Annotated in this window: 63 protein-coding genes and 3 pseudogenes (1 of these 66 running past the window's edge); 37 read left to right on the top strand and 29 right to left on the bottom strand. The window is 60.1% G+C overall.

The window, feature by feature from the left end; all coding sequences use genetic code 11:
* The 12 genes from phnH to H147_RS21505 form a co-directional block, all read left to right on the top strand.
* A protein-coding gene (phnH, locus tag H147_RS0115305) for a phosphonate C-P lyase system protein PhnH (protein WP_026352586.1) crosses the window boundary here: on the top strand, positions 1 to 460 show its 3' portion. Its footprint begins 101 nt before the window's first position; only the last 460 of its 561 coding nucleotides appear in the window; the start codon falls outside the window, past its left edge; the stop codon is at positions 458 to 460.
* Positions 460 to 1557: a carbon-phosphorus lyase complex subunit PhnI gene (locus H147_RS0115300; protein ID WP_019956266.1), complete on the top strand. Its 1098-nt coding sequence runs from the start codon at positions 460 to 462 to the stop codon at positions 1555 to 1557. The genes phnH and H147_RS0115300 overlap by 1 nt, the downstream gene beginning before the upstream one ends.
* Before the next feature lie 32 nt (positions 1558 to 1589).
* A complete protein-coding gene (locus tag H147_RS0115295) occupies positions 1590 to 2468 on the top strand; it encodes an alpha-D-ribose 1-methylphosphonate 5-phosphate C-P-lyase PhnJ (protein WP_019956265.1) in 879 nt (292 codons plus the stop codon).
* The gene (locus tag H147_RS0115290) at positions 2465 to 3262 is read left to right on the top strand and encodes an ATP-binding cassette domain-containing protein (protein ID WP_019956264.1); all 798 of its coding nucleotides are present in this window, start codon (positions 2465 to 2467) and stop codon (positions 3260 to 3262) included. The genes H147_RS0115295 and H147_RS0115290 overlap by 4 nt, the downstream gene beginning before the upstream one ends.
* Positions 3259 to 3960, top strand: coding sequence for a phosphonate C-P lyase system protein PhnL (locus H147_RS0115285; RefSeq protein ID WP_019956263.1), 702 nt, complete (start codon positions 3259 to 3261; stop codon positions 3958 to 3960). The genes H147_RS0115290 and H147_RS0115285 overlap by 4 nt, the downstream gene beginning before the upstream one ends.
* Positions 3947 to 5116 (top strand): alpha-D-ribose 1-methylphosphonate 5-triphosphate diphosphatase, encoded by a 1170-nt coding sequence (locus H147_RS0115280; RefSeq protein ID WP_019956262.1) that lies wholly within the window; start codon positions 3947 to 3949, stop codon positions 5114 to 5116. Before H147_RS0115285 ends, H147_RS0115280 begins: the two co-directional genes overlap by 14 nt.
* Positions 5117 to 5405: 289 nt before the next feature.
* Positions 5406 to 6227 carry a phosphonate ABC transporter ATP-binding protein gene (gene phnC / locus H147_RS0115275; protein ID WP_019956261.1) on the top strand — a complete coding sequence of 274 codons (822 nt, stop codon included), beginning with the start codon at positions 5406 to 5408 and terminating at the stop codon, positions 6225 to 6227.
* Between the two features lie 38 nt (positions 6228 to 6265).
* Positions 6266 to 7183, top strand: coding sequence for a phosphate/phosphite/phosphonate ABC transporter substrate-binding protein (gene phnD / locus H147_RS0115270; protein ID WP_019956260.1), 918 nt, complete (start codon positions 6266 to 6268; stop codon positions 7181 to 7183).
* A 182-nt stretch (positions 7184 to 7365) separates the two neighbouring features.
* Positions 7366 to 8148: a phosphonate ABC transporter, permease protein PhnE gene (gene phnE / locus H147_RS0115265; protein ID WP_245541164.1), complete on the top strand. Its 783-nt coding sequence runs from the start codon at positions 7366 to 7368 to the stop codon at positions 8146 to 8148.
* Positions 8145 to 9002: a phosphonate ABC transporter, permease protein PhnE gene (gene phnE, locus H147_RS0115260; protein ID WP_019956258.1), complete on the top strand. Its 858-nt coding sequence runs from the start codon at positions 8145 to 8147 to the stop codon at positions 9000 to 9002. The genes phnE (H147_RS0115265) and phnE (H147_RS0115260) overlap by 4 nt, the downstream gene beginning before the upstream one ends.
* On the top strand, positions 8999 to 9847 hold the full coding sequence (locus H147_RS19905) for a transglutaminase-like domain-containing protein (RefSeq protein ID WP_211216580.1): 849 nt from the start codon (positions 8999 to 9001) through the stop codon (positions 9845 to 9847). Before phnE (H147_RS0115260) ends, H147_RS19905 begins: the two co-directional genes overlap by 4 nt.
* A gap of 14 nt (positions 9848 to 9861) precedes the next feature.
* On the top strand, positions 9862 to 10767 hold the full coding sequence (locus H147_RS21505) for an LbetaH domain-containing protein (protein ID WP_081625881.1): 906 nt from the start codon (positions 9862 to 9864) through the stop codon (positions 10765 to 10767).
* A 216-nt stretch (positions 10768 to 10983) separates the two neighbouring features.
* Here H147_RS21505 and H147_RS0115245 read toward each other — a convergent pair whose 3' ends face one another.
* Positions 10984 to 11526, bottom strand: coding sequence for a hypothetical protein (locus H147_RS0115245; RefSeq protein ID WP_026352584.1), 543 nt, complete (start codon positions 11524 to 11526; stop codon positions 10984 to 10986).
* 126 nt (positions 11527 to 11652) lie between these two features.
* Between H147_RS0115245 and H147_RS0115240 the strand changes: the two genes are divergently transcribed.
* The 3 genes from H147_RS0115240 (at position 11653) to H147_RS0115230 (ending at position 12832) form a co-directional block, all read left to right on the top strand.
* Positions 11653 to 11886 (top strand): hypothetical protein, encoded by a 234-nt coding sequence (locus H147_RS0115240; RefSeq protein WP_019956254.1) that lies wholly within the window; start codon positions 11653 to 11655, stop codon positions 11884 to 11886.
* Positions 11887 to 11974: 88 nt separating this feature from the next.
* A complete protein-coding gene (locus H147_RS0115235) occupies positions 11975 to 12178 on the top strand; it encodes a hypothetical protein (RefSeq protein ID WP_019956253.1) in 204 nt (67 codons plus the stop codon).
* Positions 12179 to 12295: 117 nt separating this feature from the next.
* The gene (locus H147_RS0115230) at positions 12296 to 12832 is read left to right on the top strand and encodes a DUF3489 domain-containing protein (protein ID WP_019956252.1); all 537 of its coding nucleotides are present in this window, start codon (positions 12296 to 12298) and stop codon (positions 12830 to 12832) included.
* Between the two features lie 543 nt (positions 12833 to 13375).
* On the opposite strand, the gene H147_RS20610 is transcribed toward H147_RS0115230, so the two are convergent.
* From H147_RS20610 to H147_RS0115190, 8 genes and pseudogenes are all read right to left on the bottom strand, one after another.
* A complete protein-coding gene (locus tag H147_RS20610; RefSeq protein ID WP_019956251.1) occupies positions 13376 to 14233 on the bottom strand; it encodes a hypothetical protein in 858 nt (285 codons plus the stop codon).
* The gene (locus H147_RS0115220; RefSeq protein WP_019956250.1) at positions 14205 to 15365 is read right to left on the bottom strand and encodes a DNA cytosine methyltransferase; all 1161 of its coding nucleotides are present in this window, start codon (positions 15363 to 15365) and stop codon (positions 14205 to 14207) included. The genes H147_RS20610 and H147_RS0115220 overlap by 29 nt, the downstream gene beginning before the upstream one ends.
* 107 nt (positions 15366 to 15472) lie before the next feature.
* A complete protein-coding gene (locus H147_RS0115215; protein WP_019956249.1) occupies positions 15473 to 16168 on the bottom strand; it encodes a hypothetical protein in 696 nt (231 codons plus the stop codon).
* Positions 16165 to 16911 (bottom strand): hypothetical protein, encoded by a 747-nt coding sequence (locus H147_RS21405; protein WP_019956248.1) that lies wholly within the window; start codon positions 16909 to 16911, stop codon positions 16165 to 16167. The genes H147_RS0115215 and H147_RS21405 overlap by 4 nt, the downstream gene beginning before the upstream one ends.
* 55 nt (positions 16912 to 16966) lie before the next feature.
* Positions 16967 to 17356, bottom strand: a pseudogene (locus H147_RS21400) (DNA cytosine methyltransferase); the annotation flags it as partial.
* 71 nt (positions 17357 to 17427) lie between these two features.
* A complete protein-coding gene (locus tag H147_RS0115200) occupies positions 17428 to 18396 on the bottom strand; it encodes a helix-turn-helix domain-containing protein (RefSeq protein ID WP_026352583.1) in 969 nt (322 codons plus the stop codon).
* The gene (locus H147_RS0115195; protein ID WP_019956244.1) at positions 18393 to 18785 is read right to left on the bottom strand and encodes a VRR-NUC domain-containing protein; all 393 of its coding nucleotides are present in this window, start codon (positions 18783 to 18785) and stop codon (positions 18393 to 18395) included. Before H147_RS0115195 ends, H147_RS0115200 begins: the two co-directional genes overlap by 4 nt.
* Positions 18782 to 19045: a hypothetical protein gene (locus H147_RS0115190; RefSeq protein WP_245541163.1), complete on the bottom strand. Its 264-nt coding sequence runs from the start codon at positions 19043 to 19045 to the stop codon at positions 18782 to 18784. Before H147_RS0115190 ends, H147_RS0115195 begins: the two co-directional genes overlap by 4 nt.
* A gap of 902 nt (positions 19046 to 19947) precedes the next feature.
* Between H147_RS0115190 and H147_RS0115185 the strand changes: the two genes are divergently transcribed.
* Positions 19948 to 20544: a hypothetical protein gene (locus H147_RS0115185; protein ID WP_019956242.1), complete on the top strand. Its 597-nt coding sequence runs from the start codon at positions 19948 to 19950 to the stop codon at positions 20542 to 20544.
* A 42-nt stretch (positions 20545 to 20586) separates the two neighbouring features.
* Here the strand turns inward: H147_RS0115185 and H147_RS0115180 are convergent, their stop codons facing one another.
* Positions 20587 to 21843 carry a tyrosine-type recombinase/integrase gene (locus tag H147_RS0115180; RefSeq protein ID WP_019956241.1) on the bottom strand — a complete coding sequence of 419 codons (1257 nt, stop codon included), beginning with the start codon at positions 21841 to 21843 and terminating at the stop codon, positions 20587 to 20589.
* Between the two features lie 438 nt (positions 21844 to 22281).
* Between H147_RS0115180 and H147_RS0115170 the strand changes: the two genes are divergently transcribed.
* The 4 genes from H147_RS0115170 (at position 22282) to H147_RS19890 (ending at position 27010) form a co-directional block, all read left to right on the top strand.
* Positions 22282 to 23055 (top strand): helix-turn-helix domain-containing protein, encoded by a 774-nt coding sequence (locus tag H147_RS0115170; protein ID WP_019956239.1) that lies wholly within the window; start codon positions 22282 to 22284, stop codon positions 23053 to 23055.
* On the top strand, positions 23048 to 25678 hold the full coding sequence (locus tag H147_RS0115165) for an AAA family ATPase (RefSeq protein ID WP_019956238.1): 2631 nt from the start codon (positions 23048 to 23050) through the stop codon (positions 25676 to 25678). Before H147_RS0115170 ends, H147_RS0115165 begins: the two co-directional genes overlap by 8 nt.
* A 688-nt stretch (positions 25679 to 26366) precedes the next feature.
* The gene (locus tag H147_RS0115160; RefSeq protein WP_245541162.1) at positions 26367 to 26636 is read left to right on the top strand and encodes a hypothetical protein; all 270 of its coding nucleotides are present in this window, start codon (positions 26367 to 26369) and stop codon (positions 26634 to 26636) included.
* Positions 26633 to 27010, top strand: coding sequence for a type II toxin-antitoxin system RelE/ParE family toxin (locus H147_RS19890; RefSeq protein ID WP_019956236.1), 378 nt, complete (start codon positions 26633 to 26635; stop codon positions 27008 to 27010). Before H147_RS0115160 ends, H147_RS19890 begins: the two co-directional genes overlap by 4 nt.
* Before the next feature lie 70 nt (positions 27011 to 27080).
* Here H147_RS19890 and H147_RS0115150 read toward each other — a convergent pair whose 3' ends face one another.
* The 10 genes and pseudogenes from H147_RS0115150 to H147_RS0115120 form a co-directional block, all read right to left on the bottom strand.
* Entirely contained in the window at positions 27081 to 28343 is a 1263-nt protein-coding gene (locus H147_RS0115150) for an MFS transporter (protein ID WP_019956235.1), read from the bottom strand.
* A gap of 314 nt (positions 28344 to 28657) precedes the next feature.
* Positions 28658 to 28789, bottom strand: a complete 132-nt coding sequence (locus H147_RS21500; RefSeq protein WP_281162198.1) for a hypothetical protein — start codon at positions 28787 to 28789, stop codon at positions 28658 to 28660.
* Positions 28790 to 28811: 22 nt separating this feature from the next.
* The gene (locus tag H147_RS0115145) at positions 28812 to 29063 is read right to left on the bottom strand and encodes a hypothetical protein (RefSeq protein ID WP_019956234.1); all 252 of its coding nucleotides are present in this window, start codon (positions 29061 to 29063) and stop codon (positions 28812 to 28814) included.
* A complete protein-coding gene (locus H147_RS0115140) occupies positions 29063 to 29737 on the bottom strand; it encodes a YcbK family protein (RefSeq protein WP_019956233.1) in 675 nt (224 codons plus the stop codon). Before H147_RS0115140 ends, H147_RS0115145 begins: the two co-directional genes overlap by 1 nt.
* 54 nt (positions 29738 to 29791) lie before the next feature.
* Positions 29792 to 30298, bottom strand: a complete 507-nt coding sequence (locus H147_RS19885; protein ID WP_019956232.1) for a hypothetical protein — start codon at positions 30296 to 30298, stop codon at positions 29792 to 29794.
* 195 nt (positions 30299 to 30493) lie between these two features.
* Positions 30494 to 30814, bottom strand: coding sequence for a DUF6525 family protein (locus H147_RS21390; RefSeq protein ID WP_110570996.1), 321 nt, complete (start codon positions 30812 to 30814; stop codon positions 30494 to 30496).
* On the bottom strand, positions 30811 to 31446 hold the full coding sequence (locus H147_RS0115130; protein WP_019956231.1) for a DUF1826 domain-containing protein: 636 nt from the start codon (positions 31444 to 31446) through the stop codon (positions 30811 to 30813). The genes H147_RS21390 and H147_RS0115130 overlap by 4 nt, the downstream gene beginning before the upstream one ends.
* Positions 31443 to 32114 (bottom strand): annotated as a pseudogene (locus tag H147_RS19880) (CobW family GTP-binding protein); the annotation flags it as partial. The gene H147_RS0115130 and the pseudogene H147_RS19880, both read right to left, overlap by 4 nt.
* Complete coding sequence (locus H147_RS21595) at positions 32105 to 32218, bottom strand: GTP-binding protein (RefSeq protein WP_169379867.1); 114 nt, start codon at positions 32216 to 32218, stop codon at positions 32105 to 32107. The pseudogene H147_RS19880 and the gene H147_RS21595, both read right to left, overlap by 10 nt.
* Positions 32219 to 32230: 12 nt before the next feature.
* Entirely contained in the window at positions 32231 to 33331 is a 1101-nt protein-coding gene (locus H147_RS0115120; protein ID WP_019956229.1) for a CobW family GTP-binding protein, read from the bottom strand.
* A 228-nt stretch (positions 33332 to 33559) separates the two neighbouring features.
* Between H147_RS0115120 and hisI the strand changes: the two genes are divergently transcribed.
* The 8 genes from hisI (at position 33560) to H147_RS0115080 (ending at position 39696) form a co-directional block, all read left to right on the top strand.
* Positions 33560 to 34051, top strand: a complete 492-nt coding sequence (gene hisI, locus H147_RS0115115) for a phosphoribosyl-AMP cyclohydrolase (RefSeq protein WP_026352581.1) — start codon at positions 33560 to 33562, stop codon at positions 34049 to 34051.
* A gap of 70 nt (positions 34052 to 34121) precedes the next feature.
* Positions 34122 to 34556, top strand: coding sequence for a DUF1636 family protein (locus H147_RS0115110; RefSeq protein ID WP_051108219.1), 435 nt, complete (start codon positions 34122 to 34124; stop codon positions 34554 to 34556).
* A complete protein-coding gene (locus tag H147_RS0115105) occupies positions 34553 to 35332 on the top strand; it encodes an ABC transporter ATP-binding protein (protein WP_019956226.1) in 780 nt (259 codons plus the stop codon). The genes H147_RS0115110 and H147_RS0115105 overlap by 4 nt, the downstream gene beginning before the upstream one ends.
* Before the next feature lie 12 nt (positions 35333 to 35344).
* Positions 35345 to 36283 (top strand): ABC transporter substrate-binding protein, encoded by a 939-nt coding sequence (locus tag H147_RS0115100; RefSeq protein ID WP_019956225.1) that lies wholly within the window; start codon positions 35345 to 35347, stop codon positions 36281 to 36283.
* Complete coding sequence (locus H147_RS0115095; RefSeq protein ID WP_019956224.1) at positions 36280 to 37326, top strand: FecCD family ABC transporter permease; 1047 nt, start codon at positions 36280 to 36282, stop codon at positions 37324 to 37326. Before H147_RS0115100 ends, H147_RS0115095 begins: the two co-directional genes overlap by 4 nt.
* 104 nt (positions 37327 to 37430) lie before the next feature.
* Positions 37431 to 38396: a CobW family GTP-binding protein gene (locus tag H147_RS0115090; protein ID WP_019956223.1), complete on the top strand. Its 966-nt coding sequence runs from the start codon at positions 37431 to 37433 to the stop codon at positions 38394 to 38396.
* A complete protein-coding gene (locus H147_RS0115085; RefSeq protein WP_162561692.1) occupies positions 38381 to 39439 on the top strand; it encodes a WD40 repeat domain-containing protein in 1059 nt (352 codons plus the stop codon). The genes H147_RS0115090 and H147_RS0115085 overlap by 16 nt, the downstream gene beginning before the upstream one ends.
* Complete coding sequence (locus H147_RS0115080; protein WP_019956221.1) at positions 39439 to 39696, top strand: hypothetical protein; 258 nt, start codon at positions 39439 to 39441, stop codon at positions 39694 to 39696. Before H147_RS0115085 ends, H147_RS0115080 begins: the two co-directional genes overlap by 1 nt.
* 14 nt (positions 39697 to 39710) lie before the next feature.
* Here the strand turns inward: H147_RS0115080 and H147_RS0115075 are convergent, their stop codons facing one another.
* The 4 genes from H147_RS0115075 to H147_RS0115055 form a co-directional block, all read right to left on the bottom strand.
* Positions 39711 to 40538, bottom strand: coding sequence for a nickel/cobalt transporter (locus tag H147_RS0115075; protein WP_162561691.1), 828 nt, complete (start codon positions 40536 to 40538; stop codon positions 39711 to 39713).
* Between the two features lie 273 nt (positions 40539 to 40811).
* Entirely contained in the window at positions 40812 to 41420 is a 609-nt protein-coding gene (locus H147_RS0115065; RefSeq protein WP_245541167.1) for a DUF1007 family protein, read from the bottom strand.
* A 141-nt stretch (positions 41421 to 41561) separates the two neighbouring features.
* On the bottom strand, positions 41562 to 41789 hold the full coding sequence (locus H147_RS0115060; protein WP_019956218.1) for a GTP-binding protein: 228 nt from the start codon (positions 41787 to 41789) through the stop codon (positions 41562 to 41564).
* A gap of 14 nt (positions 41790 to 41803) precedes the next feature.
* On the bottom strand, positions 41804 to 42850 hold the full coding sequence (locus H147_RS0115055; RefSeq protein WP_019956217.1) for a zinc ABC transporter substrate-binding protein: 1047 nt from the start codon (positions 42848 to 42850) through the stop codon (positions 41804 to 41806).
* A 44-nt stretch (positions 42851 to 42894) separates the two neighbouring features.
* On the opposite strand from H147_RS0115055, the gene H147_RS0115050 reads away from it, so the two are divergent.
* The 4 genes from H147_RS0115050 (at position 42895) to H147_RS19875 (ending at position 45420) form a co-directional block, all read left to right on the top strand.
* Positions 42895 to 43425: a Fur family transcriptional regulator gene (locus tag H147_RS0115050; RefSeq protein WP_019956216.1), complete on the top strand. Its 531-nt coding sequence runs from the start codon at positions 42895 to 42897 to the stop codon at positions 43423 to 43425.
* Entirely contained in the window at positions 43422 to 44168 is a 747-nt protein-coding gene (locus H147_RS0115045; RefSeq protein ID WP_019956215.1) for an ATP-binding cassette domain-containing protein, read from the top strand. Before H147_RS0115050 ends, H147_RS0115045 begins: the two co-directional genes overlap by 4 nt.
* Complete coding sequence (locus tag H147_RS0115040) at positions 44168 to 44965, top strand: metal ABC transporter permease (RefSeq protein ID WP_019956214.1); 798 nt, start codon at positions 44168 to 44170, stop codon at positions 44963 to 44965. Before H147_RS0115045 ends, H147_RS0115040 begins: the two co-directional genes overlap by 1 nt.
* Positions 44966 to 45081: 116 nt before the next feature.
* Positions 45082 to 45420 carry a thioredoxin domain-containing protein gene (locus tag H147_RS19875; RefSeq protein ID WP_245541160.1) on the top strand — a complete coding sequence of 113 codons (339 nt, stop codon included), beginning with the start codon at positions 45082 to 45084 and terminating at the stop codon, positions 45418 to 45420.
* A 294-nt stretch (positions 45421 to 45714) separates the two neighbouring features.
* On the opposite strand, the pseudogene H147_RS21385 reads toward H147_RS19875, so the two are convergent.
* The 3 genes and pseudogenes from H147_RS21385 to H147_RS0115015 all read right to left on the bottom strand — a co-directional run.
* A pseudogene (locus tag H147_RS21385) lies at positions 45715 to 46084 on the bottom strand (hypothetical protein); the annotation flags it as partial.
* 137 nt (positions 46085 to 46221) lie between these two features.
* The gene (locus H147_RS0115020) at positions 46222 to 48135 is read right to left on the bottom strand and encodes a phage terminase large subunit family protein (protein WP_019956210.1); all 1914 of its coding nucleotides are present in this window, start codon (positions 48133 to 48135) and stop codon (positions 46222 to 46224) included.
* Positions 48083 to 48622 (bottom strand): hypothetical protein, encoded by a 540-nt coding sequence (locus H147_RS0115015; protein WP_019956209.1) that lies wholly within the window; start codon positions 48620 to 48622, stop codon positions 48083 to 48085. Before H147_RS0115015 ends, H147_RS0115020 begins: the two co-directional genes overlap by 53 nt.
* A gap of 123 nt (positions 48623 to 48745) precedes the next feature.
* Here H147_RS0115015 and H147_RS0115010 point away from each other — a divergent pair, with 123 nt between their 5' ends.
* From H147_RS0115010 to H147_RS0114990, 5 genes are all read left to right on the top strand, one after another.
* Positions 48746 to 48949, top strand: a complete 204-nt coding sequence (locus tag H147_RS0115010) for a DUF6900 domain-containing protein (protein ID WP_019956208.1) — start codon at positions 48746 to 48748, stop codon at positions 48947 to 48949.
* A 14-nt stretch (positions 48950 to 48963) separates the two neighbouring features.
* Positions 48964 to 49185: a hypothetical protein gene (locus tag H147_RS0115005; RefSeq protein ID WP_019956207.1), complete on the top strand. Its 222-nt coding sequence runs from the start codon at positions 48964 to 48966 to the stop codon at positions 49183 to 49185.
* 9 nt (positions 49186 to 49194) lie between these two features.
* Positions 49195 to 49491, top strand: a complete 297-nt coding sequence (locus tag H147_RS0115000; RefSeq protein WP_019956206.1) for a hypothetical protein — start codon at positions 49195 to 49197, stop codon at positions 49489 to 49491.
* 102 nt (positions 49492 to 49593) lie between these two features.
* Positions 49594 to 49821 carry a hypothetical protein gene (locus tag H147_RS0114995; protein ID WP_019956205.1) on the top strand — a complete coding sequence of 76 codons (228 nt, stop codon included), beginning with the start codon at positions 49594 to 49596 and terminating at the stop codon, positions 49819 to 49821.
* The gene (locus H147_RS0114990; RefSeq protein ID WP_019956204.1) at positions 49811 to 50392 is read left to right on the top strand and encodes a DUF3489 domain-containing protein; all 582 of its coding nucleotides are present in this window, start codon (positions 49811 to 49813) and stop codon (positions 50390 to 50392) included. Before H147_RS0114995 ends, H147_RS0114990 begins: the two co-directional genes overlap by 11 nt.
* Positions 50393 to 50447: 55 nt before the next feature.
* Here H147_RS0114990 and H147_RS0114985 read toward each other — a convergent pair whose 3' ends face one another.
* Both H147_RS0114985 and H147_RS0114975 read right to left on the bottom strand, forming a co-directional pair.
* Positions 50448 to 51527: an IS4 family transposase gene (locus tag H147_RS0114985; RefSeq protein ID WP_019956203.1), complete on the bottom strand. Its 1080-nt coding sequence runs from the start codon at positions 51525 to 51527 to the stop codon at positions 50448 to 50450.
* Between the two features lie 610 nt (positions 51528 to 52137).
* Complete coding sequence (locus tag H147_RS0114975; protein WP_019956201.1) at positions 52138 to 53397, bottom strand: site-specific DNA-methyltransferase; 1260 nt, start codon at positions 53395 to 53397, stop codon at positions 52138 to 52140.
* Between the last annotated feature and the right edge of the window lie 674 nt (positions 53398 to 54071).

The raw sequence follows: 54071 nt of genomic DNA, 5'->3' as shown, positions 1-54071 counted from the left end.
CCAAGTGCAGCCCCTGGCCGAACCCGGCGCCCTCGCGCTGGCTTTGGCGCTTTGCGACCGGGAAACCCGTGTCTGGGCAGAGGATGATGCTTTCGCTCTGCGCATCGCCGCAACAGGGTCCCGGATCGTTAAACCTCAGGACGCCCAACAGGCTTTTTTCACTGCACTCGACAACGACACCGCGCTGGCAGATTTCGACCGCCTGCCCGTCGGATCGGCGCTCTATCCCGATGAGGGGGCCAGCGTCTTTGCTCCTGCACGATTGGGCGAAGGCACCCGGTTAAGTCTGACTGGCCCCGGCGTCGACGGGGCGGTGAATATCCGGATTGCGGGCCTGCACCCCGGTCTCTGGGCGGCGCGGGCGCGGGTCTGCCGGTATCCGGCGGGAGTCGAGTTATTCCTGATCTGCGGCACGGGACTGATCGGCCTGCCGCGCTCCACAATGATCGAGGTGCTGTGATGGCTTATGTTGCCGCCCGTGGCGGGGAGCGCGCGATTGCCGAAGCGGAACGGCTGTATCGCGCGATGACCGGTCCGATCGACGCCAACCGTGTCGAGCAACTGCAGGCAGCACTGCCCTGGTTGATCGACCGGGTTATGGGCGAAGCCTCGCTTTCGGCGCCCGAGATGGCCGCGCTGGCCCTCGCGCAGACCGGGGGCGATCTCTACGAGGCGGTGCTGGTCCTTCGTGCGTGGCGCAGCACCCAACCGCGCCTCGCCACGGCAGCTCCGGTGTTGCAAGAGGCGCTCTTTACCCATCGCCGCATCTCGGCAGCGTTCAAGGATATTCCGGGCGGGCAGATCCTGGGGCCGACGCTGGATTATTCGCATCGCGTGCTGGAAACCGCGGTCCTGACCGGACGCGATTTCGTACCGGAGCCAGTCACCCCTGCCGCTGATCCCGCTCCGGCCGGCCAGCCTTCGCTTGCTGAATGGCAGCGTGCGCAGGGGTTGGTTTCGGCCCTGCCCGCGACGCCCTATGTCGCGCCCGAAGACATCCCCGACATCACGCGTGAACCTGTCCTGTTCCCTGCCCCCCGCGCGCACCGGCTGCAAGCTTTGGCCCGCGCCGATACCGGCGGCACGCTCGCGCTCGGCTATGCCGCGATGCGCGGCTATGGCAATGCACATCCGACAGTCAACGAGCTTCGGCTGGCCGAGGCAGAAGTGATGGTGCGCCACCCCTCCAGATCGTTTTTTTCGGCAGGCCGGGTCAAGGTCAGCCAGGCCGAGGTGGTGTCCAAGGGTCGCGCAGACACACTCGAGTTGGGCTTTGCCGCAACATTGGGCTGGAACGAGGTCAAAGTAATCGCCGCCGCAACGCTGGACCTGAATGCTGCAAAGGCACCCAAAGGATCGCCGGTCGAGGAGGAGTTTTTTCTTTACCATACAGAACCGGTTGAGGCGTCAGGCTTCTGTATCCATTTCAAGCTCCCGCATTACGTGACCTTCCAATCTTCACTCGATGCGATGCGGGGCGCCTCGAACCGTGACGCCAAAGGAGAAGCGCCTTTGCCTGTCGCACCTGCCGAACATCAGACGGAGCCTGCTGAATGACTCTTGCCAAGCTGACACGCACGTGGGCGCCAATGGCCTACGGATTTCTTGACGGTCAGGCCAAGCGTGAGATGCGCCGCAAGATGCTGAAGGCCATTGCCGTCCCCGGCTGTCAGATGCCTTATGCCAGCCGCGAGGTGCCAATGGCCCGCGGCTGGGGTACTGGTGGACTGCAGGTGACACTGACCCTGATCCAGCCTGAGGACAGGGTCAAGGTGATCGACCAGGGCGCTGATGACAGCGTGAATGCGGCCTCGATCCGGCGTTTCCTTGCGCGGGTCTCGGGTGCTGCTGAAACCTGGGATACGCAGGACGCCAGCTTAATCCAGTCGCGCCACCGTGTTCCGGAGGAGCGGCTGGGTGCCGACCAGATCTTGATCCTGCAGGTCCCCAACCCCGAACCGTTGCGCGGGGTCGAGCCAAACATGTCAACTGCCCGGCAGATGCATGCCGATGCCGATTACGGAAGGCTCTGGCTCACGCTTTACGAACAGATTGTCCGGTCTGGAAGGATCATGCAGGGAGCGGCATACCCGGCACTTGTCAATGGCCGGCATGTGATGACGCCCTCGCCCATACCGCGCTGGGACGTGGAAAAGCTACACATGGCGCAACATCTGACCTTTCTGTCGGCAGGCCGGGAAAAGCGGCTCCATGCCGTGCCGCCCTTTACCAGCGTCACGCCGCTTGCCTTTGACGATGTTCCGTTCAAGGTGGAGGCGCATGGCAGTCTGACCTGTCACCGCTCGGGCATCACCGGGCAATTCATGAACGAATTGCCGCAGTCCGATGGCGGCGCCTTGTATGAGGTTTCTGACAGCCATCTGGGCATCAAGGCAATCCGCGCGCGTGATGGCGAGCCGGATACCACCGGTCCTACATGGTATCAGGACGGGAGTTTTAGGTCATGACACTGCACCGCCTCGCCCCCCGAATCGTGACGGCAAATCCATTGTTGACTCTGAGCGGTGTAACCAGGCGGTTTGGCACGCTGACCGCGCTTGATGAAGTATCGGTCGAGGTCTTTCCCGGCGAGGTTTTGGGCATTGTCGGCGAAAGCGGTTCCGGCAAATCAACCCTGCTGCGGCTGATGAACCTCGAAGATGCGCCCGATGCGGGTGTCTATTCCCTCAATCTGCCGCAGACACCGGGCAACCTTTTCGCGCTGGACCGGTTCGACCGGCGGATGCTCTGCGCGCTTCATATTGGTATCGTTTATCAGAATCCGCATCTGGGGCTCCGGATGGGCCATTCATCTTCGGGCAATGTGGCCGAACGGCTTCTGATCGCGGGCGAAAGGCGGTTTTCCGTGTTGCGCGGTAAGGGGCAGCAAGCGCTGGAAGCTTCGGAGTTTCCACTGGAACGGATGGACTCGCCGCCCAGCGAACTGTCGGGTGGCATGCAACAACGTGTACAGCTGGCCAAGGCGATCGCGCTTGAACCTGCACTCTTGCTGCTCGACGAACCGACCACCGGCCTTGATGTCAGTGTGCAAGCTGCGGTGCTGGATACGCTCAAAGGGCTGCAGCGCGATAGACGGATCACCATAGTGATCGTCAGCCACGATCTGGGCGTGATCCGGGTCATGGCGGACCGCGTCATGGTCATGCGCCATGGCCGCGTTGTAGAACAGGGCTTGTCCGATCAGGTTTTTCAAGACCCCCAGCACCCTTATTCCCAACAGCTTGTGCAGGCGAAGCTATGACACGAGTTCTCACGGCCGAAGCTCTGACGAAGAATTTTGTCCTGCATCATCTGTCCCAGAGTCTGCCCGCCTTCCGCGACCTGTCCTTCACGGTCGATGCGGGGGAGTTTCTGTTGCTACGAGGCCCGAACGGCGTTGGCAAATCCACACTGCTGCGGATGATCTGGCGCAGCTATCTCGTTGATGCGGGCCATCTGTGGTTCGAAAGGCCAGATGGAGTAATCGATCTGGCGCGGGCAGCCGATGTTGATATTGCGGTGCTGCGGCGGGGGGAGATCGGATTTGTAACACAGTTCCTGATCGCCCGCCCCCGCGTCTCTGCCGAGGAAGTGGTGGCAGAGCCGTTGCGGCAGGCTGGCATCGCCGACCCGCTGCCGCGCGCCCGCGCCGCGCTTGAGACTTTTGGCGTCCGGCCCGACCTCTGGCGCGCCTGTCCCGCTACCTTTTCCGGCGGCGAACAACAAAAGGTCAATCTTGCCCGTGCGCTGATTCTGCCGATGCGCCTCCTGCTTCTGGACGAACCTACCGCCTCGCTTGACGCAGGCGCGCGAAAAGCACTTCTGGCGCGTCTTGCTGATCTCAAATCCCAGGGTGTGGCAATGATCGGTGTCTTTCACCATCCCGGCGATGTCGCGCACCTGATCGACCGTGAACTGACCTTGAAGCCGATGACGGAGCTTTCCAATGTGGCTGTCTGACCTGCGCCTAGTGCTGCCTGACACCGTAGTGGAAAATGGCTCAGTCAGAGTCGAAAACGGTCTGATCGTCGAAATCCGTCACAACCCGGTCCCCGGGGCGGCACTGTTGGGACAGGGCCTGCTCTTGCTGCCTGGCTTTGTAGACATGCATGGTGACATGGTCGAACGAGAGGTTGAGCCGCGGCCGAACGTGCGGATGCCGCTGGAGCTGGGCTTGCGTGATCTTGACCGCAGACTGGCGGCTTCGGGTGTGACCACGGCCTATGCGGCTGTCAGTTTTCATCCCGGAAGCGCTTATGGTCATATCCGCAGCTATGACCATACCAAAGCGATTCTGCGCGGCCTGAAGTCCATGCGCGAGAGCCTGTCTGTCGATCATCGCGTCCATGCCCGGTTCGAAGTGACCTTCCCTGATGCGCTGCGCGTGGTCGAAGAACTGATCGCCGAAGGCACGGTCGATCTGGTCAGCCTGACCGATCACACGCCCGGTCAGGGGCAGTACCGCGATTTGGAAAGGCATGTGAAGGCTGTGGCGAAGAACGGCGCACTGACGCTCGATCAGGCCTGGGCCGAGGTCCAGAACCGCATCGACCGCAAAAGGACCGAAGGTGGTGATCTGATGGCCACAATCGCGGCCATCGTTGCCGCCTGCCATGCCCATGGTGTGAGGTTGGCCAGCCATGACGACGACACCCCCGAGAAAGTTGCGCTGATGCGCGGTCTTGGCGCCGATATCAGCGAGTTTCCGGTCACGGTCGAAGCCGCCGCCGCCGCTCGCGCAGCAGGGATGGCGACGGCGATGGGCGCTCCTAACGCGCTTCGCGGGCAAAGTTATTCCGGCAACCTGTCCGCGCGAGAGGCACACCGGGCTGGTCTGCTGGACATCCTTGCTAGCGACTATCACCCATCGGCGATCCTGCCTGCAGTGTTGGAATTGGCCAAGACCGATCCGCTTGGCCTGCCGGGAGCTGCAAGATTAGCAACTGTCAATCCGGCGCGCGCGCTGGGGCTGCTGGACCGGGGCGAGATTGCCCTTGGACAGCGTGCTGATATGATTATCGCTGACGATCAGGGCGTTGGGCATGTGCGGGCGACATTGCGCGCCGGCTCCAAGATCTGGTCAGACGGAAGTCTGCTCCTGACGCGCGCGGCCTGACCCTTCGGCATCCAGTCGGCGAGATATCCTGCCCCCTTATCCAATCGGTCTGCAGCGCAAGTGTCCCGCCATCGGACCGGTCGATCAGGATCAAGTCTCGTGATGCAGGGGCCTGATCCGCCCCCAAAGTCTGTCCCCGGTATTCCAATGCTCGCAAGGGTGTCAGGTCACGCAAAGACCTCCGTCGCTTGCGCCTGCATAACGGTGGACCTTGTCACAAGACCGTTTCATCCTTTACGCGAAAAATTCATTCGGATGACGTGAGTCGGTTACAAGGCGCAGCCAATATATGCGCATGGAACAACAACCACTCATCCTTACCTCCCTTACGCGTCGCTTTGGCGAAACCTGCGCCGTCGATGGCGTGTCGCTGACGATTGCCCCTGGCCAGTTCGTGGGGGTGATCGGGCGGTCCGGCGCAGGAAAGTCGACCCTTCTTCGGCTGATCAACCGGCTGATCGACCCTTCGGAAGGGCGCATCACTCATGGTGAGATCGAAGTGACAAAGCTTAAGGGGTTCGCGCTGCGTCAGTGGCGGCGCGATTGCGCAATGATCTTTCAGCAGTTCAATCTGGTCGAAAGACTCGACGTGCTGACTAATGTCTTGGTGGGCCGGCTTGCAGGACACGGTCCGCTGGATTCGCTGCTGATGCGCTTTACCGATGCTGAACGGACCATTGCCATCTCTGCGCTCGACCGGCTGGATCTAGCCAGTCAGGCGCTGCAGCGGGCGGGCACGCTCTCGGGTGGGCAACAGCAGCGCGTGGCCATAGCCCGGGCGCTGGTACAGGAGCCCAAGATCATGCTGGCGGATGAACCCATCGCAAGCCTTGACCCTGGCAACGCGACCCGCGTGATGGATGCTCTCCGCAGCATCAATCGGGATGATGGGCTGACCGTGCTGGTAAACCTGCATACGCTCGACACCGCGCGCTCTTATTGCGACCGGATCGTGGCAATGCGGGCAGGGCGCGTGATGTTCGACGGCACACCGCGGCAAATGACCGACGATGTCGTGCGCGACATCTACGGCGCCGAAGGCTTGGCCGAATTCAACGAATCCGTAACCTCGACCGCGGCCGCACCGGCGCGGCCGCGGGTTCCGGCCTGACTATGACAATAACCTCTCAACCCCCGGGGGATATCTCCATGAAGCTTTTCGCAACCACTGCGCTGGCCCTTCTGGCCGCTGCACCTGCCTTTGCCCAAGACGACTGGCGCACCGATTACGCAGTCATCAAGGTTGGAATCCTGTCGAGCGAGAACGAGCAGGACCGCCTTTCGCGCAATGAACCGATGCGCGCCTTTCTTGCACAGAAGCTGGGCGTCGAGGTCGAGATCTTTACGGCAGGCAATTACGATGGCGTAATCCAAGCCATGGCTGCCAGCCAGATCGAATTCGGCTTCTACGGCTCGTCATCCTATGCGGCAGTCTACACGGCGACCGAAGGCAAGGTGATCCCGCTGCTGACCTCCCGCAATGCGGACGACTCGACCGGGTATTACTCGGTCATCACCGTGCGATGCGACAGCGGCATCACTGATCTTGCCGGACTTGAGGGCAAAACGCTGGCCTTTGCCGATCCGGACTCAACCTCCGGCTATGCCGTCCCGCTTTACAACTTAGTCAATGTCGAAAACATCGACCCGGAAACCTACTTTTCCGCGATCCCCTTTTCCGGCAGCCATGAGGCCGGTGTGCAGGGCGTGGTTGCAGGCACATTCGACGCCGCCGCAACATATCAGGACAGCGAAATCAATGGCATCTACCAAAACATGGAAGACAAGGGGATGATTCCCGAAGGCGAGGTTTGTGTGATTTGGGAAAGCCCAGAGATCACATCCGGCCCCTTTACAGCGCGTGCTGAACTTCCGCCCACAATGATCGAAGATGTGACAGCCGCGCTTGAGGCCTTCCCGCTGGAAGACACGGAAGGCTACGCAATTTACGCCTCGGTCGATGAGGGGGATGCGAACCCGACGGTTGGCTATGTCCGCGTGGACCATGACCGCTATCAGTGGATCGTCGACATGCGCGCCTGGCTGGCCCAGCGTCGCCGCGGTTGAAGGATCAGGGCGGGCCGACCCTAGGCCCGCCCGCTTCACTCATGACCAGTGTCCCCCAGTTCACTTTTTCGCCGGCGGCCCTGTCCTTTGACGAGGACTTTGCCGCTGCCCGCCGCAAGTCCCGGCTTTCCTGGATAATTGGCCTTATTATTTTTGCCGTGCTTTTTGCCCTGACATCCTGGATGTCGGATTTTTTCAAATACACCCAGATGACGATGTCGGATGGCAGCCGCCAATGGGGCTGGGTCATCCCGGCAGGTATTCCTCGGCTGGGTGAATTCATCGTCAAGATGATCCCCGACCTGCACTGGGCCACGCTGGGTGCGGATATCGCGAACTGGTTCTGGCGGCTGGACATCTGGCTCTGGCTCCTTCTCGAAACGATCCTGATCGCCTTCATGGCAACGGTCATCGGCGTGACCGGCGCGCTCATCCTGTCGTTTCCCGCGGCGCGCAACCTTTCACCCCGCCCCTGGTTGTTGTGGATCACACGCCGCTACCTCGAGATCTGCAGGACGGTACCCGATCTGGTCTGGGCGCTCATCTTTGTCTATTGTTTTTCGGTGGGGCCGCTGGCCGGCGTTCTGGCTATTGCGATCCACACAACCGGCGCCCTTGGCAAGCTTTACTCCGAGGCGATCGAGAACATCGACATGCGCCCGCTTGACGGCGTCAAGGCCGCGGGTGGCAGCTGGTTTGACCAATGCCGCTTCGCCGCCCTGCCGCAAGTCATGCCCAATGTGCTGAGCTACACGTTGTTGCGGTTCGAGATCAATGTGCGGTCCTCTTCCATCATCGGCTATGTCGGCGCGGGCGGACTGGGGCAAGAATTCCGCGTCGCCATGTCATTCCAAGAATACACCGACCTGTCGGCTCTGTTCGTCATAACATGCGCCACGGTCATGACCATCGACTGGTTATCAGGCATTCTGCGGCACCGCGTGATCGGGATGGAAAGAACATGACCATCACCAAGGACGAGATTGCCGCCGCGCGAGCCCGGATGCCGCTTGCTTTTGCCTCGCCACCACATGTCCGTGCGCGGCGGATTGCCGTCTGGACAGCAGGTGCCCTGCTGTTTGCCTGGTGCCTTTACGCCTTTGATGCAAATCCCCTGCGGATCTGGAGTGGTCTTGGCAGGCTCGGAACCGTGTTCTCCTTCATGTTTCCTCCCCATATCTGGACAGAGTGGAGCGACTTTTCCCAAATTCTCCAGGGCTTGGGCGAAACATTATCCATGGCGTTCATGGGCACCGTTCTGGGTGCGCTTTTTGCCTTTCCACTGTCATTTCTGGGCGCGCGCAACATAACCCGCTTCTGGCCGCTGCGCGTAACAGCTCGCCGCGGTTTCGATGTTATCCGCGCCTTTGAAACATTGATCCTTGCACTGATCTTCATCCGGGCCTTTGGCCTTGGGCCGCTGGCGGGTGTGCTGGCTATTGCAGTGGGCGAGATAGGGGTATTCGCCAAGCTTTTCTCCGAAGCGATCGAGAATATCTCTGAACGGCAGGTTGAAGGGGTAAAAGCATCGGGCGGGTCCCGGTTGCAGAACATCCGCTTTGGCGTGTTGCCACAGGTGGGACCCGTGATCCTGTCGATCCTGCTTTATAATTTCGAATCCAATGTTCGTTCGGGGACCATTCTCGGCATCGTGGGTGCCGGCGGGATCGGGTTCATCCTGTCCGATAGGATCAGCGCCTATCGCTGGGGCGAAGCGTGGTCGATCATCTTTCTCATCATCGCGATGGTTTACGTCATCGACTGGCTGTCCGGTCTTGTCCGGACCCGGCTGATCGGCAGATATGAGGGCGTGCGTTGACCGCCTACGCCATGACGCTGGTGCTTGCTGAGCCCGCTGGGCCGATCCTCGCTCCCTGTGGTCTGGATACGCCGGGCGGACATGCCTCCGGGCTGACAGTGTCAGGTGGCAGACTGGACCACTGGAAAGAACCCGCGACCGGACAGCGCTTTGCGCGGATCGCGCCCCAGGGTGGCCCGCTGACCCTTGTCCATCGATTTGACGGAACGCCAGCCCCCTATCCCGCCGCTGTATTCGACCTTGTCCCGTCGCGCTACACCATCGCAGCCGAGGCGCTGCTGGAAGAACTGCGCGATCTTCGCGCAGGCAATGGCCCTGACAAGGTGCAAAGCATCGCCTGCGCGGTGGCTCGGCGCTTTGACTACGGCCATCCGACGCAACGCTTTTACGATGGCCATCACGACAGCCTGCCCGCGCTGGGTTGCGACAGGGCTGAAGGGTCCTGTGTTGATATCAACCTGTATTTCATGGCGGCCCTGCGCGCGGCAGGTATTGCGACGGGCTATGTCGCGGGGGCGTTCTTTCCCGCGGAAAAGGGCGACTGGTGCAGCGATATGCATTGCTGGGTGGTGACGTGCGCGGACGGGCGGGTGCAAGAATGGGACGTTGCCCACCATCTCAAGCTCGGGTTGCGTGATGTGGAACCCGGCCTGAACCCCAAGCCGGGCTTTCGCGTGCCGTTGTCCTTTGGCGTGGCGCTGCGCGCTCCGGGCGGGGCGGAAATCAGAGCCCTCTCGATGCCCGTCGCCGCGAATGGCGCAGGCCCGTTGCCACGGGTGGCCGCACTTTCCATCCGGTTGGGCCATCCGGCAATCCCGCCGGGACCAGTGCGCCCGGTCACCTGAGGAAACGACCCGATATGAAAACACTGAGCGAAGCGCCAACCGTACATCCTACGGCACGGATCACCGATTGCAGACTTGGCCGCTGGACCGAGGTCATGGCCGACGTGACGATGCGAGAAGTCACCTTTGGCGACTACTCGTACATCGTGCGGGGCGGGAATGTCATCTGGACGACTATCGGCAAGTTCTGCTCAATTGCAGAAGGGGCACGCATCAACCCCGGCAATCACGCCACTTGGCGGGCCGCGCAGCACCACTTCACTTACCGCGCCGGCCAATTCGGTCTGGGCGAGGATGACGACGGGTTCTTTGACTGGCGGCGCGACCACTGGGTCACGATCGGGCATGATATGTGGATCGGGCATGGCGTCACGATCCTGCCGGGCGTCACCATCGGCACTGGCGCGGTGGTGGGCGCGGGGGCCGTGGTGGCAAAAGACGTGGCCCCCTATACGGTCGTCGGCGGCGTGCCCGCTAGGCAGATCAAGTGCCGCTTCACCGAAGAACAGGCCGAAGGGCTCATTGAGATTGCCTGGTGGGACTGGTCCCATGACGAATTGCGCGTTGCGCTTGCGCGCCCATCTGTCCCCCCGTCGACAAGGCTGGCCGGCGCGGTGGCCGGATGCGCGCTGGTCCAGGTCGACCCCCGGTCCGTGCTGCGCAACAGCCCGGCCTCGGTTGCCGCAAACAACGTGTCCGCGTCGCGAGCTGAGATGGCAATGTCGATCAGACGCGCCGAGGCGGGGCCGACGACGGCCCAACTGCGGCCGCCGTCGCGGCTGGTCTGGAGCATGCCCGTGCGCGCCAAAAAAGCACCTGCGCATCGGCACGGCTCACTTCCATCACATGAAAATCGACGGGGCCATCAACCCCGTCTGAAAGCGGTGTCCAGGTCTGCCCGCCATCCAGTGAGCAGATGACACCCAGGTTGCCGCCCCGCGCCGGATGCCCGCTGGCATAGAGTGGGGTCGCCCCGGTTGGAAGCGTTGTGAGGCCCATGAAGTCGTCGCGGGTTGTTCCGACAGTCGTCGTGGTCAGGGCGACTGCGTCCAGCGCCTGCAGCCCATTATGCGTGTCAGATCAACATATCGTCGCAAGGGACGTTCAGGCCGCGCCAATGTGCCCGAGGCCAAAAATCAAACCAGCGACACCCTGAGATCAGCCAACCCTTCCAGTTGTTCACGGACATGGCGTTCCAAGACGCGCTGCATGATCCCGGCTTCAATAGTCGCGGGCGTGCCCGATGCCTTTTCCACCTCGGCCGCCACTTGCGCGGCCATCAGCGCGGCCACCCGGGCAGGCCATGTGATCCAAACGTCGCGTTCCTGCCTCGCAAGGCGAAAAACCAGCGCTTCGGCCCGGGCGCGATCCACCAGAGTGCCCTTCTTTTTCTGGATCGCCAGCTGGCGTTCCTGCGCCTGATAGACCGTCAGGGCGGTACGGGCCTTGAGATAGCTGTCGGTTCCGCCGCTGCCGCTGGGCGGCAACGCCGCATCGCCACCCAGCGAACGGCGCTGCTGGTCGGGATCGGTCGTATCTGCTCGCCGCACGTCAGATGCGGCCGCATTGATCGAACCATCTGCATGAAAGACAAGTCTGCCGCCGCGTTTGGCGTTCTGGATTGCCCCTCGCGACAGGCCGGAGTGGCTGGAATATTCGCGCTCGCTCATACCGTCCATGGTTGCCCCCGATGTAATCAACGCAATGATATTGCCTGTTATTCCGTTGATCAATCTCCTTGTAAGAGCGACGCTGTCTGCAGAGTCGATGCACCTTCGCATCGCGCACGCTGACAGGACGCCATCATGCCCGACAGAACCGGAAAGGCCGTCGAGAACACCCATGCGCTGGACGCCTTCATCTCTGCCAGATGCGAAATCGACGCGATGCTGGAACGGTTGATGAGATTCAGCGCGGACCAATTCGCCCTAAACCCGGACGAGGTTCATCGGGGACATGTCGGCCGGCTGGCCTATTACGCCAGCCTGCTGCGCCAGATCACCGACAGCGCGTTCGACGAAGTCGAACAGGCCGGGTAGATTCGGGCTGTTCCGCCCCAGCCCCCAGCTGGGGGCTTGGCCGCGTAGGAGGCAACGCATCCCGCGTGCCCAGAATGCGGAGCCAGACATGCCGAAGTTCACCGTGATGATGATCGAAACCCTCACCCACCGCCCGGTCGTGGAAGCCCCCACTGAAGCTGCAGCTATATGCGCTGCCGAAACCATCCTGACCGAGGCCGATCACAACGACGACAGTCTTTTCGGGTCAGTTGCCATGATGCCACCCAAACGGCGCCCGCCGCGGATGACGCCCAGCCCGGAGGAAGCCTGAGATGCCGAACAATGCGGGCCAGCGCCGTCACCGTGAACAGGAAAGCGGCGTCACCTTGTGAGTTGCTGAATGCCCAGCCGCATCCATACCAACCACGACCAGTAGAAAGAAACCACCATGACGATACTCACCGAAACCCAGACCGTTATCCTCAGCACGGGTGCCCAGCGTCCGGCCACCATCGCCATGCCCTTGCCGAAGGGGCTGCATGGGGCTGCGGCCAGGATGGCAGTTGGCAGGATGATCGAACGCGGCCTGCTGGAAGAGGTCGACGCCAATGTCAGCAAAGGTGAGCCGCTCTGGCGAGAGACTGGCGATGGACGTGGCACCACGCTCAAGGTGACCTGTGCAGGGTTGGCCGCAATAGGGATCGTGCCGGAAATGCTAACGCAAGCCGATCTGCCCGATAGAACTGACACAAACCCCGTCCGACCCGCCGTCCGCGCCGGGACGAAACAGGCGCAGCTGATCGCGCTGCTGGAAGCACCGGAAGGCGCGACCATCGAGGCGATCATTGCCGCCACCGGCTGGAAAGCCCACAGCGTCCGTGGCTTCATGTCCGGGACGCTGGGCAAGAAACTCGGACTAACTGTAACTTCTGCGAAGGAAGAGGGAAGGGCCCGAACGTACAGGATCAGTCAAGAAACGGCATGATCTCGCGCGCAACGATCATCATCTAACCGGTGGGGCCGCCCGCGCAGCAATATGCTTGAAAAGGAGCCGCCAAAACTGATCGCCTAGCCCCTCGTCGTTGAGGTGGCTGCCTCCGCGTTGACGCACGGAAAGGATACTCTGCCTCACAAGTCGGGCGGTCATGTGACCGCTCTTTGTTGAGCCTTCCAGCCCGTCTTGTGGTCTAGATTTGCCGAGGTGGATTTGGTCAGGTGGATTCGACCAAGTGGATTTGGTGGATTCCGCAAAAGAATCCAGCAGGCGTCGACCATGATTCTGTAAGACATTGATAACATGAAATTTAATTTGAAGGATTCCGCGAAGTTGCTTCCGGGTGGATTCCCCCACGAAATCCACTTTCGCTAGCGAACCGCCGCGCTGCGCCCCCCCGCATACAAACGAGGTTGGGGAGGAACCATGCCAAGGGGGGAGGGCAAGCGAAAGCGCTCGGGAGGGTGACCTCCAGGCACTATTCTTCGATGGTCACTGTATAATCCAGAGGGAGGCAGAGTTGTCATTGGGTTATCAGGAGCGACGTATCGGAATGGCTTCAGAAAACTTCTGAACTGCCCCGTCCCTGAATACTTCCGTCGTTCTGACCGTCTCGGCACCGGCGTGCCCAACCGTGATCCTGACATTGTTTAGTTCTGCGGGGATCCCGCCAAAGCAGCGGTTGAGGGCATCAAGAAAGCCAACGTTAGTGATTGGCTGCGGGTTCGGACTGGCGTTGTTTCTTGGGCTCGGTACGGTCGAGGGAAAAAGATAGATGCATGGCGGTGGTAGTCGATATGGGCCGACTTCCGTGAAACGCTCTGGGTTATTGATGACTTTGGGACATGGCCGAGAGATCGTGCCGCAGATCCAGTCCCATACGATCAGACCATCGACGCGCTGATTTCTTGAAATGATTTCTGCAGAAAGTCGTGTGTGGATCCCTGACCAAACGTTGTGGCGCGGATCGGCACCGGGGTTCGAACACACGCTCCAAAGAATGAATTCATCTGCATGCGGAGGACGTTCGAATATGTTGGTGTTATTCCCGTCCAAGCACCCTTTCAATTCTACGACGGATGTTCGGCCGTCGTTCAGCGTGATGCTGTAATCGTGGCGATTTTCACCACCGGCGGACATCCAATCTTCGATCAAAGCCTGGTCTTGCATGTGATTGAGAATGGCCGCGACGAAGTCGCGCTTTGGCCGCATCGTTGCAGAAAACTGGCCGCGAATGCGTTCAATGCTACCGCGAAATAGCCCAGACTGATAGAAATCGTGTTCTTCCAAGCCATGAGTGCCGAGCGTGTGCGCTTGAGTTTTCAGGACTTCAGCAAACTCGACGATTAAGTCCCGAAGGGCCTCATTTTTCGCGCACGGAATCACACTCATCTGTCTCTCTTTCTTCATAAATCTGGTGAGAGACTATCGGTTCGATGATGTACTTAGCAATATGCCGGACCACTGGCACAGCGACGCCGTCGCCCGTCAGATGATAGGCTTCATTGTAGGCCTCTGGAAGCATGTATGCATCCGGAAGCCCCATGAGCCGAGCTGTTTCCCGCGTGGAAATTAGGCGCGAACGGATCAGGTCGCCTTCCACCACCAGGATAGATTGGCGGGACGATCCACCGCCAGGTGTGCGAAGACAGCCCGCAATGTCGTCGAAGCGAACTTCAGCACGCTGAACTTTGACCCCCTGTTGGAAGCGGGTTCGCTTGTAAACGCCGCCGACCATCCGCACCCCGGACGCTTGTGCGGTTTTGACCTTCGCCAGGTTGATCTCCGACATCATCGACAGCAGCTGGCGTGTTTCTGCCTTCGTGTGCCAGCGCACTGAAGCTGGAGCTTCTTCAATAACATCCGCAAAACGCATCTCCCGACGATCTGGCTTTGGCATCTTCCACCAAATCCAATTTTTCTGGAGCCGCTCAGGGAGCGCACAATACGAACGACGAAGCGCCGTGGAATGCCATGGCTGACTTGGCCCGTCCGAAGCGCCAACGACCCGAACATCACTGCGTGTCGCGATGACGAATAGTCTGGGTCTAGACTGCGGGACAAAGAGTTCTGCGTCTACAACAACAGCTCCATATTTGTAGTCCAAACCGTCAAGGGCTTCACAGATGGCTGTGAAATCCTTTCCTGCATGGCTGGTCAGCGTTCCAACAACATTTTCCAGGGTCACGACCTTTGGCGCGCGTCCATCTTCCTTCAGTGATTGGATCTGCGAGATGAACGGCCAGAAAGTGCCAGACCTGTCACCGCGCAGTCCAGCGCCGCCGCCAGCCAGCGACAGATCTTGGCAAGGGAAAGATCCCCACACTAAATCTGCAGTTCCTGGCAGGTCTTCAGGTGCTATGTTGCGAATGTCATCGACAACCAGTTCGGACTGACCCCAGTTGCGTTTGTAAGTTTCGCCTTTTTTCCGGTCAAAGTCATTGGCGAACAAACACTTCCAGTCAGCACCAAGTCCGGCTCTCGCCATCCCTGCGCCAGCAAAAAATTCGTAAAAGCTAGGCATTCGTTACTCCCGGTTCGTGTCTGTTGTGCCCTAGTCAAGAGAACATTTCAAGATTCTTAGCCCCGAAATCCTGCGCAAAGGTTGCCATGGGGTTTGCACCGTCCGGATTAGGGGAAAGTGGGTGCACCCATTGTGGGTTTGTGTCGTCCTGACAACCACGGCTTCACCTTCGGCATAGTAGCCATCACCTCGACCTCCCGCAGCATGCCACCTACCAACAACCCGTCCCGCACCCAATCCAGCGCCTGCCACCAATCGTCATAGCCGCGCCGGGCCGATGCAATCTGTTCCGGGTGCGGCCGCCAGGTGACTGGGCAGGCCAGAACCTCGACCGTGCGCCACTTGCCCCTGGTCTTAACCCGTTCGATGCCAACGACGATGGTGTTCGCCCGTTCGCCATGCTGGTTCTGCTTGGTCTCCACGGCCACGCAGCGCGGCACAACGCCTGGCATCCAGTCGGGCGTTATTCCGGCGCGCGCCATTTCGGCCACGCTGATCGCCATACGGATGCCACCAAGACTGTCGGGCATTCCCGCGACGGTTGCCGCGATGATCTCGGCATCCGCATGGGTGTAACTACCCATCTTGTGCTGGCCGCCGTCAACTTTGCAGCCCAATCTAGCGCGCTGGATCAACACGTATTCCATGCCAAATCCGAACCCTTCTTCATCGATGCCTCGTCGCACCGGCAGTTCTAGCTGCGCTTGTTCCACCCGGAACGCCCATTCCAGCGCCGCCTGCACGCCGAGCGCGCGTTTCATGATGGAACCACGAGCATGCCCGATCCGCCCCTGCATGCTCATCGCCGCATACCCTCAAAGAGGTTCATCTGCGTTGGGCCGTCCGGCCCGTCCGTCGGCCGCCAGATCCATGGGCCCGAGGCCATGGGCAGCTGCGAGAGCGCGCCACGCATGTGCTGCCGCCATTGGATGAACTCCGTTTCCGAGCAAGCGCAGAGCGCGTGACCGATGGGCCAGCCCATCAGCCAACCGACGAAGAGCGGGTTCAGCCGCCGCCGTGCTCGGGCTTTCAGGATCCGTCGCGAGACGACCCGCCCATGTGAGGCAATCATTGAAGCCCACAGCGGGCGCGAGATCGGGGCGTGGGGTGAGGACTGCCGCCCATCCGGCGTGATCATTTGGTCCGGGTGGGTGAAGCCCTGCTCGGCTCGGTAGTGCAGGATATCCATCCGGGATTTGCCATCGGCGCGCATTATGCTGGCCTCGCTCGATCCCTTCCAGTTCTGCGCCGCCGGTGTCGGCCATTGGATCGCCTGAGCGCTGAGCTTCGGCTCGCCCCGGCTGTTGATCTTGCCGCGCAGCCGGTCCATCTGGTCGTCGGCCACCGGCGTTTGCCATTGTGCCGCCTGCGCTGGCAGGGGTGGCCTCCCGCCCGAGCCGTAACTCTGGCTCGGCCCACCCTTCGCGCCGTCCGTGGCCTTCAGCGTCGACCAGTTGGTGATGCCCAGTGCCAGCGCTTCCGCCTTTCGGGTGAAATCGCTGTTCCCTGCCGAGTTGTAGGTTGCCGTTCCGGGATGCAGGCTCATCGGTGTGGGCCAGGATGAAGATCCGGAGCCGTTGGTGCGGCGCGCCAACTTCTGCCGCGCTAAACAGGCCCGCCGCAGGCGTATAGCCCATGCCCCAAAGTTCTCGCAGGACGGTCTCAAGGCCAAGGGTGACGTGCCCGTAGACATTTTCGAGGAGGACCCATTCCGGGATGCATTCGCGGATGACCCGGGCGACCTCGGGCCAGAGGTGGCGGGGGTCATCGGCTCCGCCGCGCTTTCCGGCCGCGCTGAAGGGCTGGCAGGGATATCCGGCGAGGATCGTGTCGAATGCACCGCGGAAGGGCCGGGCGTCGAAGGTGCGCAGATCATCCCAGATTGGGGCCGGGGCGAAGTACCCAGTGCGCTGGGCGGCGACGAGGACGGCGCGGGGCCAGTCTTCCCATTCGACAAATGCGCGGGTGTGAAAACCGGGCTCAGCGAGCATGAGGCCCAGATCAAGGCCTCCGCCGCCTGCGCAGAGGGACAATCCGTGCCGGGGACGTGACACCATGCCATTCACCGAACCCCCCGCATCCTGAGGCGTTCGGGCGTCACGAGGCCGCGCACCAGCATCAGATCGCGGATGCTGTTGTTGATCGAGCTGACCGGCAGGAAGCCATCGGCGTTGACCATCTTGGCATAGAACGCCGCCTTCTCGTCGTCGCTGATCCGGGGAGGTTCTTCGCGCTTGCGCCGCCGCTTGGACTTTTGGCTCTTGGCGCTTGCAATAGTTGCATGAGCATCGCGCTGGGCGGCACGTTCCATGAACCGGTCGAGGGCTTTGGGGCCATCGGGCGGATTGGGATGATCGGCTCTGGTCTCGGTGGCTGTCTCGATGATCCGCTTCTGTGACAAGCCGAGGTCATCGATCCAGCGGCGAACATGCGTTCTGGCTGGCCAGCCTTGCCACCAAGCGGGCAGGGTGGCGTTGGCGGCAAAGCCCAGCGCAGTCAGCAACTCTGCGAAAAAACCATCAAAATCGGAATCTCGCGCTTGCGCGTCCTCCTCCTCCTTTACAGGTTTACTTAAGGGTTCTCTTACAAGGTTAGTCTCCGGATTCCGGAGATGGCTTTGGGCAAAATCCGGAGATGGCTTTGCCGAAAAGCCGGAGATGGCCCTATCTCCGGATTCCGGAGTTGGGTCGGCGCGTTGTTCCTCCTCCGTTCCGCAAAAGCCGTGTCCGGTTTCCGGAGTTGGCTCTTGTGGAAAGCCTTCTTCAAACCCCAGGATGTAGCGGGTGGCCTGGCGTTTGTGGGTGCGCGGATCATGGACCCGGACGCGGTGGATCAGGCGCAGCTCTTCCAGCTTGGCGAGGTGGTCGTTCAGCGCTGAGATCGACATTTCCGCATCGTCGGCCAGCCGTGCCTGTGTCGGAAAGCAGCCGAAATCGGGGTTGTGCCGATCGCAGAGAAACCAGAGCACAATCTTGGTGGCAGGCTTCAGCCCGCGTTGCTGGATGGCCCAGACGGTTGCCTTGTGGCTCATGGTGCCACCCGTCGCGCTGGACGGACGCGGCTGGTGAAGTCATTGTCCGCCAGTGTGCCCAGCGCATCGTCGACCGACCTTACCAGCGCCCAGCCGAAACCCTGCGCGCAGACGGTGTCGCGAAAGACTTCCTGCGATTTGCGCAACCGGCCGGTCTGGCTCTTAACCTCGAGGAACAAAACCCGGCCACCGGAAATCACGATCAGATCGGCAAAACCGGCATGAACGCCCATGCCGACCAGGATGGACTGGCGGATTTGGCCACGGGACCCGGCCTCGGTCACCTCATTGGCGCAATGATGGACGATGGCGTCGCGGTGCAGGGCAAAGCGCAGCGCTTGGACGATGGCGCGCTGGGCATCGGCTTCGGGGGTGCTGCGGCGATTCATGCGGCACCTTCGTCTGGAAACGTGGCAGCCACGACGGCCTGCAGAGGGCGGCGATCCAGCTGACTGAGCAGGGCGATGACGTCGGAACATTCGCTGGCGCAGTCGGTTTGACCGGCGACGACCCGACAAGCGAGGATGATGAGCGTTTCGGGGTGCTTCGGGACATCGGCTAGGATACCGCGCGCCTCGGTCAGACGATCCTGCATCCAATCGCCGGTCCCCGAAGCTGCGGCGAGCGGTTGTGAGAGCGACTGGTTCATTTCCGCCCCCGCCGTGTGCGTGCCGGGCGGCTTTGTTCCTGTGCGCTGATCCAGTCCTCGACTGAGGTTCGGCGATAGAGGACCTTCCGCCCGATCCGGGTACAGGGCGGCCCAAGCTGCCGTGCCTCCCAGCGCGCCAAGGTGTCGCTGGCTATTCCAAGTTCACCAGCCAGCTGTTCTCGGCTGATCCATTCCGCCAGCAGGTGAGGCGGCTGTTCTTGCAACGCAGGGGCAGTGTTTGGCATTTCGATCTCCCATCGAGATCCCGGCGAAGGCCGGGGACGGGGAGAGGGAAGCAGACACAAGGTACCGGAACCTAGGCGGAGACCGGAATTGAAGCACCGAACTCAATTCCGGTCCTTGTTTCATTGGGGTATTCGCAGGGCCTCCGGAATTCAGGGCGGACTGTCGCCCAGCGCCGTTCCGCTTTTTCCGGTGATGATGGCAAGAATCCTCCACCCCGCGAGGGCGGCTATCGATGTGCGTCGGCTTTGGACCTCTACCAGTGGGAATGGCGGGCGGGGGCTGGCCGCACCCCTGTTCCGGCGACTGATCAGCGGACGGCGCCATGGTCTGTACGGTGGCTTCTTCAGCCAAGCGCACTATGCTAAGCGCCTCGTGGAAGCTTTTTGTTCATGTTTTACCCCCGGAGCGGGGATGGCTAGTGCAAGTTCTCCTAAAAGGCGAGTAGCGTCACCCAGTCAGCTCAAGGCGATTCTATCAGTCATGGTTTCAGGGCATCGGCGTCACCGGCACCGCGTTCTGAAGTCATGGCCGATTGCCATACCTTGAGGCGTATTTTTGGACCGACTGCTTGAGTGCAAGTGACTGTTTAAGAACACGATCCCGCGACGCCCGGCGCTGACGCGGGCGTTGCCAATTGCTCAGAGGACACACATCCCATGACCCTGCCACCAAGAGCCTTCTTTTCCCTCAACGAATTTTCTGCCCGCTGGAGCTGTTCCCATGCGGATGTCGCCGGATGGTCGATTGTCGGCCATCTGTCGATTGTCACCGGCATTGCACCTGTGCTCTGTGGCCTGCAGCCCGTGGCAGGGATGGTCGCGGTCAATGCGGCTGACATGATGAAGATGTTCCGGCGCGACGGTCCATCTGACGAGGAATGCCGGGTTATCCGTGTCCGGCCGGAGGGCAGCACCGAATGGCTTCACATCACCGAACCTGCGGGGGGCATCATGGTCAAGCGAACCGACCTACTCTTGATGGCAGTCGATATGGGGAAGTTCGCCGACGACCCCGACCATCTGCGCCGTCCGGCATCTCCGCCCGGTGCTGCAGCGCGCTTCGATTGGGAGGGGGCCTACATCATGATGTTTTGTCGGTTCAATGATAGTGGAATACCCGCGACGCAGGTGGAACTGATCACCGAGGTGCAAGATTGGTTTGCACAGAACTCACCCACGGGCGAGATTCCGGAGGAAAGCACGACGCGCAAGAAGATTGCGCCGATCTGGCGGGCGCTGCGGGAAACCGCTTGAACCGCAATGGGCGCGGATCAGTGTGGGGCTGGGAGTACCGCCTCACGCTGTCTTTTTCTCTTGGTCGGCATCATGCACCAGCTGCGGGCGGGGCCGGAAAATGCTGGCGACCGCATTGACCCCGTCGCGCAGCGGCGAGTCCAACAGGTGGGCATAGCGCTGGGTCGTCTGCATTTGCGTGTGGCCCAGCAGCTTGCCGATCATCTCGAGCGAGGCACCGCCGCTGACCAGCAGCGATGCAAAGGTGTGGCGCAGATCGTGGATCCGGACCTCGGGCAGTTGCGCTTCCTTCTGGATCGCCACCCAGAACCGGCGGATTTCCTTCACCGGCTGACCGGGCGTGTCGCCGGGGAACAGCCACGGATTGCCCTTCGGCACCAGCAGTCCGCGCTGGCGCACGATGGCCGCCACGTCGCCTGATATCGGAATGCGGTGGATCTTGCGCTGCTTGGTGGTCGCGGCGGGTTTTGACCAGCTGCCAAGGTCAAGGTTGAACTGTTCAAACCGCGCCTGGCGTACCTCCCCCGACCGCGCGCCGGTCAGCATGCACAGCCGGATGATCCCCGCCGCGCGCTGATCCTTGGCGGCGTCGAGCGCCTTGGCCAGCCGTCCGATCTCCTCGGGTGTCAGGAACCGTTCGCGTTCATTCTCGATCCGGCGGCGAAATGCGCTGGCGGGATTGTCCTCGCGCCAGCCCCAGCCGACGGCCAAGGTGAACATCTTGCGCAGCACCTCACCCACCCGGTTGGCGCGCACCGGGGTGGGCTTCACCCCTTGCAGCTTGCGGGCCCGGTTGTTGGGTTTGGCCTTGGACGGCCGGGCGCGACCGGCGGCGATCTTGGTCAGCAGCTTTTCCACATCGGACTTGGTGATCTCCGTCACCAGCTTCTTGCCCCAATCCGGCTCGACCAGCTTTGCCATGATGGTATGCTGGTCGGCAGCGTTGCGGGCGGCGAGATGCGGCGTGTGCTCCCCCAGATAGCGCTTGGTCATATCGCTGACCCTCGGGGCCACCCGCGACGATTCCCGCTGGTTGAGCGGATCGATCCCCTCATCGATCTCACGCCGCAGGTCCTTGGCGCGCTCCCGCGCGGCCACGGTGTTCCATTCCGGCCATCGCCCGATTGTCATCCGCCGCTGCCGCCCACCAACCCTGTAGTCGAGGGTGAAGGCCCGGTTGCCGGACGGGTAGATGGTGATCGAAAACCCACGCACGTCGGTGTCGAAGATCTGGTAATCCCGCCCCAGGTTCTCGGCCTCACGGACGTTTTTCTCATTCAGTTTCAGCCTGTTGACCATGGATTGCACTCCTTCGCTCGTCCCGACATGAGGCGTAGATTCGCGCCCATTTCAAGCAAAGCATGCCGGAAGGGCCGGAATGCAGGCGGAGACCGGAATTGAAGCGCAGAGGGGCATTCCGGTGCAAGAAGCGGGGAGAATTTGGGCGGAGAAACCTCGCTACGGCATGGTAGACGGTTGGAAATGACTGTTATCACTCTCCCAGATTTCGGGTTCAAACTGCCCTGAGCAACCGTTGAACAATTCGGGAAACCCTGCACATTTCGCCCGCTTGGACCAAGCGGTCCTAGTGTTTGGCCGCTAAACACCAGTCAGCCAACCACGGAGTTGCGTGAGAAGTCTTGGCACCTCATTCCGGTTTGATGCCGGTTTGGTGCCGACCACTCTGGACGAAAGAGCCCTAATGTGGCTTGATCAACCATCTCAGCAGAGGTCAAAATGAAGAAAGTTATCCCGGACGGGACAATTGTTAAGCATCTGAGGATTAATTCCGAACGCACATCGACCCAAAAAGAGCTTGCGCACGAAATGCGGATAAGCGAGCGCATGCTTCGGTCAGTCGAAAATGAAAACGCTCAAATTGGAGTTGATCTTCTTGACCGGTTTGCGAAATGGTTTGGCGTCCACCGCGACCAGATTGTGAAATCTGTCGAAGGTCAAACCAAGAGCCAGTCTCATGCAGACAAACCGCTTAATGAAATTTTTCCCGAACTCTTTAAAGATCGAATCGTGCCGCGTCACGACTATGATTTAGCATACGCAACCACCGACGAGGGAAAGCTTTTCAAAGGGGCGAGTGGCTCTCATGACGTGGTTTGCAGCATCGATGTTTCGCTGTCGGATGAAGTTGCGGGGTATGCCCAAGAGCTATTTGAAATTCTCACGACGTTGACTTGGGAGGCACGGGACATTCGGAACGATATTGCCGCGAAGGATGAGATCGCAATCCGGCGCAGGATCAAGATGCTGCTTGTACTCCTCAAAGGCAATGACATTTGGGTATACCAGACGTCTTTTTATCGCCGTCTGCCTGAACGATATGAGCCGCTTCCCGAGGGCGAATATGCTCAAATGAAAAACCGGTTGGTGGTCGCACTCGGACCGCCAAGCGAGTATGGAGAGGAATCAATCAAAGTTTCCATCGACCATGGGCAACCATTCGTCCTGCCGGGCTGGAAGTTCGACAAGACGGGAGTTGACGGCGATGCTTGAGGGTCAAACCGCTGGCGATGAAACACTGACTGAGAAGATGGCGTTCGCCGATTTGCTGGTATGGTCCGCCACGCGCGCCGCTTGGCAGAGAGATGCGCTGCGTCGTCTCGTCGAGAACGGAAGTCTCAGCGCAGGCGATATTGACGAACTTCTCGAGCTTTGCCTCGATCCAAACCTGCCGCACGAACCTGTGTCCGTCGCGCATCTGTCGTCGCAAAGCACAGTCGGTGAGCCGATAAGCATATTGCGGATCGAAAACCCAACCGGGATCAACGCACTCGCATCCGACCAAAAACTTGAGTTCGCGAAAGACGGGTTGTCGATTGTCTATGGTGACAACGGATCTGGGAAATCTGGCTATGTTCGCATCCTTAAACATGCTTGCCGATCGCGTGATCGGAGCGGCAAGATTCTGCGCGACGTAGAAGGTGCGAGCACTACACCTCAATCCGCCACCATCGTGTTCGCGCGCGGTCTAGGCGAGGACGAATTTTCGTGGAAACCGGAAGCGCCAGGTCATGCCGACCTACCATCGGTCAGCATTTTCGATTCACGCAGCGCCAACATTCACGTCGAGAAGACCAACGCCGTGGCCTACATTCCGCAACCCATGCAAGTTTTGGAGGCATTAGCAGCCGCTTGCGACGAGATAAGCACGAAGCTCGATGCGCAGCTTGCTGCCATTTCAGCAAAGACGCCGTTGGCAATCAAAGAGCCACAGCTTGGCAGTGATACCGCGGCCGGTGCATTTGTGCGCAGCATTTCAGCCAAGTCTAATTTGTCGCAACTTGACCTACTTGCAAAGCTTTCAGTCTCTGAGACCCAGCGACTAGTGGCGCTGGAGGCGGACTTAGCACAAGATCCATCACGGGCGGCAGCAAGAGTTACTAACCAGAAGGCCCGACTTGATGATGGGATAGCAAAGCTCCGGAAGATTTTCAGTGCGGCGTCAACATCAGCCTTCAACGCTCGCGATGCCCTCAAATCAGATTGGGATACGAAAGCTGAGACCGCTAGACTTGCGTCCGAGGCGCTGTTCGCGGCGTCGCCGCTGCCTGATGTCGGTCAAGCCACATGGCGCAATCTCTGGGAAGCAGCTCGGAAATATTCCGACAGTGTCGCTTACCCTGAAAAGACATTTCCAGATGCCACGGGTGATGATGAGATCTGCGTTCTCTGCCAACAACCGCTAGGTCATGAAGCTATCGCTCGACGCGTCACTTTCGAAGCATTCATAAAGGGCTCGACCAAGGTTGAGGAAGAAGCCGCTGAAAAGGCGTACAGCGAAGCTGTTCTAAATGCTACTTTGTCACAAACGACGACGGCAGCGATTCGCCAACTCGACAGCCTGATCGCGACCGAAATTGGCGATACGGCACTTGCTGCAAGCATGCGCGCATGTGGAGTGCGCTCCGCATGGCGACTACGCTCCTTGCTCCGGGGTCAATCGGCACCCGGCGAAGCTGCAGTTTTCCCGGGAAAGGAACTTGAAGCGCTCTCGGGCGAACTTGCCAGTCGTGCCCTGCAGCTATCTGCTGATCAGAAAAGCCCGAGTCACCTCGCGCTGGTTAAAGAGTGCCGAGAACTGAAGGACCGGGAAGCCTTGGGTGCGTTGCTTGCTGACATCAAGGCCGAGATTGAACGCCGCAAAGAGGCCGAGGCAATTACTAGCGCTGCAAAGGACACGGCCAAAAGATCTATCACAACTAAGAACAAGGAGCTTTCGGACAAGCTGGTTACGAACGCGCTACGAGGGCGTTTTGCGCGGGAGATCGAAAAGCTGAAGCTTGCCCGCATGCCCGTAGAGCTTCGCAAGAAAAAGGATTCCAACGCGGTTTCCTACTTTCAAGTCTGTCTTGTCGAAAAGCCCGACGAACCCGTCGGCGAGATTTTCAGCGAAGGTGAGCATCGTTGTGTTGCGCTGGCCGCTTTTCTGGCCGAGCTTGTGACCTCCAAACAGTATTCTAGCATCGTGTTCGATGATCCGATGTCATCGTTGGACCATATCCATCGGAAGGCGGTCGCTGCCAGGCTGGTCGAAGAGGCTGAACACCGTCAGGTCATCGTGTTCACGCATGACCTCACATTCCTGTTCGAGCTGCGCCGCGAGGCAGAGGCCAGAACACGGCCAGTCCAATACCAGACCGTTTGCCGTAAACAGAGCCGCCCCGGTTTTATTGAAGGTGAACTGCCAATGAAGGCAAAGTCAGCGCAACAGTTGGCCCAATCGCTGCGGTCTGAGCTAAAAGAGGCAAAGAACCAGTTCGATACTTGGCCCGACGCGCGACGCACGATCTTCTGCAAAGGCATCATAGAGCAGCTGAGGGAATCTTGGGATCAGGGAATCGCGGATTTCATCTTCCCGGTCCTTGGTCGTTTCGACAACACCATCAAGGGCAACAGCCTCTTCAAACTGGCGGTGATCTGCGACAATGACGTAGTAACGGTGACGGCGGCGCGGGGGCGCTTGTCCGAAGAGATGCACACATCCGCGGAGACGCTAAATCCGGAAACGGTCTTGCATGCTGATCTATTGGCCGAAGTTGCAAAGCTGGAAACTTGGCTCGCGAACGTAATTCAGCGCCAGAAAGATGCGAAGGCACCAGTCACCTCCTATACCTGAAGGTCAGGCGTTTTTTTACGGCAGGTTGTTCTTCCATCCGTCGAACAGAGTCGCATTCCTGGACAAGCGACTCTGTTCGGACGACGGCACCTGGACTTTGGACGGATGAATTTGGGATCGAGGCGGTGGTTTTCAAAGCGTCTGCCGGATAGTAGCTGTTGGCCGAGTGCGATAGTTCAGGATATCCCTGATGCAGTTTTGTCATTCATTCATTCATGCGAAAGATGATTGGAAGAAGATCTGCCGTGTGCGTTTCACCTCAACGCCACCTCAACCCACGTATGCAGTTTTCCCCCGCTCCAACCCGCTGCAAACCTCGACAATCCGTCCATTGCAGCCGACCGGCGACCAGAAGGATTTGCGATTTCAAAGGCTTTCGGGTTAAGTAATTGAATTTAAACGATTAGTGAAATTCTAGGTCCATAGGCTCATAACCTGAAGGTCGTTGGTTCAAATCCAACTCCCGCAACCAATTTCTTGAACCTTTCCAAATGGTTAGTATCCGACAAAAACACTTGTGTATAGCACTCGTCGTTTTACCTCAACGCCACCTCAACGTTTGACGAGTCCCCCCCTGTAGGCGGGGGCTTTTTGCGTTTGGGCATGATCAGCAGAAGCGTCGCATCCGCCACCGTTGAAGCCATCGTTCGCAAATGGTATATGACTCAGTCATACCATGGAGGCGCAGATGACCGTCAAAACCACCCTCAGCTTTACCGACCGCCATCACCACTTCCTTATAGAAAAGGTGGGACAGGGCGTGTTCGCCACACAGAGCGCTGCTGTGGCGGCCGCGCTGGAGCAGATGATGCAAGACGAACAGGAACGCGATGTGGCCCTCACTGCACTTACGCAGGAAATCCGCGCCCGGATGGAAACACCGCGTTCGGCGTTTATCGACCAAGATGACGCGTTCGCCGCCGCGCGCGCCACCCTCGGGACAGCGCGGGGCCCTTGAATGACCGCATCCGGTTCCATCCTCTCGTCGCGCGTGACCTTGATGCCATCGCGCGCTGGATCCTCGACTATGCTGGGTCCGATGCGGCCGCCCGAAAGCTGGTCGAGTGTAGCGCGACAATCAAGCTGAGTACGCGTTCTCACCCAGATTGTCGCGCTACACTCGAGATCGAAGCGGCCATCGCCACGCTGAAGACTACACCGCACAAAGGAAGCTTCCGCGATGAAATCGCCCCTGGTCTGAGTGCCACCCCTGCAGGCTGGAAAGCAGTGATCGCTTTTGTGGTTGATGATGACCAAAGGGACGTTCTGATCTACGCTGTCACCTATGGCGGTGCCGATTGGGCCATGCGCAGCAGCGCGCGCAGCCGGTGACAGTCTCGGCCCAGACCGGACCTTCGTGGACGCCGCAGCGATCGGCAACAGTGAGCCCGACTTGATCGCATTAAGCCAAACTTGTTTCGCTTTCGGCCTGCGCGTTTTCGACAGCCCATTCACCCGCAGCTTCCACGGCTATGGTTGAGGCGGTGGGTAGAATGTTAAGGTAGCTATCGGTTTCTGCGACGGGGACTACGGCGCGCTGTGTCATACGGTAGAGTGCGTAGAGCGCGATGGCGGTAAAAGTTGCGCCGAGCACCAACCAGAAAGCATAGGGGCTAAGTCCCTTCATCGCCCAGCCGGCCACCAGCGGACCCGCAATCGCACCCAGCCCGAAGGTGAAAACAAGACCCCCAGACGCAGCTGGCATATCAGCCGCTGAAAGAGAATCGTTCGTGTATGCCAAGAGCAGGGCATAAAGTGGCGTGGTGACGCCCCCTGCAAAGAATGCTGCCGTCATCAGCGGCCATAACCCACCACCGGTGATCCACCCCAGCAGACAGGATGCAGCCCCGAGCAAGGCTAACCCAAAAATGAGTATTCGTCGGTCCATCCGGTCCGAAAGCCATCCAATCGGATATTGCAGCACCAGTGCACCGGCGAACAGCATTGCGATGAAAAGTGCGATTTGATTAGCTGTGAGCCTGATTTGGCTCCCGAAAACGGCGCCCATACCCGATTGCGTCGCGTAGACGCTGCCGAGCAAAAAGATCCCGACGGTGCCTAATGGTGATCCCACAAACAGGCGGCGCAAGGGCATTGGTTGCGCAACCTCGACCGCAGGAACCGGAGTGGCGGACAAAAGGATCGGTGCAAGTGAGATAGATACAAGGATCGAAGCACCGATAAAGAGCGTGGACGTCGCCGCATCGCCCAATGTCAGCAGCCCCTGCGCGCCGATGATGCCCAATGTCTGCGCAATCATGTACGCCGACAGCACCTTTCCGCGCGTTTCATTGGTGGCGGATGCGTTCAGCCAGCTTTCAGCGGCAACATATATTCCCGACATACAAAACCCCACGATTATCCGCAGCGCGGTCCAGGCCCAAGGTTCGGTCAAGAGCGGCAACGCAATCAGCCCAGCCGACATGAAGCTGCCAAGTGCCGCGAAGACACGCACATGGCCGACCCGCTGTATCATCAACGGGGTGAGCCGCGCTCCAGACAGGAAACCAAGAAAATAGCTGGAAGTCACAATCGCCAATTCGGTCGATGAAAATCCCTCTATCCCGCCACGCAGACCAATCAGGGTGAAATGCATCCCGTTGCCAAGCATGATAAGGACGATACCAAGCAGAAGGGCCCAGACACCGGACAGCACTTTGATCATGAAATGCCCTTTCGCGCCCTATGGTGCTCCTGTGATCATCATGAGGTTATATCGACAATCGATGTGAACTTATGCTGCAGCGCCGCATGGGTTTCTGTTTGCGACAAAGCTTTGAAAATTGAGCTGTTGGCTGTTTTGCGTTTTCGATACTCACTGGTGAGGCCGAAATGCTGCAGATGCACAAAAAGGTCGTTTGTCCGCACTGCGGTCACTCATGCAGATCGCAGCGAACGGCAGCTCACCGCCCACTGAGTCGGTCATCCCATTATCTAGCCGCCTTGTACTTCTTGTCGGTTTGGAGCCCAGCCCAGCAGTCATATGCACGCCCGTACCTGATCGCGCAGAACGGCGTAATCGCTTAGCATCCGGACAACGACCGCGCGCTCTGGCAGGGCAGCCACTTCGGATGCGGCGCGCGCCTGTTCGGTGACGCTGTAGAGTACCACGGGCGGACATGGCGCGCGTGCGTCAGAACTGACCGTTGCGCATCCGCTGAGCCAGAGCATCGCGATCAGGGGGACGACGGCTGGCGGCGTCCAGCATCTGGCGATGAATTTCATTTGTCTTCTCCGTTGTTGCAAATCGCTCGGCCAGCCTCCCAGATCGCTCACCTGCACGGCGCAGGTTCAGGAGGAAGAGGGCGATGGTGGTGGTGGCCAAAAGCAGGCCCAGCGCTTTGCGCGCCGGGCCGCTGGTGAGGATCGCTGCAATGAAGCCCATCACCGCTGGCCTCGTTTCCAGTCGTCGATCCGGGCGTGGATGGCGACGGCGATGCCGATCAGCGCCACGGCGATGAACACCCAGCGCAGGGTGTCGAGGTAGGGCACCAGAGGCAGAATGGCGGATTGAGTTTCTGCCAAGACGTCCTGCGCGGCTTCAACAACGGCCGCGCCGACGGTGGCGATCCCGGCTGCTCCACCACCTTTCAGGGTGCGGCTGTCTGCCAACACTTCGCGGGCAGGGGCAATTTCCGGCACAAAGGGCGTGGCGCGCGGGGCGAACGGTTCACCCCAGGACAGCGAGGGGCCGAGGTCGATGTGCATGAAACCCGAGCGAGGATAAGTGCCAAAGCCCAGAAAACCCACGGCGCGTGCCGCCTCGGCGAAAATGGCGGGATCATGGTTCGACATGGCGATGTCGAACGCGGTGCCCAGCATGTGCTTGGAGGCCGGTGCCCCGCCAACCGCCCAGTTGTGGCTGGAGCTGCGATAGCCCGACCGCACGATCAGAGGTTTGCCGAGGCGATTGCGCAGGCTCTGCAGCTTGTCCATCGCCTCGGTGTTGATCTTGATCGCGCCGGTGCCGCGGCATGCAATCTCGGCCGGGGAAAAGCTCGGCCAGCGCCAGGCGCTTTCGGGCACGTCGCGGAAATGGGTATAGGTCGTGGTCGGCATGAGTGGGCTCCAGAAATGCAAAACCCGCCCCCGCGCGGCAATGCCGCGCAGACTTTACGATCTGGCGGGCATTGCCCGCCGGGGGCGGGTCGGGTGCGGGAACGGCTGGCCTGCGATCATCACGCCCGGCTCGTCGGCATGGGTGAAGTCTGACTGGCCCATGTATCCCGGCTCCGGCGTCTGGCGGAAGATGATGTCGCGCTCGGGGCCACTCAGCGCCCGCCACTGCCGCACCCGCCGCTCCAGGGTGCGCCGAATACGGTCGTCGGGGAACGCCAGTGGATGTGCGCTTTGAAGGTGGCGCAACAGGGTGACCGCCTGCAACGCGCTGTCCATTTCCAAAAGAGGGAGAAGGTCGATCTCCCAATAGCGTTCGAGAGGATCGCTCACCGTGCGCTCATGAGCGATCTTGCGCTTTGAGGGCGGTGTCGGGTCGGCATCGAAGCGACGGGCGGTTCGTTCGCTGAACCCGGCGCGGGCAGCCGCTGTGCGCTGACTGTGATTTTGAAGGTCGGTCATGTATAATCTCAATTGCTGGTCGGTGATGGGTTTGTAGGCCAACCCGGGTCCTCCGTTTGATGGCAGAGAAACCCGGCTTACCAACCCGCAGCGACCAGCACCTATTCCCAAAATTAATCAGGCCGGTGGGGCTGCCCTCCAAACGGGCAAGCCCGTCTTCCGTCCAGCCCCACCGGCCAAGATGGTTGTCGCTCATCAGAGCAGCTGCCGTGGCCAGCCTTGAGAGAAAACGCATATTCAATTCCTTGCGTGAGATGAAGGCAGGCTCGAGTGCATTTGCGATGCGAGGGTGCCGGATGAGATGTGAATGATGGTGTGCTGACGGTCGCGCGCGAGGGTGTTCATCTCCGCGCGTGAAAGAAGTTGAAGCGTGTCCTGCGTGCTCAGACCCTTGCGGCGCGCCCTGTCCCACACCCGCCGACATGAGGCAGGCGACCAGGGCAGGGCGGCCCCGGCAAGCCAACGGCGCAGCGGCCTGGGAAGGGCGTCGAAGGCGCGCATTGGATCGCCTGATCTGCGTCGGCGCTTGAGCGTTGTGGCCCCGAGATTGCCACTCACACCGCGTCCTCCGGATCGAACACCGGGTCGAGAACCAGCACGAGCCGTGTCTCGCCGGTCGCTTCAATCGGTGGCGAGCGGTGCAGCAGTCGAGATCTCGGGTGTTCCGGCCAAAGCGTCCCGCGCAGCACGATCGGCGCGCCGGTCGGTACGGTAAAGACACGGCGCGGTTCAGCGCCATCGGGTGAGACACCGTATTGCGTACCGGTCCCGCGATAGGTGCAGATCAGCCGCGCCGTCACGGCGTCTATATGGAACTTGTGACACGCATTTGTCGTCACGCGTTCAAGCCGCAGACGCAGGAACGGCGCTTGCATCAGCGCCGCGAACAGCTCGGCAAGTGCAGCAATGTCGTCGATCAGGCGCGCTTGCTGGGTATTGTCGGGGGCTTCTGAAAGTGCGCAAATCTCCGACGCGGCGGCCCGCACCGTCTGGGCCCGCAGGATCAGGCGGGCAGTCGGTAGCCTGCCGGGGTCCAGCTGATCGATCCATGTCTGGAACTCCGGCAGCGGTTGCCGCCGCCAGATCGCGGCGGTGCAACCGGGTTTGGCGATCACGCTGAAGCCTTCGAACGCGTCTACGACGCACACCCCGAAATTGGCGTCCTGTAAGACTCCGCCCTCAAACATCATGCCGCGGCCTCGGTCCTGCGCCAGACGGGAAAAGCATCGGGCAGATCGGGCAGCATGTCCGGCGAGGGCGCGAGGTGTTCGGGCACCAGCGCCGCGTCGAGCCGCGCCTTGAGCCGTGGCCAGTCGATATCCGCACCGATGAACACGATCTCCTGTCGCCGGTCGCCCCATGGCTCGGACCAATGTTCGATCATGTAGGTGCGCGCGCCGTCCTGATCTGGCCAGCGGTCCCTCGGAACAGATGCCCACCAGGTGCCCAGCGGTTTGACGGACGACAGCGAACCCGCAAGCGAAAACTCGGCCGCCCATTCGGGCCGCGTCGCAATCCAGAAGTGCCCTTTGGCGCGGATCACGCCGGGCAGATCGCCATTCAGCAGGGCAAGAATCCTCGAAGGATCGAAGGGTTGCCGGGCGCGGTACACGAACGACTTTACACCGTATTCCTCGGTTTTGGGCACATGGTCGGCAAAGCCATAAAGCTCCTTGGCCCACATCGGATGCTCTTGCGCTTTCTCGAAATCGAAAAGCCCGGTGTTCAGGATGGCGCCCGCGGGCACGTCGGAGTGGCTGGTCTCGATGATCCGCGCATTGGCATTGAGACTTCGGATAATCTTGCGGGCGGCGTCCACCCGGTGCGGTGCCGCGTCCGCAACCTTGTTCAGCACGACACCCGCCGCCCTTCACGGTTGTTAAGAACGCAATTCAATAACGTGGTCTTTCCGGCACCCAGAAAGCCGGAGAGGACGGTAACGGGCAGTTTTTGATCGGTCATGCAAAGGATTCCTCAGAATGGGAGAGCATTGGTGTTCTCGGGAAGGCGGGCGCGCAGCATGTCGAGGCTGCGCACAAGTTCGGGGCGGGTGATGTCGCGCGCGATCACGACGATGCGCGAGCGCCGGTCGCCGCCGGGCCAGTTCCGCATGGGAACGGGCGGGTCGAACACATGCTGGACGCCGTGGAAAACGAAGGGTTTCTCGATCCCTTCGAGAAACACGATCCCCTTCACGCGAAGGATGTCGGGTCCGCGCAGGGCGATCAGTGTGTCGAGCCACATGTCGAAGGCGACCGGAGGAATAGGATCGTCCAGAACGATAGAGGCTGTGCCGATCCGCGCGTCGTGGGGGGGAAGTGTCAGATCGGCCGCGGAGCGCGTTGGAGCAAGACCAGAAAGGTTGTTGAACGGATCGGCAGCCCGAGCAGGGTCGCGGGGGGTAAGCCAGCCAAGCGTCTGTTCGGGTGTGGCGGTCACTCGCAACCCACTCAGCTCCCACAGGGCTCCATTCGGAAGTTCTCCTCGGCTTGCGCGTAGAATGCGCGCCGTTGGGTTAAGCGCGCTGAGCCGTGTCTCAAAGGCCTTCGCTGTCGCTGCCGGGACGAGATCAGTCTTGCTGAGCACCAGCAGGTCCGCCATCGCAATCTGCGAAACGGCCTCGAACTGGCGGTCGAGCGTGTCTTGCCCGGTGGCGGCATCCGCAACAGTGACGACGCCATCCATGCGCACGTTGCGCGCAAGATATGGATCAACCAGCAGGGTTTGCAGGATCGACCCAGGTTCGGCCAGGCCGGTCGTCTCGATTATCACACGCTCGAAGGAGATGTCTCCATTCTGTCTGCGGTCGATCAGGTCTGCCATCGTGCGCGCCAGATCGCCCCGGACAGAACAGCACAGGCAGCCCGACTGCATGAGAACGATTTCTTCGTCGACCGCTTCGATCAGGTCGTGGTCAAGACCGGCCTCACCGAATTCGTTCACGATAACGGCAATCTTCGGTCCTTTCGTCGCCCCGAGCACCGCATTTAGCAGTGTCGTTTTCCCCGCGCCGAGGAAGCCAGTCAGAAGTGTGACCGGAAGGCGGGTGTCTGTTGGTGATGCGGGTTGAGACATGCTGGTAACAGTTCCAAATATAAATGATTCGTGGAATGTTATGACATAACAAATAAAGTCTTGGAAGAGCGGGAGAGGTCGTTAACTGCACTTCGAGGGTGTTCTGCCCTTCATGCTCTTCATGGAGAAGGCTATCGAGATAGCAGCCCTGAACTGGACGTCTTTTGCTTGATCCGAGGAGGCAATTTAAGCATTGCAGTACGTTATGTTATGACATAACGTTTGCATATGGCAACTGAACGCAATTTACACGACCCTGTCTTTCACCCCCGCCGCACAGTCGTCGGGGTCGAGGAGGGCAGTCTGCTCGCGCCCCGCTTTCCAATGGACGGTCTGATGCCCTGCGTCACCACGGACGCAGGTGATGGAGTGGTGTTGATGATCGGCTGGATGAATGCCGCAGCGCTCGAACGGACGATCAAGAGGGGCGAAGCGCATTATTTCAGCCGCACGCGGCAGGCCGTCTGGCACAAGGGTGCGACCTCAGGCTTGGTCCAGCGGGTGATCGAGATGCGGATCGACGATGATCAGGACGCGATCTGGCTGCGGGTCGACGTCGCGGGCAACGGCGGGTCCTGCCATGTCGGCTATCGGTCCTGTTTCTATCGCCGCGTTCCGGTCGGGCCGGACGCCGATGGGGCACTGACGTTCAGCGAAGACCGCAAGCTGTTCGATCCGGCAATCGTCTATGGCGATGCCCCCAACCCGACGATCCTGTGATGAGGGTTCGGGTCGATATAAATTACATGCCGTGCAGTGTAAGAGCGTCAATTCAGGCGACGGAATACTCATGACGGCCCCCATACGTCCCATTCCCACGCCCGCCTACAGTGTTACGCAATCCGCGCCGCATCAGATTCTAGTGTGTCAGACCTGTCGTCACGCGGGCAAAACCGACAGACCGGGCGAGCGCATGCTGCCCGCCCTGCGCGATGCCATCGAAACAGCAGGACTTGGCGGCATTATGGAAGTCACCGGTAGCGCCTGCATGGCCGGGTGCGGGCGGCCCTGCACGGTTGCGGTCTGCGCGGCTGGCAAAGCGACTTGGTTCTTTAGCGATCTTGATCCGCAGGCGGACATCGCCGACATCGTGACGTTCGCGGAACTGTACGTGTCGCTCGACGACGGCTGGTGCCGGTCGGGCGACCGCCCGGGAAAGCTGGCGGATTACACTTTGGCGCGGATACCGGCAGCAAGACCCGTTGAACCGGAGGTCAGCGCATGATCGCGACGCCGGATGTGGAACTGACATCGGTTCATTGGGGTCCACGCGGAGGGTACGATATCCTGCGTGACATCTCGATTTCCGTTCCGACCGGGCAGGTCCTTGCGATCTGCGGCGCGAACGGGGCGGGGAAATCATCGCTTCTGCGTCTCATCTACCGGTTTCAGGCACCGCGACAGGGCAAGGTCATGCTGGCTGGACGGGACATCTGGCAGATGCGCCCGCCCGAGGTTGCACGGATCGTCGCGACAGTATTGCAGGAGCAGCCGACGGATTTCGCATTGACCCCGCGCCAGATCGCTTCGCTGGGACGGCTGCCGCACAGGCAGGGCTGGGGCGCTGGCCCCGGCGCACGCGATGGCGAGATCGTCGCGCAGGCACTGGCTCGGATGGACCTGATCGCAATGGCGGACCGCCCCTTTGGCACCCTGTCGGGGGGCGAGCGGCAGCGGGTCATGGTGGCGCGCGCCCTCGTACAGGAACCGCGCGTCATTGTGCTGGATGAGCCGACAAACCATCTCGATATCCGCCATCAGCTTGAACTGCTGGCCCTTCTGCGCGGCCTTGGTCTGACCGTGATCGCCACGCTCCATGATCTGACCCTTGCCGCACAATTCGCCGACCGGGTGATCGTGCTGCACGACGGACGCATTCTGTGTGACGGCCCGCCCGCTGAGGCGCTGACCGAGGCCTATCTGGCCACCGCTTTCGATATCCGCGCCGAGGTAGACCGCTCCGGTCCCGCTCCGCGCTTCGCTTTCCACCTGAACCCCTGAACGAGGACCAACATGATACGATTGAGCATTGCCGCCCTGCTGTTTTCTGCAACTGCCGCCGCCGCTTTCCCCGTTACGGTGCAAAGCTGTGATCGGGAGGTGACTTTCGATGCACCACCCGAACGCGCGATTTCCAACGATGTTAACCTGACCGAGATGATGCTCGTTCTGGGTCTTCGCGACCGGATGGTCGGATATACCGGCATTTCCGGCTGGAAGACGCTGGACGCAGAGATGCGCGAGGGTATCGCAGAGCTTCTGGAGCTGTCCGAGAAATACCCCTCCAAGGAAGTGCTGGTCGGTGCTGAGCCCGACTTCTTCTTTGCAGGTTGGAATTATGGCATGAAAGTCGGGGGCGAAGTGACGCCGGATACAATCGCCCCTTTCGGCATCGCGGTCTATGAGTTGACCGAAAGCTGCACTCACATCATGTCCATGCCCGAGGCCAGCATGGATACGATGTATCAGGACATCCTGAACCTTGGCACGATCTTTGGCGTCAGCGACCGGGCTGAGGCCCTTGTGGAGGGGTATCGCGCACGATTGGCCGAAGTGACGTCGGCTGTCGACCTGGCCGATCCCATGCGAGTTTTCGTCTATGACAGCGGCGAAGATGCACCATTTACGGCAGGTCGCTACGCCATGCCAACCGCCCTTATCGAAGCCGCAGGCGGCGTGAACATCATGGGTGATTTGGAGAAAAGCTGGGCCGTCGTGGGTTGGGAAGCTGTCGTGGAGCGCAACCCGGAAGTGGTGGTGATCGTGAACTATGGTGATGTGACGGCAGAACAAAAGATCGCCTTCATGCGCGAAAACGCGGCCTTTGCCGAGATTGATGCGGTCAGAAACAACCGCTTCGTCGTGCTGGAATACGTTGAGGCAACACCCGGACCCCGCAATATCGCAGCCGTTGAAACGCTGGTTGCGGGCTTTGCGAGAGCAGGCGAATGAGCCTTGTCACAGCGTCCGACACGCCGCGCCGGATTGTGTGGCGACTTGGGGCTGTGGGGTCCGCGCTTGCGCTGATTGGAGTGTCGGTGATGGTCGCGGTATCGGTGGGCGCGGTGGCCGTCCCGCTTGGCACGGTTTGGGGCGTGGCACTTGACCGTGTCCTGCCCGGTATCGTTACACCTGACTGGAGCGCCGGGCGCGAAAGCATCATCTGGGATATACGGCTGCCACGTGTGATCCTTGCGGGGCTCGTCGGGGCGGGGCTGGGCCTTTGTGGTGCAGCTCTTCAAGCTGTTACGCGCAACATGCTGGCGGACCCGCATCTGCTCGGCATCTCGTCGGGTGGTGCTTTCGGGGCGATTGCGGCTTTGTTGCATACCGGTATGTTCATTGGCTTGCTCACTGTTCCGCTGATGGCATTCGGCGGTGCGCTGGCGGCAACCGCTTTGGTGCTTGGCGTTGCGCATCTGGCCCGTGCGACCAGTGCTGATCGTCTTGTCTTGGCGGGGGTCGCGGTCAGCTTTGTCGTGATGGCCGGAGCGAACATCCTGATCTTTCTGGGCGATCCACGCGCGACCCACACAGTCGTGTTCTGGATGCTGGGCGGCCTTGGCCTGGCGCAATGGTCGCATCTTCTCTTTCCGGTCGCGGTGCTTGTGCCCTGTTCGCTTTGGCTCTGGTCGCGCCGGGGCGCGCTTAACGCAATGTGCCTTGGCGATGAGACTGCCGCCACATTGGGGATTGCGGTCGGGCGGTTCCGGCTGGCGGTTTTCACCGTCGCGGCGTTGATCACAGGGGTGATGGTAGCATTTTCTGGGATTATCGGGTTCGTGGGGCTGATGATGCCGCATCTTGTACGCATGGTGGCGGGCGGCGATAACGCGCGTGTTCTGCCGGGGTCCGCCCTTGCGGGTGCCGTGTTTCTGATCTGGGCGGATGCAGGGGCACGGGTGGTCATGGCACCTGAAGATCTGCCAATTGGTATCGTCACCGGGGTGACGGGTGGACTGTTCTTTCTGTGGCTCATGATCAGGCGTGCTTGATGTCGGACGACGTGAGAACGGCGATGGACAGATTCATTAGAATAAGATATGTTATTTCATAACTAGTTCTGGTTTTCCGAACCAGACATCAAGGAGATATCTCGATGAGAAACCAAATCCCCGTTACCGTCCTCACCGGCTTTCTTGGCGCAGGCAAGACCACGCTTTTGAACCGCATCCTGACCGAGGAGCATGGCAAGAAATACGCTGTAATCGTCAATGAGTTCGGCGAGGAAGGCATCGACAACGAGCTCGTGGTGGATGCCGATGAAGAAGTGTTCGAGATGAACAACGGCTGTATCTGCTGCACCGTCCGCGGAGACCTGATCCGCATCCTCGCCGGATTGATGAAGCGCAAAGGCCAGTTCGACGCGATCCTGATCGAAACGACCGGCCTCGCCGATCCGGCTCCCGTGGCGCAGACCTTTTATGTGGATCAGGACGTAGCCGACCTCACCCGGCTCGATGCCATCGTCACTGTGGCGGACGCGCGGCATCTGGAGGGGCAGCTGTCCGAAAGCCACGAAGCGGAAGAGCAGATTGCGTTTGCCGACATCGTGCTGCTGAACAAGATCGACCTGGTGGATGCGGCAGGCTTGGAAAAAGTCGAGGCGCGCATCAAGGCGATGAACCCTTATGCAAAGATCATCCGCACCGAAAAATGCGCGGTCCCCCTGGACGAGGTGCTGGGCCTGAACGCCTTTGACCTCAACCGCGTGCTGGAGTTCGAACCGGATTTTCTCGACTCAGGTCACGAGCATGAGCATGACGACAATATCAAGAGTATCTCGCTGACCTCCGACGTACCCCTTGATCCCGACAGGTTCCAGGCGTGGTTCGGGCGGCTCCTGCAAACCCGCGGGCAGGATATCCTGCGCTCCAAGGGCATCCTCGATATGGCGGGCGAGACAGAGCGCTATGTTATTCAGGGTGTACACATGCTGATGGACGGCAACTTTCTCGGCCCTTGGCCAGCAGGAAAGCCGCGCGGCTCACGGCTGGTGTTCATCGGGCGTAATCTGGACGGCATGGCGCTGAAGGAAGGTTTCGAAGCGTGCAAAGCCGCATGAGTCCGGGAGAGCGTTTTGCCGATCCGCTGGAACCGACGGCGATCGAGAAGGCGGGGACGGCGTATGATTGCGCTGCCGTGCCTTCAGGCGCGGTTGTGCTTGGCGATGCCGTCGCGGCGGGCTTTGGCGATGGTGTGCTGCGCTTGTTCCAGCCCGGTTTCGACCCGCTGGCGCGGCGCGCGCATCTGGGCGCTATCCTGTCGCTTGCAGCCGATCCGAAAGGGGCCTTCGTGCTGACCGGCGGCGATGACGGGCGGCTGGTGCGGACGGATGCCGCGGGCGAGATGGAGGAGATCGAAGGCTTCGGCTCGAAATGGGTCGATGCTGTCGCTGTGGCGGCGGATGGTGGCATGGCCTGTTCGGTTGGCAAGACCGTCCATCTTTGGGACAGCGGCGGCCACCGTCACAGCCTTGATCACCCAAGCACCGTCGGAGGCCTTTCCTTCGATTCCAAGGGCGAGCGTCTCGCGGTAGGACACTATGGTGGTGTGACACTCTGGACAAAGGCCCGACGCGGCTGGAAATCAACCGCCCTGAAATGGGCCGGCTCGCATCTGGGTGTCCGGTTCAGCCCGAACGGCAAATATGTCGTCTCGGTCATGCAGGAGAACGCCCTGCATGGCTGGCGTCTGCGGGACAAGGCCGACATGCGGATGTCGGGCTACCCCGTCAAGGTTAAGAGCCTGGATTGGGTGGGGGCCGCACCGCATCTGGTCACCAGCGGCGCGGATGCCGCGATCTGCTGGCCGTTCGACGGCAAGGAAGGCCCGATGGGGCGCGACCCGCTGATGGTTGCAGGTCAAAGCAAGGTGCTCGCGACGGCGGTGGCCGGACTGCCGGGGCACGACGCCGTCGTCGCAGGATACAAGGACGGCACGATCCTCTACAGTGAGCTTGACGTTTCCGCAGAACGGCTGCTGATCAGTCGGCGCGGAGGAGAGGCAATTACCTGCCTTGCGGTCACCCCGGAGACGGGATGGCTCTTTGCCGCTGCGGAGGATGGCCGTGTGCTCTGGGCACCCCTTGGTGGGGAGGGCGCGTGATGTTCAACCTGTTCAAGCGCCGACCGCCACCCGATCCCGAACAGGTCGCCCGGATCAAGGGCTGGGTGGCCGCACATATGACGCTGGAGGACGACGATCATGTCTCGGTGGCTGAGCTTGCCTGCCACGAACCCGGCTGTCCTGATTTCGAGACGGTCGTCACTGTTATGAAACAGGATAAGCGCCGGTTCGTGCTGCGTTTTCCAGCACCGGTGCTGGAGGTTAGCGAGGTGGATGTCACAGGTCTCGAATTTTGATCTGCGGCATGCAGTCATACACCCAACCATGGCAGTAGCATGCCGATGCTGAGGGTCACGATCAGCAGACCACCGATGACATGAAGAGCCGCTGACAGCGTCAGAACCCCTTCACCGTCGCCTGCGCCTAATCCGGCCAGGCTGCGGGTCACAACACCTGATCCGGCAACCAAAAGGTTGAATGCCGCTGTCCCCAGTCCCATCGTGATGACCGCAAGAGCCCCGATCCAGAAGGCGTCGAAGCGGGCAGCGATGACCAGAACAAACAGCGCGCCCGTGCAGGGTCTGATTGCGATGCTGGCAATGAGGGCCAAGGCATCCCGCCTTGAACCCAGCGTGCGGACTTCCTCGATGCTTGGCCCATGAGCGTGACCACAACCGCAGTTTTCGTCATGATGATCTCGCTGGCCTATCTGGTGCCACGACCGCGCACCACGAAAGATCAGAATCCCTCCGATTGCTGCAATGGCGGCGTAGCTGGCCGGGGCAAGCCACGTTTCGGTGAAGCTCACCAGATCTCTCGATCCCAGTCGAAAAAGGAAGACGAGGCCACCGACGAGCAGGATCGCAGTGCCAGCCTGCGCAAGACTCGAAAGAAGTGTGAGAACGCCAAGGCGACGCATACTCACAGAACTTGCCAAGGCCGCCCCACCGATCAGGACCTTGCCATGCCCTGGGCCAAGCGCATGGACAAACCCATAGGCAGCAGTCGCTGCACAGAGTGTCCAGACTGCCAGAGGCTCTCCGGCCTGAATACCGCGCAGGGCGCGTGCCATTGAGTTCTGGAACGTTCGCTGTTCGGCGATAGCCCAATGCAGGATTGCGGTCCAAGGCAGCAGCACCCAGAGGCCCGCAAGCGCCACGATCAAGGCAGAAAAAATCAAAAACAGTCTCATCGACATGTCAGGCTGACCTCATCGGAGAACAAGCGTCCGACATTGTCTTGCTCCGGCGTTTCCTTCCGGAACAAGGCAGCAAGTTGCGCCTGCAACGCGGCGGCAGCGGCGTCCGGTTCGAACGGAGCGACTTCGGCTTCGCATGTGCCCGAAAGAGATTGCAAATTTTTCCGATGGCGAACAGCAGGATCGCCGGCAAGATCAACGTGATCGAAACTGCTATGCGCATTCTATGATAATCCTGTCTGCAAATAGCTGACCGACATTGGCGATGTCCGGGGTCTCTTCGCGGCCCAGCATCGCGAGCTTTTGCTGCAACTCGTCGGACTGTTCGCCAGGTGTGTACGGCACAACGGTCGCCTCACAGGCCTCGCTGCCATCAAAGACAGGTTGGTTGGTGATCTTGAAGGCAAAGAAATACGTAGCTTCGTAGAATGCGACCTCGACGGCCTTGCCCACCAGATCTGCCGGTTCTTCCAACTTGCGTAGAAAGGTGAGTTGCAGGCGTCCGTCGACCAGATCGACCGCTAGATCGCTGGGCCATGCCAATTCAATCGCCTGACCGTCGATCGACAGGTGCGCCGAGCCGTCAAAATCGTCCGGCCAGTCACTATACGCTGCGCGGATCGTCTCCCGGTCGGCTTCAGAAAGGCTGCCGTTCGCCTCCGGCTCTATCCCACGGGACGAGAGATCATAGAGCGTTTCGAAATCATCATAGAGCCACGTGACCGACAAAGCATCGAGCGTCTCCGGCCCCGACATGACAAAATTAACCCCGCCGTCGACAAAGACATGCGGATGCGCTTCAGCCGGGACCGCAAGGCCGATGCCAAGCGTCAGGCCAATGGTTGAGCCAAATGGGCGTTTCAGGCGTCTCAGTTCCTTTGTAATATCGCAAAGTTAATAAGCGGCAGCTTTTAAAATGGCAAACCACCTTACTGAAAAGCGGCTAATTGGCGCTTGAGCGTATTAACAGTCTGACTGCATCAGGATCACCTCTTCGCTAACGGCCTTGACCAGATCGTAATCGAAACCTGTATAGCCGAACTCGTTCACGATTGCAGCAATCCTCCCGTTGAATCCGTCGCGCAAAATGGCATTCAGAAGCGAGGTCTTACCCACGCAGACAAATCCGGTCGTCGTGTCACAGGCAGGTGGGAGTCGGGCCGCCAACGCGATATACGCCAACAGCCCCATCGATTCAGCTCTGTTCAGAGGCACTCCGCGAGGTTTGTTGCGAGATTGCGGATAAGTTGGGGATAAAGCGCCGGGCCGGGCTCCAGATCGGAGCCAAGAGGGTCGAGGATACCGGTTCCGGCCTCCGTTCCGTCAAGAACTGTTGCCACAAGACCTGCGTTGAACTGTGGCTCAGCCAGCACGCAATCGATGCCTTCATCAGCAATCCTTGCACGGATTTCGGCAATCCGGGCCGGGCTTGGGTCGGAGGCGTCGCTCACTGAAATGGCACCCGAAGCGGGGAAATCGAAGGCGGATTCAAAATATTGATAGGCGTCGTGAAAGACGATGAACCGTGCGCCACGCACCGGCTCCAACATTGCATTGACTTCGGCGGTCAGGGTGTCGATCTCGGCCCGACCTGCGGCTGCATTTGCGAAATAAGCACCGGCATTGTCCGGATCGGTTGCGGAAAGCTGACCCGCGATCACATTCAGCCAGGTCGCAGCATTCTGCGGTGACAGCCACGCGTGGGGGTCATGTTCGCCGTGGTCGTGGCCCTCATGGCCAGCCTCTTCCCCGGCGTGTTCCTCGCCTTCGTGGTCGTGATGCTCTCCTTCGGCGTGCTCTTCGCCTTCGTGGTCGTCATGCTCACCCTCGGCATGCTCCTCGCCCTCGTGTTCGCCTTCGGCGTGCTCCTCGTGCGCCTCGAACAGCGCGCCTTCCCGGAACTCAAGCTCGATCGTGCCGTCCGCTTCCAGTAGTTCCGTCACGGTCGCGTTTGTCGCCAGTGTCTCTATCGCGTCACCGAGCCACGGGGTCAGATCGGGGCTGACCCAGAAGACAAGATCCGCCTCCTGTAACGCGGTGGCCTCGGAGGGGCGGAGCGAATATTCATGTGGGCTGGCACCGGACTGGACGATCAGGTCGGGTGTCCCGACGCCATCCATGACACGCGCGACCAGCGAATGGACCGGTGCGATGTCAACGGCAACACGGGGCACTTCCGCAAAGGCGGTCCCTCCCATCAGGGCGGCGGTGATCGAAAGGGGAAGCAGCATTCTGGACATCATGTCCTCCATGTGATTGTATAACGTTACATTCCTCATATTGGAAACGTGATAACATGACAAGTGGCTCCTCGAAAGGCCTGGAAGGCACTGCAACTCCGGTGGGGTTCGCGCACCACGACCACGGCACCTGTGTGGCGGATGGGCTGGCGGCTGCCGAGACGCGCTGTGAAAAGAAAAATCTGCGGTTCACGCCAGTGCGCCGCAAGGTTCTGGAGATCCTTTTGCAGGAACACCGGGCGCTCGGCGCATACACGATTCTGGATCGCCTGCGCGACGAAGGTTTTGGATCACAACCACCCGTCGCCTACCGTGCGCTTGATTTTCTTGTGGCTCATGGACTGGCCCACAAGATCGAACGGCTGAATGCCTTCATCGCTTGCGCCCATCCCGGCGAAAACCACGCGCCTGCTTTCATGATTTGTCGCTTATGCGATTCCGTAGCCGAGGCGCACTCGGTTGTGGCCAAGGGTGCATTGGGCACCGCCGCCCGCGCAATCGGATTTCGGATCGAGCGCACCGTGGTCGAAGCGGAAGGGGTCTGTCCGAACTGCGCTGAAAAAGCCCCCGAGAAAGTATCCGTATGAGCCTTGTGCAAGTCGAGAACCTGAGCGTTCGCTATGGCGCGAAGACGGTGTTGTCGCACGTCTCGCTTACGGTTGAACACGGCGAGATCGTTACCATCGTTGGGCCAAATGGGTCGGGCAAGACCAGCCTTCTGCGGTCCATCATCGGCGCGGTGAAGCCGTCGCGCGGTCGGGTGACGCAGAGTTCCGACCTGCGAGTGGGCTATGTGCCGCAGCGTTTGCACATCGACCCAACATTGCCGATGACCGTGGCGCGCTTTTTGGCGCTGCCGGGAGGGGTTTCTGCACCTCACCTTGGCGAAGCACTGGCCCAAGCCGGTGTGCCGGACCTGTCCGGCGCGCAGATGTCGCGGTTGTCCGGCGGGCAGTTCCAGCGGGTGCTGCTGGCGCGCGCGTTGATCGGGAAGCCCCAACTCCTGCTGCTTGACGAGGCGACGCAGGGGCTGGATCAGCCGGGGTCCGCCGCCTTTTACCGCCAGATCGAGACGGTGCGGCGTGACACCGGCTGCGCCGTGCTGATGATCAGCCACGAGCTGCACGTGGTGATGAGCGCGTCGGACAGGGTGATCTGCCTCAACGGCCATGTCTGCTGTGAAGGCACGCCGGAAGTGGTCGCCTCGGCCCCGGAATACCGTGCGCTGTTCGGGTCGGGCACGATGGGGGCGCTGGCGCTGTATCGCCATGATCATGACCACGCGCACGATCATGATCATCACTATGACCATACAGAGGCCGCCGAATAATGCTCGATGATTTCATGATGCGCGCCACGCTTGCCGGGGTCGGTGTCGCCCTTGCAGCGGCTCCTCTGGGCTGTTTCGTCGTCTGGCGTCGCATGGCCTATTTCGGCGATGCGACGGCCCATGCCGCGATCCTAGGCGTTGCCCTGTCGCTGGCCCTGTCGATCTCGGTCTTTGCCGGGGCCATGGTGATTGCGCTTCTGATGGCGCTGACAGTGAACCTGCTCACGGGGCGGGGCTATGCGATGGACACGCTGCTGGGGGTTCTCGCCCATTCCGCATTGGCCTTCGGGCTGGTGGCGGTGTCGTTCCTGTCCGGTATCCGGATCGATCTGATGGCTTATCTCTTTGGCGACATACTTGCCGTGTCGCGCATGGACCTCGCGGTGATTTGGGGGGGTGCTGCCCTTGTGGTGGGACTAATCAGCTGGCGCTGGTCGCCCCTTCTGACTGCAACGCTGAACGAGGATTTGGCCCATGCCAGCGGCATCAATCCAAAACGTGAACAACTCGTTCTGACGCTGGCATTGGCTATTACCGTCGCCGTCGCGATCAAGGTCGTGGGCGTGCTTTTGATCGCCGCGATGCTGATCATCCCCGCCGCCGCCGCAAGACCCCTGAGCCGCACGCCAGAAAGCATGGCTTTGGTGGCGGCAGGCATCGGTTCTGTCTCGGCTTTGGTCGGGCTGCGGGCCGCCTACATATTTGACACGCCAGCAGGACCGTCCATTGTCTGTGTTGCCGCCGTCATCTTTGCCGTACTCAGCATCGCAGGCAGCGTGCGCACATCCACACAATAACCCATTCGCAACTCAACCCCGAACAAGACCTAGCCGGCCCGAAGCTGCATATTTGGTAGTCTTGACGAACGTCACGACTGTCAAATTCCCGATTGTCAGCGACCCGGACAGCCACGGTGGCGCGGCTTTATGACATGATCTACGTACACGAAAGCTCGACGGCGGCGATGCGGTCGGTCTTCATCATCGACCCGGATAAGAATATCCGTCTGTCTATGGCCTGTCCGTTAGATGTGGGGCGCAATCTAGATGAAATCCTGCGGGTAATCGACGCGCTTTACACGGGTGACGCAAAGCATATTGCCACGCCTGCGGACTGGACGCCGGGTGACAAGGTCATGATCCCGCCGTCGATCAAGACCCCCGAAGCGGACAAGCTATTCCCGAAGAGTTTGGACGAAGTGAACAGTAGACCTCAAGGAATAAGGGTTTGTCATGACCGGAACCACAGCTAGGGCCATGTCACTGTCGGAACATCTGCCGATCCCGCCATGTTCATCGGCATAGCGCAGCGTCAAAACCATCCCGCGCAAAAGTGGCGAATGCTCCATGACATCGACATCGGCGTGAAGTTTGAGGGTCGGATCCATGAACAGACGCTAACCAAAGCGACCCATCTGATCAATCCGCAAGGCTTACCAACCCTACGATATATGAAGTCTCCGGGCTGCTAAGCCTTGCTACCGTCAGCGCCTTTGATGACATTTCTGGTTTGCGCAGCCAATGACATTTCTGAATGGCGTTTACAAGGTCACCCAGACGTCGCGCTCTTGCCGCGCCAGGCAAAAAACCAATGTCTCGGCGCACGCCCGATCAACCAGCGTGCCCTTCTTCTGCTGGATCGCCAGCTGACGTTCCTGCGCTTGGTAGACGGTCAGCGCGGTAAGGGCCTTCAGATAGGACGAGTTGTCAGCCTGGACCGCTGAACCCGGCGTCGCTACCGGTGCTGCGCCGTTGCTGGTCCGGATCGATCATCTCGGCGCGTCGCACATCGGACGCGGCCACGTTGATAGAGCCTTCGCCGTAAACTACCAGCCTCCTGGCTTTGCGCGCCTTCTGAATGGCCCCGCGCGAGAGACTGGAATGGGCGGAATACTCGCGCTCTCTCATCCCCTCCATGGCAATTGGCCGTGACCTCAAGATATTGGAATTAAAATAGAATAGGGGTCTTATTCAGTTGATTACACTCGCCCGTCGAGCGACTCTTCGATCAGGAAATCACCCCGGATCCGAGACACGCCCATGACCATCACCCATTACTTCAACGCCGAGGCCGCCCGCCTGCTGCCGCATATGGTGACAGACCTTGCGGTCGACCCTGCGATCACCACGGCGGGTGAGATCGACGAGATCGTCTTTCGCCGCAGCGAATTCCTCGGCGGGATGTAACCGCGCTTGTTGCGCACGGTGACCAGTTGTTCGGCCACCAGCTGTTTCAGCCATTCAGTGTCAAGCCAGTTGGGCAGATGGACGGTGCCGGGCGCATCCAGCACGCCCAGCGCCCGATCTTCGTCCGAGGGCCGTTCTAACCGTAGGAAGCGATAGGTCTCAGTTTTGAAGGTGGCTGTGGCCACCGACCACAACCGCGCACCGCGGCGCAGACGTTTGCCGCCGATGGTGGCGTCGACGAAGGTCGGGCCTGACACTGGCGTGGCGCGGTTGAAGCCTTCGAGGCCCTTGATCGTGGCCACCTGATCGAAGCCCTGTTTCCGCGCCCAAGCGTAAACGGCTGGAGCTTCATACCCGGTGTCGATGGCCAGTTTGCCGATCACCATCACAGCACCATTGGTGCAAGCCCACGTCCGACCCAGCAGGGCGGTCAGTTTGTCCCAGCACGCGGGATCTTCCGGACCACCGGAGATGACGATGTGATCGACCAGCCAGCTTGTCCTGTCCCGGCCCCAAGCCCAGACATCGACTTCAATCCGGTCCTTTTGGACATCGACACCAGCCGTCAGGAACAGGCCACCGACGGGAATCTGCGCCCCACCATAGGCTTCGCGCCGCTCCGCCAGCCGCTGCCATTCCGGTGCATCGCCGCTCTCGACCCAAGTCTCGCCAAGAAGGGTGTTGCGCGCCGCACGCAGCATTTCCTCTGAGCCTTGCGCCGCCAGCCAGTCGCGCCCGATCTGCTGCCAGCTTTTCCAGCCCAGCGGTGAATAGAGCGCCGAGATGTGAAAGCCGATGGAATGCGGATCAGCCGACACAGCCGTCGCGCGCCATTCGCCCTTTTCCAACATCTGCGTCTTGTGATGCTCGGCAATGGGTTTTTCGCACCCCTCGCAATGGTATGCGGCGGTGTCAGGCTGCCCTTTGTCCCAGCGCAGGCGCTCAAACTGCAGCCATTGCATATGGCCACAATGCGGGCAGGGCACGAAGAAGCGGCGCTGATCGCTGGCCTCGTATTCGCGCTCGATCCGGCTGATGCCCCGGATCGTCGGGGTGGAAACCATGAACACCTTGCGAGGATGCGAGAAGGTGGTGGTCCGCGCTTCGGCCAGCGTGACCGGATCGCCTTCTTCGTCCGCCGAGGCTGGATAGGCGTCAACCTCGTCCAGAAAAATATAGCGTGCGGGCATCGACCGCAGGCCAGTTGCCGAGTTCGCCCCAGTCAGCACCAGGATGCCGCCGGGGAATTCCTTGGACAGCATCGAATTGCCCGCGTCGCGCGACCGGGCCGGATTGACCAGCGCACGCAGTACCGGACTTTCCGAGATCAAGGGGTCGAGCCGCCCGCGCGATGTGCGTTTGGCCATTTCCACCGTCGGCAATACTGCCAACATCGGACCCGGCGCATGGTGGATTACGAAGCCGATCCAGTTGTTGCCAGCCTCTGTAGCCCCAACCTGCGCCGCTTTCATGAACGAGATGCGCTGCGCCGGGTGGCGGGGCGACAGGGCATCCATGATTTCGCGCAGATACGGGGTCCGCGACGTGCGGTATTGTCCAGGTTCCGCGCTGGCCCGCGATGACAGTTTGCGGTGCGCATCCGCCCACTCCGACACCGTCAGGTCCGGATCAGGCCGCATTCCACGTCGCCAGTTGCGCAGAATGTCTTCGGCCCCATCAAACCCCAGATCGAGGTCTGCGGTCAGATCATCGCTGGCCGTGCTGTCGTTATCCGAGGCTGACCCGGAGATCGGCGAGGGCTTCGAGGTGCTGTCTGACATGGGTTTCCAGCACCCTCTGCAGGATCGCGGCCTCGATGATCACCGGTGTTCCGGATTGCTTTTCCACTTCCGCCGCCACTTCGGCCGCCATCAATGCCGCCACCCTGCTGGGCCACGTCACCCATGTGTCGCGTTCCTGCCGCGCAAGGCGAAAGACCAGTGCCTCGGCCCGGGCGCGGTCGACCAACGTGCCCTTCTTCTTCTGGATGCCAAGTTGCTTGTCCTGCGCCTGATAGACGGTCAGCGCGGTGCGGGCCTTCAGGTACGAAGAACTGTCGGCGGGGCCGCTGAAACTGCTATCGCCGCTGCCGGTGCTGCGGCGCTGCTGGTCCGGGTCGGTCATGTCGGCTCGGCGCACATCAGACGCGGCGGCGTTGATCGACCCGTCGCTGTAAACCACCAGCCGACTGGCCTTGCGTGCCTTCTGGATCGCCCCGCGCGACAGGCCGGTATGGGCGGAATACTCGCGTTCTGACATACCTTCCATGGCGATTGCATTAACCTCAAGATATTGTAATTAAATGGAAATAATTATCTTATTCAGTTGATTATACTCCGCGATAGAGCGATTCTCTGATCAGGAAATCACCCCCGGATCGGAGACCAGATCATGACCCAAGCGACCAAAACCAAACCCGCACCAGCCGCGCCAGAGGCGCTGATCCTCGACATCGCCACCAGGCACTTCTTCGTCGAGACGCTGGACACCCGAAACCGCGACCGGCTGGATTTCCACGATGTCGCGGTCTGGACCATGCGCGCCGCGCTGAACGAGGCCTATGACGCAGGCCTTGCCGCCGCAGCCAAGCGCTGAAGGAGCACAGGGACATGACCATGGCCACAACCACCATCCGCATCGATATCGACACGCTGCCCGACCATCTCAATCGCAGCCGCCTGAACAGCGTCGCCGCCAGCATTGAAGCAGCGATGACCGAGGCCGGTATCCGGGCGGACTGCTCGGACTTGTTCTCGCACTTGAAGATCGAACTGCCCACTACCCAGCTCGCCGCCGCCAGCGCTGTGCTGGCTGAGCTTCAGCTGATCTGAGGCGGGCAGATGAGCACGCGCGCCCAGATCGCCATCCAGACCGGCCCCGACGAATGGACGCACGTCTACGTCCACTTCGACGGCTACCCCGCCCATATGCTGCCCGCGCTGGCGCGCTGGAAGCCCGAGGACATCCTTGCCGCGCGCGAGATCCGGCAGGTCACGGCCGAGGCGCTGGACTGCTTCAGCCCGCCGCGCGATCCGCGCATGCTGCCGCGTCCGATGCAGGAGTTTGCCCATCTTTACATGTGGATCGACTGCCAGTGGGTGAACGTGGTGCCGAAGGCAGATGCGGCAAGAGTGTAATCAGAAAGCACTGATATTGCTTGGATTTACCTACACTAACCACCCCGCCAGAGCGATGGTGATTACACCAAAACGAAGCAACTCATCCCCGGAGACCAAGCCATGACCACCCGCTGCGCCACCGACAATACCAAAGCCCTCGACGCCTTCATGACCACCAAGTTCCAGATCGACGCAATGCTGGCGCGCTTGACGGCCCTCAGCGACGACCATTTTGAAGCGCACCCCGACGAGATCAACTGGGGCGACGTTGGCTCCCTGAACCACTACGCCAGCCTGCTGCGCCAGATCACCGACAGCGCCTTCAAGGAGGGCGAACATGCCGCTTGATCCCGCCCAACGCCACCAGACCGAACAGGACCCCGCCATGCCGAAACTCACTGAAACCCAGACCATCATCCTCAGTGCCGGTGCCCAGCGCCCCAACAACATCGCCCTGCCGCTGCCCAAGGGGCTGCATGGCGCGGCGGCGAAGATGGCTGTCACCAAGATGATTGCACACGGTTGGCTGCAAGAGGTCGACGCCAACCTGCGCCAGTGTGAACTGCTTTGGCGCGAGACCGGCGATGGTCACGGCACCACGCTGGTGGTGACCGACGCGGGTCTGCTGGCCATCGGGGTTAAGCCGGTCGTGGTCACAACAGCGATGGCTATCCTGAAACAAGCTTCGGTGCCACCGGAAGCGAAGCAAACGACCCAGCGCGCTGGGACGAAGCAGGCCATGCTGATCGAGATGCTTCAGTCGCCCGACGGGGCCACCATTGCCGAAATCGTCGGTGCAACAGGCTGGCTTGCTCACACTGCGAGGGGCGTGATCTCTGGGGTGTTGAAGAAAAAACTGGGGTTGGCGATCACCACGACGAAGGTCGACGTTAGGGGATTGGTGTATCGGAGCAGCTAGTGTCGCGGTGAGCTCAATGTGTCTGTGTTGTCGTTATGTCATTCAACTGATCATACTACACGACTCTCTTGATTTTGGTTGGAATTAGCAACCAAGGAGAGACTGCAGCAATTGGGTCTGATTTGAGCAGTTTTCGGATCTGATCGAAGCCAATTCGAAAGAATGACTTTGCGAAATATCCGTGGTTTTTACGCTTCATTTTTCCAATCCCAATAAGCTTTGTGGCTGTTTTTGATGCCCAGGCAACGGCAAGTGCGACAAGGCCTAAAAGTAGCTCAAGTTTTTTAGAGATGGTCAGTCTGGTGTCTTCAATATTGAAGCCGCGTGTTTTGGTGTCGCCAAAAAGGTTCTCGATAGCCCATCTTTTTTTGTAGGTGGTGAGGGCGTGATGCGCGGGCCGGTTGGAGACTACGATCAAAAGTTCGCCACCTTTGATGCGCTTTCCAGCAAAGGAAAACCACATAGCATCACCTGTTTTATTGCCGCCAAAGCAGGCATCAAAATTGCGCTTACCGCGACAGGTGCGCAGCAAAGTAATCAGACTTTGCGTTTTTCCATCCCGTGCGGTCACAATCTGGTTTGCTTTGACACGGATGACAAAAGGGATGTGGTTTTTATGGAGAAAATCTAGCCAGTGCACGCCAATAAATTCCCGATCTGCGAGCAAAAACTTGATGGTGGATACCTCAAATACGGATAAATAGCGTTGCATCAGGGCAATGCGCTGAGCAGTGTCGCTGTTGCCAGCACGCCCTAAAACGCTCCACATCAACGGAATGCGGTGGCGACGTGTAACAAGAGCCAATACCAAAAAATTGATATGGCGCTGCCCGATCTTCCAGTTTGTGCGATCCAAGCATAAATGCCACGAGGGGCCAGCTCCTATCATTTTGACAATTAAGGGCGCCGCCCAATCTGAGCCAAGCTCGACATGCTGGAAAAAACGTTGCAGGCGGCGATATGTGCTTCCAACCTTGGCATAGGTAGGGAATTCACAGGCGAGATGGCTCAAATTGACTGTTCGGGCATTCACCATTCCCAAAATCAAAAAACACATCGTTTCAAGGCGGCTGTTGCTCAAGGGTAAGTGCGGGGATAACCTCGCCTTGAGGGTCGTCAGGGCTTCGGTGAACATCAGCTGGACCTTGTTTAGCGATAAGAGTCCGTCTGTAAATCATGACCTGGACCCCTAAACCACCCTACTGTCGTGTAGTATGTCAACTGATATGAAATGGTATACCAGAACGCCGGGTCAACGGCGCTGCTTATCTGAAAGTTTTACATATGACACTTTTGAAGTTGGCTGCATATGAGCAGCCGCTCAAGTGGACAGCCCTATTTCTGGGTCTGTGTAGCACAGTTTCCATTGTTCAAGATTGGCAATTGGCGGCTATGATGCTCGGCTTACCATTCTGTTTGATCTGGGTATTCTGCGGCTGGCTCCGGACAGAGCCACAGCTGAAACATATCAATGTAATCTTCTCGGCTCTCTATGTGTACGGGATATTTCGATATTTCTTGATTAACGCCTAACAGAGCCAGAGTCTGCAACGCCCGATCTTCCGTTTGTTTGCTCGGTTTTGTTACTCAATGCTGCGCGAGGGAAAGGCAGCTTGGTCCGCACAGTAGACATCGGCGGTCTTCTACAGATGCGTCAATTTGGGACGACCGTTGCCACTTTCTCCATCGGCATCTCCCATCGCCGCACGGCCATATCTCTATCTGACTCGGCAGCAGAGGCGCATTCATGCCGCCAGCCTCTTGGCCTTCAGGTCGGCGAAGGTCTCGCCACTCTCGGCCAGCACGGCGTTGGCACCGGTGAATCGCTGCCAGCGCTCAATGGCTACATCGACATATGCCGGTTTCAATTCAATCCCGTAGCAGACCCGGCCCGTGGTTTCCGCCGCGATCAGCGTGGTGCCTGATCCCATGAAGGGCTCGTACACGGCCTGACCGGGGCTTGAGTTGTTCAGGATTGGGCGGCGCATGCACTCAACCGGCTTCTGGGTACCGTGCACTGTGGCGGCGTCTTGGTCTTTGCCTGAAATGTGCCACAGCGTAGTCTGCTTGCGGTCGCCCGCCCAATGCCCCTTGCCGGTCTTTCTGACTGCATACCAGCAGGGTTCATGCTGCCAATGGTAGTCGCCCCGACTGAGCACCAGCCGGTCCTTGGCCCAAATAATTTGCGACCGTACGTTGAAGCCAGCCGCCATGAGGCTCTCGGCCACCTCTGCCGCATGCAGCGCGCCGTGCCAAACGTAGCCAACATCGCCCGGGAACAGCAGCCAGGCCTCGCGCCAGTCAGCGCGGTCATCATTCAGCACTTTGCCGGTGCGTTTGGTTTTGGCAGCACCTGCCTGGTTGCGCCAGCTGGGATCGTATTCCACGCCGTAAGGTGGGTCCGTCACCATCAGCTGCGGTTTCACATTGCCCAAGAGACGCCCGACCACATCGGCGGCCGTGCTGTCACCACAGATCAGCCGATGTGATCCCAGCTGCCAAAGGTCGCCCGCGACCGACACCGGCGTGACCGGCGGTTCGGGGATATCATCCTCACCCTCGACCGCACCGCCTTCCACCTGATCCGGATCGCGCAGCAGGGCTTCCAGATCCTCATCAACGATCCCCAGAAGCCCGAGGTCATAATCCACGGCCAGAAGCAGCGCGATCTCGTCGCGCAGTATTGGATCATCCCATTCGCTCAGCTCGGTCAATTTATTGTCGGCGATCCGGTAAGCCCGGCGATCATCCTCGTCGAGGTGGCTGAGCCGGATCACCGGCACATCCTTCAGCCCCAGCATGATGGCCGCCAGCACCCGGCCATGCCCAGCGATCAGCTCGCCGTCGTCGGCCACCATGCAGGGAACGGTCCAGCCGAACTTGGCCATGCTCGCGGCGATCTTGGCGACCTGGTCTGTGCCGTGGATTTTGGCATTGCGGGCATAAGGGCGCAGCCGGTCAATCGGCCACGTCTCAATCTGGCGCGGCGCGAAGACGAGGTCCATAGGGGCAGTTCTCATTTGCGGCAGGGCGGACGTGCCGATGCGTGCGGGCAACATGGCCAGCGACAGGATCGGGGTCCGCGATGTGGGGGAAACGAAAACGCCCGCGACGGGATACCTGCGGGCGCAATTCTTCGATGATCAATAGGTAGGTCAAGGGGGGCAGCTTTGTCAAATGAAAAAATGACTTGGATTCAATGGCTTCTTACAGGGTGGCTTCCGCTGGCTGGCTTCCGGCACGGTGGCTTCCACAAACTGGATTCCCTGGATTCCGAAAAGAATCCAGCACGCCAAGATCGTGATTCCGCAAGCCTTTGATAATGAGTCGCTTTTTCCAAAATCAAGCGGCAGGTGGATTCCGCCTGGATTCCCCGGTGAAAGTGCCTGTCGCTAGCGAAATGCCGCGCTGCGCCCCCCCGCATACGTTTGGGACCGGGAGGAACCATGTGAGGGGGGGCCGTGAAGCTGACTTCCACCGGTGGTCTATGATGTTGCAGAGCGGAACGTCATTCAAGCCTTTCGCTGCAATTGTGAAATCGTCTTCAATCATGGCAGGGGGGCAAGAAAGGTCGCGGCTGGACCGCGAATTTTGAACAGCTATAATACATCGGTGGCCAGCACCGTCAGCGCCTGAAGTTGCGGCTGGACCGCGAATTTTGAACAGCTATAATGCATTG

This window comes from Yoonia vestfoldensis DSM 16212 (assembly GCF_000382265.1).
In the GTDB taxonomy this organism is placed as follows: domain Bacteria; phylum Pseudomonadota; class Alphaproteobacteria; order Rhodobacterales; family Rhodobacteraceae; genus Yoonia; species Yoonia vestfoldensis.
Note: the sequence above shows the minus strand (reverse complement) of the source record. Positions and strands in the feature narration are given on the sequence as shown.

Bases quoted from the DNA above. Each gene is read 5' to 3' on its own strand.
- H147_RS0115120 (WP_019956229.1), bottom strand. From the start codon at position 33,331: ATGTCTCAACCCGCATCACCAACAGACACCCGCCTTCCGGTCACACTT.
- H147_RS0115080 (WP_019956221.1), top strand. From the start codon at position 39,439: ATGTTCAACCTGTTCAAGCGCCGACCGCCACCCGATCCCGAACAGGTC.
- H147_RS0115295 (WP_019956265.1), top strand. From the start codon at position 1,590: ATGGCCTACGGATTTCTTGACGGTCAGGCCAAGCGTGAGATGCGCCGC.
- phnE (WP_019956258.1), top strand. From the start codon at position 8,145: ATGACCATCACCAAGGACGAGATTGCCGCCGCGCGAGCCCGGATGCCG.
- H147_RS0115020 (WP_019956210.1), bottom strand. From the start codon at position 48,135: ATGTCAGACAGCACCTCGAAGCCCTCGCCGATCTCCGGGTCAGCCTCG.
- H147_RS0115215 (WP_019956249.1), bottom strand. From the start codon at position 16,168: ATGAGCATGCAGGGGCGGATCGGGCATGCTCGTGGTTCCATCATGAAA.
- phnE (WP_245541164.1), top strand. From the start codon at position 7,366: ATGTCGGATTTTTTCAAATACACCCAGATGACGATGTCGGATGGCAGC.
- H147_RS0115000 (WP_019956206.1), top strand. From the start codon at position 49,195: ATGAGCACGCGCGCCCAGATCGCCATCCAGACCGGCCCCGACGAATGG.
- H147_RS21405 (WP_019956248.1), bottom strand. From the start codon at position 16,911: ATGAGCCTGCATCCCGGAACGGCAACCTACAACTCGGCAGGGAACAGC.
- H147_RS0115015 (WP_019956209.1), bottom strand. From the start codon at position 48,622: ATGGAAGGTATGTCAGAACGCGAGTATTCCGCCCATACCGGCCTGTCG.
- phnC (WP_019956261.1), top strand. From the start codon at position 5,406: ATGCGCATGGAACAACAACCACTCATCCTTACCTCCCTTACGCGTCGC.
- H147_RS0115230 (WP_019956252.1), top strand. From the start codon at position 12,296: ATGACGATACTCACCGAAACCCAGACCGTTATCCTCAGCACGGGTGCC.
- H147_RS0115200 (WP_026352583.1), bottom strand. From the start codon at position 18,396: ATGAGCCACAAGGCAACCGTCTGGGCCATCCAGCAACGCGGGCTGAAG.
- phnD (WP_019956260.1), top strand. From the start codon at position 6,266: ATGAAGCTTTTCGCAACCACTGCGCTGGCCCTTCTGGCCGCTGCACCT.
- H147_RS21505 (WP_081625881.1), top strand. From the start codon at position 9,862: ATGAAAACACTGAGCGAAGCGCCAACCGTACATCCTACGGCACGGATC.
- H147_RS0115280 (WP_019956262.1), top strand. From the start codon at position 3,947: ATGTGGCTGTCTGACCTGCGCCTAGTGCTGCCTGACACCGTAGTGGAA.
- H147_RS0115095 (WP_019956224.1), top strand. From the start codon at position 36,280: ATGAGCCTTGTCACAGCGTCCGACACGCCGCGCCGGATTGTGTGGCGA.
- H147_RS0115165 (WP_019956238.1), top strand. From the start codon at position 23,048: ATGCTTGAGGGTCAAACCGCTGGCGATGAAACACTGACTGAGAAGATG.
- H147_RS0115170 (WP_019956239.1), top strand. From the start codon at position 22,282: ATGAAGAAAGTTATCCCGGACGGGACAATTGTTAAGCATCTGAGGATT.
- H147_RS0114975 (WP_019956201.1), bottom strand. From the start codon at position 53,397: ATGGACCTCGTCTTCGCGCCGCGCCAGATTGAGACGTGGCCGATTGAC.
- H147_RS0115220 (WP_019956250.1), bottom strand. From the start codon at position 15,365: ATGCCTAGCTTTTACGAATTTTTTGCTGGCGCAGGGATGGCGAGAGCC.
- H147_RS0115110 (WP_051108219.1), top strand. From the start codon at position 34,122: ATGACGGCCCCCATACGTCCCATTCCCACGCCCGCCTACAGTGTTACG.
- H147_RS0115145 (WP_019956234.1), bottom strand. From the start codon at position 29,063: ATGGGCTTCATTGCAGCGATCCTCACCAGCGGCCCGGCGCGCAAAGCG.
- H147_RS0115160 (WP_245541162.1), top strand. From the start codon at position 26,367: ATGACCGTCAAAACCACCCTCAGCTTTACCGACCGCCATCACCACTTC.
- hisI (WP_026352581.1), top strand. From the start codon at position 33,560: ATGGCAACTGAACGCAATTTACACGACCCTGTCTTTCACCCCCGCCGC.
- H147_RS0115040 (WP_019956214.1), top strand. From the start codon at position 44,168: ATGCTCGATGATTTCATGATGCGCGCCACGCTTGCCGGGGTCGGTGTC.
- H147_RS0114990 (WP_019956204.1), top strand. From the start codon at position 49,811: ATGCCGCTTGATCCCGCCCAACGCCACCAGACCGAACAGGACCCCGCC.
- H147_RS0115045 (WP_019956215.1), top strand. From the start codon at position 43,422: ATGAGCCTTGTGCAAGTCGAGAACCTGAGCGTTCGCTATGGCGCGAAG.
- H147_RS0115105 (WP_019956226.1), top strand. From the start codon at position 34,553: ATGATCGCGACGCCGGATGTGGAACTGACATCGGTTCATTGGGGTCCA.
- H147_RS20610 (WP_019956251.1), bottom strand. From the start codon at position 14,233: ATGAGTGTGATTCCGTGCGCGAAAAATGAGGCCCTTCGGGACTTAATC.
- H147_RS0115245 (WP_026352584.1), bottom strand. From the start codon at position 11,526: ATGGACGGTATGAGCGAGCGCGAATATTCCAGCCACTCCGGCCTGTCG.
- H147_RS0115180 (WP_019956241.1), bottom strand. From the start codon at position 21,843: ATGGTCAACAGGCTGAAACTGAATGAGAAAAACGTCCGTGAGGCCGAG.
- H147_RS0115190 (WP_245541163.1), bottom strand. From the start codon at position 19,045: ATGAACCAGTCGCTCTCACAACCGCTCGCCGCAGCTTCGGGGACCGGC.
- H147_RS0115185 (WP_019956242.1), top strand. From the start codon at position 19,948: ATGACCCTGCCACCAAGAGCCTTCTTTTCCCTCAACGAATTTTCTGCC.
- H147_RS0115130 (WP_019956231.1), bottom strand. From the start codon at position 31,446: ATGATGTTTGAGGGCGGAGTCTTACAGGACGCCAATTTCGGGGTGTGC.
- H147_RS0115290 (WP_019956264.1), top strand. From the start codon at position 2,465: ATGACACTGCACCGCCTCGCCCCCCGAATCGTGACGGCAAATCCATTG.
- H147_RS0115235 (WP_019956253.1), top strand. From the start codon at position 11,975: ATGCCGAAGTTCACCGTGATGATGATCGAAACCCTCACCCACCGCCCG.
- H147_RS0115240 (WP_019956254.1), top strand. From the start codon at position 11,653: ATGCCCGACAGAACCGGAAAGGCCGTCGAGAACACCCATGCGCTGGAC.
- H147_RS0115060 (WP_019956218.1), bottom strand. From the start codon at position 41,789: ATGGGGCTGTTGGCGTATATCGCGTTGGCGGCCCGACTCCCACCTGCC.
- H147_RS0115285 (WP_019956263.1), top strand. From the start codon at position 3,259: ATGACACGAGTTCTCACGGCCGAAGCTCTGACGAAGAATTTTGTCCTG.
- H147_RS0115300 (WP_019956266.1), top strand. From the start codon at position 460: ATGGCTTATGTTGCCGCCCGTGGCGGGGAGCGCGCGATTGCCGAAGCG.
- H147_RS0114985 (WP_019956203.1), bottom strand. From the start codon at position 51,527: ATGTTCACCGAAGCCCTGACGACCCTCAAGGCGAGGTTATCCCCGCAC.
- H147_RS21595 (WP_169379867.1), bottom strand. From the start codon at position 32,218: ATGACCGATCAAAAACTGCCCGTTACCGTCCTCTCCGGCTTTCTGGGT.
- H147_RS0115005 (WP_019956207.1), top strand. From the start codon at position 48,964: ATGACCATGGCCACAACCACCATCCGCATCGATATCGACACGCTGCCC.
- H147_RS0115010 (WP_019956208.1), top strand. From the start codon at position 48,746: ATGACCCAAGCGACCAAAACCAAACCCGCACCAGCCGCGCCAGAGGCG.
- H147_RS0115050 (WP_019956216.1), top strand. From the start codon at position 42,895: ATGACAAGTGGCTCCTCGAAAGGCCTGGAAGGCACTGCAACTCCGGTG.
- H147_RS0115140 (WP_019956233.1), bottom strand. From the start codon at position 29,737: ATGCCGACCACGACCTATACCCATTTCCGCGACGTGCCCGAAAGCGCC.
- H147_RS0114995 (WP_019956205.1), top strand. From the start codon at position 49,594: ATGACCACCCGCTGCGCCACCGACAATACCAAAGCCCTCGACGCCTTC.
- H147_RS0115055 (WP_019956217.1), bottom strand. From the start codon at position 42,850: ATGGAGGACATGATGTCCAGAATGCTGCTTCCCCTTTCGATCACCGCC.
- H147_RS0115090 (WP_019956223.1), top strand. From the start codon at position 37,431: ATGAGAAACCAAATCCCCGTTACCGTCCTCACCGGCTTTCTTGGCGCA.
- H147_RS0115100 (WP_019956225.1), top strand. From the start codon at position 35,345: ATGATACGATTGAGCATTGCCGCCCTGCTGTTTTCTGCAACTGCCGCC.
- H147_RS0115150 (WP_019956235.1), bottom strand. From the start codon at position 28,343: ATGATCAAAGTGCTGTCCGGTGTCTGGGCCCTTCTGCTTGGTATCGTC.
- H147_RS0115195 (WP_019956244.1), bottom strand. From the start codon at position 18,785: ATGAATCGCCGCAGCACCCCCGAAGCCGATGCCCAGCGCGCCATCGTC.